The sequence below is a fragment of the Marivita sp. genome (assembly GCF_020055635.1).
GTDB lineage: Bacteria > Pseudomonadota > Alphaproteobacteria > Rhodobacterales > Rhodobacteraceae > Marivita.
Genome location: NZ_JAIPUT010000005.1, coordinates 113,164 through 157,863 on the forward strand (window position 1 = coordinate 113,164; position 44,700 = coordinate 157,863).

Consider the following 44,700-nt stretch of genomic DNA (forward strand, 5'->3'; position numbering starts at 1 on the left):
AAGACCCGCGCTGGCAACCGGCGGGGCTGGCGGATATCGCCGAACGCGCATCGGCCAACACTCTGGAATACCTGCACCTTTCCCCGGATGGCTACGAGATCGCCATTCTCGGCTGCGACGATGCCCGCATTGCCGGGCTGAACGCGGAATTTCGCGACAAGGCCGGCCCCACCAATGTGCTGAGCTGGCCCGCCCATGAACTCGCCGCCGACAAGGAGGGCGACACGCCCCACGCGCCGCCGCCGCCCGATCCGCTGATGGGCGAGGCACTGGGCGATATCGCCATTGCCTATGACACCTGCCTGCGCGAAGCCGACGCGTCCGGCAAGCCATTTCCGGATCATGTGGCGCATCTGGTGGTTCACGGAGTGTTGCATCTTCTGGGCTATGATCACATTCGTGACCGCGATGCCACGCTGATGGAACAGTTGGAGACCCGCATACTTGGCAAAATGGGCATTGCAGACCCATATAGGGAATAGTACGGGCTTTACGGCTTTTACCGGAACAGGAAAAAATGGGCGATAACGACGACTCGTCTAACGCGGCGCAACGCGCGCGGGAGATGAATGAGAGTGATGAGGCACACGGGATCATGTCGCGTGTCCGTGATTGGTTTGGCGGTTCTTCTCAGCAGGCGCAGCAGCGCCATGCGCCAGAGGTGTCCCGGACGATGGCTCCGATCCATGGAATGATGAACTTGCGCAGGATGCGCGTCGAAGACGTGGCGGTGCCGCGTGCAGAGATCGTCGCGGTGGCCGATACGGTCACGCGCGACGAACTGGTCGAGGTGTTCCGCGACAGCGGGCTGACCCGTCTGCCTGTCTACACGGGCACGCTCGACACGCCTGTGGGCATGGCCCACCTCAAGGATTTCGCGCTCAAGCACGGTTTCAACGGCAAGGACAGCAGCTTCGACCTCAAGCAATTGCTGCGCCCCTTGCTCTTCGTGCCGCCCTCGATGCCGATCGGCGTCCTGCTGACCAAGATGCAGACCGAACGGCGGCACATGGCGCTGGTGATCGACGAATATGGCGGCGTCGACGGGCTCGTGACGATCGAGGATCTGATCGAGCAGGTCATCGGAGAGATCGAGGACGAACACGACCTTGACGAGGGCCGCAATTTCTCCCGCGAAAAGCCGGGCGTCTACATGGCCTTCGCGCGCACGCCGCTCGAGGAATTCGAGGCCGAGATCGGGCTCAACCTGACCGATCACGACGATATCGACGGCGAAGAGATCGACACGCTTGGTGGCCTGGTCTTCATGCTGGCCGGGCATGTCCCGGCGCGGGGCGAAGTGGTGCCACATCCCGAGGGTCCGGAATTCGAGGTGATCGACGCCGATCCGCGCCGCGTCAAGCGCATGCGGGTGCGGCTGAACGCGACCCCGGGCGAGGCGTCGTCCCGCACGCGACCCGTCGTCGAAACCGCCGCCGCGACCTCTGCCTGACACCATGACGCTGGTCCGTCGTCTGGCTGCGTTGTGTCTCGGCGCGCTGTTCGCGCTGGGACAGCCGCCTTTCGACCTGTGGTGGCTGGCGGTCGCGTCGCTTGTCGGGATTTTCGTCCTCGTCCAGCGTGATCTGCGCGCAAGATCGGCGGCCTGGTCGGGCTGGCTTTTCGGCACGGGCTATTTCACCCTGTCGCTGCATTGGATCCTGGAGCCGTTCCAGGTCGATGCGGCCGCGACCGGCTGGATGGCGCCCTTTGCGCTGGTCGGACTGGCCGGGGGGCTGGCGCTGATCTGGGCGCTTGCCTTCTGGGCGGGGCGGCGCGTCGGCGGCGGCGGCTTCGGCATCGCCCTTTGCTGGGCGCTCGCGGAACTGGCCCGCGCCTATGTGCTGACCGGCTTTCCCTGGGGATTGCTGGGCTATCTCTGGGCGCCGACTCCGGTTGCGCAATGGCAGGCCGTGATCGGACCGCACGGCCTGGGCCTTGTGACCGGTCTTGTGGCGGCACTGGTCGCGCTCGGGCTGACACGGCGCAGCTGGATCACGCTGGCGGGTGGCATCGCCATGCTTGCGGGCATGTGGGGCGCGGGGCTGGTGATCACGCCACCACCGCAAGACCTGACCGGGCGGCCCGTGGCAAGGTTGATCCAGCCCAATGCGCCGCAACACCAGAAATGGGACCCGGCGCATATTCCCACCTTCTTCAACCGCCAGGTGGATTTCACCGCGCAACAGCCCCGGCCCGACCTGGTCGTCTGGCCGGAAACCGCCGTGCCGAATCTGCTCGACACTGCCGGCCCCGCCTTCGAGGTGATCGCCCAAGCGGCGGCGGGCACCCCGGTGGTGCTGGGCATCCAGCGCGAAGAGCAGGGGCGCTACTACAATTCGCTGGTGACACTGGACAACACCGGGGCGGTGGCAGACCTCTACGACAAGCACCATCTCGTGCCGTTCGGAGAATACATGCCGCTTGCCGGCTTTTTCGCGCGCTTCAACATCCTCGGTCTCGCCGCGCGGGCTGAGGCGGGATATTCGGCGGGGCCGGGGCCTGCTATGATCGACCTGGGGCCGTTCGGTCAGGCCTTGCCGCTGATCTGTTACGAGGCGGTGTTCCCACAGGATGTGAACGGCGCGCCATCGCGACCGGATGTCCTGCTCCAGATCACCAATGACGCCTGGTTCGGAACCTATGCCGGGCCGCAACAGCATCTGTCACAGGCCCGCCTGCGCGCCATCGAACAGGGCCTGCCGATGATCCGGGTCGCCAATACCGGTATCTCGGCGGTGATCGACCCGGCCGGGCGCATCGTCGATGCTTTGCCCCTGGGGCGGGCCGGATTCATCGACGTGCCGCTACCTGCGCCATCGCCTCCGACGCTCTATGCCCGGACAGGCGATTTGCTTGCGCTTCTCGCCTGGGCCGTGGCTTTCGCGACTCTGCTGCTGTGGAAACGCCGCAGACCCATTGACCCGCCCGCTCCGCAGGCGTAACGCAGATCATCATTCCCGTCACAACGGCTTCCTGACGTGACGGCAGACCCCAATGGAGCACTCATGTCCCGACAGAATTATATCTTCACCTCGGAATCCGTGTCCGAGGGCCACCCGGATAAGGTCTGTGACCGTATCTCCGACGCGATCCTCGATGCCTTTCTTTCCGAAGAGCCCGAAGCACGGGTGGCCTGCGAAACCTTTGCCACGACCAACCGTGTCGTCATCGGTGGAGAGGTGGGGCTGTCGGATCAGAACCGTCTTGCCACCTACATGGACCGAATCCCCGACATCGCCCGCGCCTGCATCAAGGATATCGGCTACGAGCAGGACAAGTTTCACCACGCCACCTGCGAGATCACCAACCTGTTGCACCAGCAATCGGCGCATATCGCGCAAGGTGTGAACGCCGGCGACAACAAGGACGAAGGCGCAGGCGATCAGGGCATCATGTTCGGCTATGCCACGAACGAGACCGATGCGCTCATGCCCGCGCCGATCCTGTTCAGCCACGCGATTCTCAAACGGCTCGCCGAGGTGCGCAAATCGGGCGCCGAGCCGCTGCTGCGTCCGGATGCCAAATCGCAGATCTCGGTGCGCTATGAACACGGCAAACCGATGGGCGTGACCTCGATCGTGCTGTCCACCCAGCACGCCGATGCCAGCCAAAGCTCTGCCGACATCCGCGCGATCGTCGAGCCTTACATTCGCGAGGTTCTGCCAGCGGGCTGGATCACCGACGAAACCGAATGGTGGGTCAACCCGACCGGCACTTTCGTGATCGGCGGTCCGGACGGCGACGCGGGCCTCACGGGCCGCAAGATCATCGTCGACACATATGGCGGGGCCGCCCCGCATGGCGGCGGCGCGTTTTCGGGCAAGGATCCGACCAAGGTGGACCGCTCGGCGGCCTATGCCGCGCGCTATCTTGCCAAGAACGTGGTGGCCGCCGGGATGGCCGAACGCTGCACCATTCAGCTCAGCTATGCCATCGGCGTGTCCAAGCCGCTGTCGATCTATGCCGACACGCATGGCACCGGCGAACTCGAGGCGGCAGCCATCGAGGCGGCGATCCCGAAGGTGATGGACCTCACGCCGCGCGGCATCCGCACCCATCTGGAACTGAACAAGCCGATCTATGAACGCACCGCGGCCTACGGCCATTTCGGCCGTGCGCCCGAAGCCGATGGCGGCTTCAGCTGGGAACGCACCGATCTGGTGGACGCGCTCAAGTCGTCTGTCTGAACCGGGGGCAGGCCGGACAGCCCGGTCCGGCCTGCCTCGCGCCCGTATCTCTTCCCGGTCTCCGGCACGGCCGACCGGTGACAAGACCTCCTTGCGGAACTAGGCTGGCGCGGAACACGCGTCGTCTTCCCGGAGGAAACCACCATGAAACATCTGACCCTGTGCCTTGCGATCTTCGCTCTGACCGGTCCGGCTCTGGCCGACACGCCGGTGGCCATCACCAAGGACATGCCCTCGGCCAGCGTCGAGACCCGCAGCGGCCCTGTCGAGATCAAGCGCATCCAGGACGTCGACAACGAAGTGACGGGCGAATGGGCGCGTACCTCGCGGCCCTGTCCCGATTTCTGCATCCAGCCGATGGCGCCCGCGCCCGGTGTCGGCACCATCGGCGAGCTTGAGCTGATCGACTTGCTCCGCGATCCGGACGCGGTGGTGGTCGACAGCCGCACCTCCGATTGGTTCCAGGGGGGCACCATACCCGGTGCGATCAACATCCCGTATACCTACATCCTCGACGAACTGGCCCAGCTGGGCTGCGAGCCGGATTTCGAAGGCTGGGATTGCGCAGAGGCCAAGCGGGTCGCGCTCTTCTGCAACGGGATTTGGTGCGGCCAATCCCCCACGGCGATCCGCAACATGATCGAGGCGGGATACCCAGCCGACCGGATTTCGTACTACCGTGGCGGTATGCAGGTCTGGCGTCTGCTCGGACTGACCGTGACCGGAGGCGACAGCTAGGCCCGGGCGCGGCTTTCCTTTTTGCGCGGCGCGCTATTTTTCCAGCCAGAAGCGAAAGAGGAGTTTCCCCATGTTCAGAACCGCATGTGCCGTCCTGGCGTTGACCGCAACCGCCGCGCAGGCCGAGATTTCCGCCGACTACCATCGCTACACCGTCGGGGATCGCGAATACGAAGGCTATGTCGCGACCAACACGGCGATCGAACCCAAGGGCACCGTCCTGATCGTGCATGACTGGGATGGACTGACCGACTACGAGGAACGCCGCGCCGAGATGCTGGCGGCGCTGGGCTATACCGCTTTTGCCATCGACGTCTACGGCGCGGACGAAGATCCGCAGGGCATGGACGCCTATCGCGCCCTGTCCGGTGCGATGTACAGCGACCGCGAAGAATTCCAGGCAAGGTTGATGGGGGCGATCGAAGAGGCGGCGAACATCACCGGTGCCACCGACAACCACGTCATGATGGGGTATTGCTTTGGCGGCGCGGCGGTGCTCGAGGCGGCGCGGGCCGGGGCCGACCTGAACGGATTTGTCAGCTTTCATGGCGGTCTGGGAACGCCGGAGGGACAGGACTATTCGGCGACAAGCGCACCGATCATGCTGTTTCACGGGTCCGCCGACCCGGTGTCCGGCATGCCCGAACTGGCCAGTCTGCTGGACCAGCTGCAAGAGGCCGGTGTGGACCACGGCGCCGAGGTGTTCGGCGGCGCACGGCACAGCTTCACCGTCTACGGGTCGAACGACTATGATCTTGCGGCAGATCAGGGCAGCTGGGAAGGGCTTCTGGAGTTCCTCGAAGAACAGCTGTGATCCAGCGGTTTTTCCTGATCCTCGGCCTGCTGTGGCCGGGGATCGCCCTGGCCAATGATTGGGACGCCCTGGAAAGACCCGGCGCTTTCGCCATCATGCGGCACGCGCTGGCGCCGGGCATCGGCGATCCCCCGGGCTTCACGCTCGGCGCGTGCGACACGCAGCGCAACCTCGATGACCAAGGTCGCGAACAGGCCAGCAGGATCGGCGAGGCGTTCCGCGACCGCGGACATGGCTTTGACGTGGTCCTGACCAGCCAATGGTGCCGCTGCCGCGAGACGGCGGACCTTCTCGGCCTCGGCCCGGTCCGGGACGTACCCGCCTTCAATTCCTTCTTTCGGGATGTCTCGGCGCGCGATCGCCAGACCCGGACCGCGCTGGAAGTTCTGAAAGACACCTCCGACAGGCCCTTCATCGTGACCCATCAGGTCAATATCCGCGCCCTCACCGGCCGGACCACCCGGTCGGGAGAGGTTCTTGTCGTGCGGCTTGCGGATGACCGGCTGGAGGTCCTCGGGTCGATCCTGTTCGAGCCCTGACCGGGCGCCACGAACCGGGGCTGCGCGACCCGCGCGATCCTGCACCTGCCGCATTAAATTGTCCCACCTCCGTTGCGACGGGTCGGGGGCGCGGATACATGACACGCCATGAACAGTTCGAGACACCCCTCCGGCGCGCCCTGGCGCAACTTCTATGGTCGGTTCAAGGGCAAGACCCTGCGACCGAACCAGAAAGACTATCTGGAAACCGACCTCGAGGCGCTCAGCCCCGGCGCGGTCTCCTGGGAGGAAAACCCCGACCGGACGCCGCTTGACCTGAAAGACCTGTTCGGCGGCAAACCTGTCTGGCTCGAAATAGGGTTCGGCGGCGGCGAACACCTCGTGCATCAGGCGCAGTCCTACCCGGATGTCGGGATCATCGGCTGCGAGCCCTTCATCAACGGCGTGGCGATGCTGCTGGGCAAGATCCGCGACTCGGGCGTGACCAACCTGCGGGTGCATCCCGGCGATGCGCGCGACATGTTCGACGTGCTGCCGCCCGGGTCGGTGGAAAAGGCGTTCCTGCTCTACCCCGACCCGTGGCCGAAGAAACGGCATCACCGGCGGCGCTTCGTCACGCAGGAGCATCTTGCCCCGCTCTACGACGTGCTGGCTCCGGGGGCCGAGTTCCGCGTCGCCACCGACATTCCCGACTACGTCCGCCAGACCCTGATCGAGGTGCCGAAAGCCGGGTTCGACTGGCTGGCCGAACGGCCCGGCGACTGGCGTCACCCGTGGGGCGACTGGTACTCGACCCGCTACGAGATGAAGGCGCTGCGCGAAAAGCGGATGCCGCATTACATGACCTTCCGGAAGCCGTTGTGATGTCCCCGTTCACCATCGCCATCGACGGCCCGGCCGCAGCGGGCAAGGGCACGATCAGCAAGGCGGTCGCTGCGCATTTCGGCGTGGCGCATCTGGACACAGGGCTGCTCTACCGGGCGGTTGGCGCGCGCATGCTCCGGGGCGACGACCCGATCGAGGCGGCGCGAAAACTCGAGGCTGATGATCTGGAAAACCCCGACCTGCGCACCGCTGAAGTGGCGCAGGCCGCGTCGCGCGTGGCGATCATCCCCGAGGTGCGTGCCGCCCTGCTGGATTTTCAACGCGCCTTTGCCCGGCGCTCGGGCGGGGCCGTGCTCGACGGACGCGACATCGGAACGGTGATCTGCCCGCGCGCCGAGGTGAAGCTCTTCGTGACGGCAAGCGCCGAGATCCGCGCCAGGCGGCGTCTCGCGGAATTGCTCGACCACGGGTTCGACACCGATTTCGAAGCGGTGCTGGCCGATGTCAAAGCCCGCGACGACCGCGACATGAACCGCGCCGATGCCCCGCTGCGCCCGGCCGAGGATGCGGTGACGATCGACACCTCGACGCTTGACGTGGACGCAGCCATCGCCGCAGCCATCGCCGCAGTGGAGGCGCGTCGCGCAGGGTAACCTGCGCGCAATTGCGCTCAAGCCCGCCAATACGGCGCCGGGATGCGTCCCGGACTTGCGCTGTCTCACGCGCTCTGCTAAGGCCCACGCGTCGCCAAAAGGCAAATAACGCCACGGGACAAAGATCGGGCAGGGGTCGGCACTCACCGGCCCTCTTTGTTTTGCGGATGCCTTGACCAACCCCGTTCGCCGCAAGTGCGGACACCACCCCAGACCGGCGGAGACAACCGCACGGCCAGAAAAATGATACGTAAAGGAAACAGACGCCACATGGCTCAGAACGCATCTATGGAAGAATTCGAAGCGCTTTTGAATGAAAGCCTCGAAATGGACACACCGGACGAAGGGTCCGTTGTCAAAGGCAAGGTCATCGCAATCGAAGCGGGCCAGGCCATCATCGACGTCGGCTACAAGATGGAAGGCCGCGTTGATCTCAAGGAATTCGCGAACCCCGGCGAAGCGCCCGACATCTCGGTCGGTGACGAAGTCGAGGTCTACCTGCGCTCCGCAGAGAACGCGCGCGGCGAAGCGGTCATCTCCCGCGAGATGGCGCGCCGCGAAGAAGCATGGGATCGCCTTGAAAAGGCCTATGCCGACGACGCCCGCGTCGAAGGCGCGATCTTTGGCCGTGTCAAGGGCGGCTTCACTGTCGATCTCGGCGGTGCCGTGGCCTTCCTGCCCGGCTCCCAGGTCGATGTGCGCCCGGTGCGCGACGCAGGCCCGCTCATGGGTCTCAAGCAGCCGTTCCAGATCCTCAAGATGGACCGTCGCCGCGGCAACATCGTCGTCTCGCGCCGCGCGATCCTCGAAGAATCCCGCGCCGAACAGCGCGCCGAAGTCATCGGCAACCTTACCGAAGGTCAGGCAGTCGACGGCGTGGTCAAGAATATCACCGAATACGGTGCCTTCGTCGACCTTGGTGGCGTGGACGGCCTGCTGCACGTGACCGACATGGCATGGCGCCGTGTGAACCACCCCTCCGAGATCCTGTCGATCGGCGAGACGGTCAAGGTTCAGGTCATCAAGATCAACAAGGAAACCCACCGCATCAGCCTCGGCATGAAGCAGCTTCAGGAAGATCCGTGGGATCTGGTCGCCGCCAAATACCCGCTGGAATCGGTGCATATGGGCCGCGTGACGAACATCACGGATTACGGTGCGTTTGTTGAACTGGAGCCGGGCGTCGAAGGTCTGGTCCACGTCTCTGAAATGAGCTGGACCAAGAAGAACGTCCATCCGGGCAAGATCGTTTCCACCTCGCAGGAAGTGGAAGTCATGGTGCTCGAAATCGACAGCGCCAAGCGCCGCGTGTCGCTGGGTCTCAAGCAGACCATGCGCAACCCGTGGGAAGTGTTTGCAGAAACCCATCCCGAGGGCACCGAGGTCGAAGGCGAAGTCAAGAACATCACCGAATTCGGTCTGTTCGTCGGCCTAGAAGGCGACATCGACGGCATGGTTCACCTGTCGGACCTCAGCTGGGACGAACGTGGCGAAGACGCGATCCAGAACTACCGCAAGGGCGACATGGTTCAGGCCGTCGTCACCGAGGTGGATGTCGAGAAAGAGCGGATTTCGCTCTCGATCAAGGCACTGGGCGGTGACAAGTTCGCCGAGGCCGTCGGTGGCACCAAGCGTGGCTCGATCATCACCGTTCAGGTGACCGCGATCGAAGATGGCGGGATCGAAGTGGAATATGAAGGCATGAAGTCCTTCATCCGCCGCTCCGACCTCAGCCGTGACCGTGCCGAACAGCGTCCCGAGCGGTTCTCGGTCGGTGACAAGGTCGATGTGCGCGTGACCAACGTGGACAGCAAGACCCGCCGTCTGGGCCTGTCGATCAAGGCGCGCGAGATTGCCGAAGAGAAAGAGGCCGTGCAGCAATACGGCTCCTCGGACTCCGGTGCCTCGCTGGGCGACATCCTCGGCGCCGCACTCAAGAGCGGCGACGACGACTGATCCGGATCGCCGGTTCTGAATTTGGAAACCCCCGCATCACGGGTGCGGGGGTTTTCTTTTGTGTGACGCCTTGAGTGAAGCGGGGTCGATGCGTCAACGCATCGATTGTTTCCGTCGACGGAAACACGGCCGCGCTCCCCAAAGCGGTCGGCTACCGGACAGGTACAGGGTCAGGCGGCGACCTTGCGTAATCCCAGCAAGTCCCGCGCCTGCTGCCACGTGGCGACGGGGCGGTCATACTTGTCGCACAGCGCAACCGCGCGCTTGACCAGCGCCGCGTTCGACGGGGCCAGCGTGTCGCGATCAAGCCGGATATTGTCCTCGAGTCCGGTACGGGCATGCCCGCCCGACGAGATCGCCCATTCGTTCAGCACGATCTGGTTCGGCCCGATGCCCGCGGCACACCAGGGCGCATCTGGCCCGAACAGCCGCTTGACCGTGTGGATGTAGAAATCGAACACCTCTCGGTCGACCGGCATCGCGTTCTTCACGCCCATGACGAACTGCACGTAAGGCGTATCGACGATCTCGCCCGCCTTGTGCATCGCGGCGGCGCGAAAGATATGCGACAGGTCGAAGGCCTCGACCTCGGGCTTGATGTCATGGGCAATCATCTCGGAGGCGAGCCATTCCACGAGGTCGGGCGGATTTTCGTAGACCCGGGTGGGAAAGTTGTTCGACCCCACCGAGAGCGACGCCATGTCGGGCTTGAGCGGCAGCATCCCGCCGCGCGTCTTGCCTGCGCCGGAGCGCCCGCCGGTGGAAAGCTGCACGATCATGCCGGGGCAGTGTCTCTCGACGCCCTCCTTGAGCAAGGCAAAGCGATCGGGATCGGAGGACGGGGTTTCATCGTCGTTGCGCACATGGGCATGCACGATGCTGGCACCCGCCTCGAAGGCCGCGTGGGTGCTTTCGATCTGCTCGGTCACGGTGGTGGGAACGGCGGGGTTGTCGGCCTTCGTCGGAAGCGATCCGGTGATGGCGACACAGATGATGCAAGGGGTGGTCATAGGGGGTTCGGTGGTCCTGAAGTTCTGATGATGCGCAGTCTGGCAGGAAAGCCAAGGGTGTCAAACGCTTCGGCCCGGCAGCGCCTGTCGGTCGGTGGGATCTCCGGGGCGCGCCCATCCGCTCAAATCCGTCGGGCGGGATCTGGCCCATTGTGTGCCGGGCGACTTGGCCTCACAATGGCGCAAAAGCGATCCAGAGGTGAGCAGACCGATGCAGATCAATCGACGCATCTTCGGGCTGGGGCTTGTGGCCTCGGGCCTGTCCGCCTGTTCGCGTGGGCTTTCGGGCAGCGCGAACACAAGTCCCCCATCCGGCCTGCCCGCCGATCTGCGGCCGGTGTCGAACCCCGCCTATGACGGCTGGGTGGCGTCGTTTCGCGACCGTGCGGCGGCGCAGGGGATTTCGCAATCCACGCTCGCCGCGGCGTTTCGCGGCACCGGCTATCTGCCCGGCGTCGTGACGCGGGATCGCAACCAGACCGAATTCAGGCGCAGCCTCGAGGATTACCTCTCCATCGCCGCGTCCGAGGAACGGGTCAAAAAGGGCCGCGCCGCCTTTGCCAGGCACCGTGGCACACTCGACGCGCTGGAGGACCGCTACGGCGTCGATGCGCGCATCATCACGGCGATCTGGGGGCTGGAAAGCTTTTACGGTGAACGGCGCGGCGAAGTCCCGGTGATCTCGGCGACCTCGACCCTGGCCTTCGACGGGCGGCGCGGGCAGTTTTTTGAACAGCAACTCATCGCGGCGCTGCGCATACTCGAGAACGGCGACATCCCGGCATCGCAAATGACCGGAAGCTGGGCCGGGGCGATGGGGCACACGCAGTTCATTCCGACCTCCTACCTGCAATTCGCAGTCGACCATACCGGCGACGGGCGACGTGACATCTGGTCGGACGATCCCAGCGATGCGCTGGCCTCGGCGGCCGCCTACCTGCAACGCAACGGCTGGACGCGCGGGCAAGGCTGGGGAAGCGAATCGCCGCAAGGATCGCTCCAGCCGCAACCCGGCGGGCCGCGCTTTGCCGTGACCGGCAATTTCCGCGTTATCAAGCGATACAACAATTCCGATGCCTACGCGATCGGGGTGGGCCACCTGTCCGACCGGATCGGCGGCGCAGGGCCGTTGCGCACGCCGTTTCCGCCCGATGCAAACGGGCTGACCAAGGCGGATCGGATCACCCTGCAACAACGCCTCACCGCGCGCGGTTTCGACACGCAGGGGGCCGATGGCGTGATCGGGGCGAACACCGAAACCGCCATCCGCGCCTACCAGGCAAGCCGGGGTCTGCCTCCGACCGGAACCCCGTCGCAGGCTTTGCTGCAAAGCTTGCGGTAGGCCGGTGTTCCGCTTGTTGAAAGGAGTGCGCAATGCCGTGGTGCTGGTCTGGCTCTGCGCGGCTCTGGCGGTCAGCACTTTGGCGCTGGGGATACAGGCCCTGACCCTGTCGGCACAGGTCGCGACGGCGACGGCCAGTGCCTCGGCCGCCGCGCTGCGCCATCGCAAGGAGCTTGCCAAGGCGGTGTCCAAAGCCAGGGCCAAGGCACGGCTGCGGCGTATGCTCGTCGCGGTGCCGGTTCTGGGCACCGGGGCTGCCGTGGCATTCGAGGCACAGGATTTCCACGACTGGCAGACCGACAACCCCGAGGGCAGCTTTGCCGACTATTCCTGTGACGTGGCCGAACTGAGCGCCGAGGTGGTGGACGAGGTGCTCCAGGACCTGCCGGAAGCTGTGCGACCGTCGCGGGATCTATTGCTCGGCCGGCTTCCGGACTGCCAGACTCCGGCCTGAGCCCCGGCGTTTCTTATGTGTTCAATATTTAATCCTTAAGCCGAAATTTGCTGACGTTTTAAGCGAAGCTGTCGGATGGCGCCCGGTTTTTGCCCGATAAAACGCCAGTTTTGATGCATGTCCCGGAAATGCAATGGAAGTCCGTCCCGACGGATTGCTAGCGTTTCGGAACGATGACCCATTTGACCGCCCTTGCCACCTTGCCGCCGCGTTCCCATGGCAAGCTGACCATCGCCGCCAAGACGCGCGGTGACGGCGTGTCGGCGCTTGCCGATCTGCACCAGTCCGGGTCGGCGAAGATCCTGATGACCCCGGCGCGCGACGCGGTCGAGGGAGTGATCCTCAACACGTCCGGAGGTCTGACCGGCGGCGACACCCTGTCCATCGCGGCCAGTGCGCAGGCGGGCGCACGGCTGCGCCTGACCACGCAAGCCGCCGAACGGGTCTACCGCACTGCCGACGAGACCACCGCGCGGGTGCGCAACATGGTGACGGTGGAACCGGGCGGGCGCGTCGATTGGCTGCCGCAGGAAACGATCCTGTTCCAGAACGGCGCGCTGCGGCGGTCTCTGACCATCAGGATGGCGGCGGATGCACGCCTGCTGGTGGTCGAGCCCGTGCTCTTTGGCCGCCTCGCCATGGGCGAGGTGGTGACGCAGGCCCGCTTTGCGGACCGTCTGACGCTGGAACGTGCAGGCGAACTGGTTTTCCGCGATGCCAGCACTCTGAACGGCGACATCACCGCCACGCTCGACAGGCCCGCCCTGGGCGGAGGCGCGCGCGCGATGGCGCTGGTGGTTTTCGCCGCGCCCGAGGCCGAGGCGCATCTTGATCCGCTCCGTGCCATCTTGCCGCCGACCGCTGGCGTGTCGCTGGTGCGGGACGGCGTGCTTGTCCTGCGGGCGCTGGCGCAAGACGGCTTCGAGCTGCGCCGCACGCTTGTGCCCGTTCTTGATCGGCTGAGCGGTGACGCCCTGCCGCGATCCTGGAGACTTTGAGACATGAACCTGACCCCACGTGAGAAAGACAAACTGCTGGTGGCCATGGCCGCCGAGGTGGCCCGCAAGCGGCTGGACCGCGGTGTCAAGCTGAACCATCCCGAGGCGATTGCGTTGATCACCGACGCGGTGGTGGAAGGCGCGCGCGACGGCCGGTCGGTGGCCGACATGATGCAGGCGGGGGCGCAGGTCATCACCCGTGCGCAATGCATGGAGGGTGTGCCCGAGATGATCCACGAGGTGCAGGTCGAAGCGACATTTCCGGACGGCACCAAACTGGTGACTGTGCACAATCCGATCCGGTGAGTTTGCATATTTGGAAAGAGAAGAAGCGAAAGGTGTGATGATGAAAAACGGTCTTGCTTTGGGTGCGGTTGCACTGACCTGGGCCTCTGCCGCGATGGCGCATCCCGGCGCGCATGTGCACCCCCATGACGGGGCGCATTGGCTGACGCTGGTGTCCGCGCTTGGCGTCATCGCGGTGGCGGGCGGGCTTGTCGCCGCGCGCTTGCGGTCGCGCAAATGATCCCCGGAGAGCTTTTCCCGGCGGAGGGCACGCTGACCCTGAACCCCGATCGCATCGCGATCACGGTGATGGTCGCGAATACCGGCGACCGGCCGGTGCAGGTGGGCAGCCATTATCATTTCGCGGAAACCAACCCCGCGCTGGAGTTCGACCGCGATGCGGCTCGCGGGCACAGGCTCGACATTGCGCCGGGAACCGCCGTGCGGTTCGAGCCGGGCCAGCGCCGCGAGGTGCAGCTGATCCCGATGAGCGGCGCGCGGCGGGTCATCGGGTTCAACCAGCATGTCATGGGAGATCTCTAGATGCCACGGATCGTCACACCAATGGATTACTGGGCCAACGCGATGCAGCTGGGGTTCGTTCTGGCCGAGGCGCAGGGCGTGATCGCCATGCGCTTCATGGGGGCCGCGGGCGTCTGGTCCGTGCCGAAGACGGAAAACAGCCGGATGCTGAACGAGAAGGTCTTCGCCTTCGTCAAGGGCACTTCGGACGCATCGCTTGCCGCGATTTCGGGCAAAAGCCCGGATGTCGTGGCGGCCATGGCGATCAAGCCGATCCGGCAGGCGACGCGCGCCAATCACAGGCGTTTGACAAAACGTGGACTGAAGAGGGTCTGACATGCCAGCAGAGATCAAACGCGCCGATTATGCCGCCATGTTCGGCCCCACGGTGGGCGACAGGCTGCGGCTGGCTGACACGGACCTGATCATCGAGGTGGAACGCGACCTGACCGCCGAGGCTGTGGGGGCGGCGACACGCGGCGGCAGCGGGTCGAACGCGCTGGGTTATGGCGAAGAGGTCAAGTTCGGCGGCGGCAAGGTGATCCGCGACGGGATGGGCCAGAGCCAGGCGACGCGGGCCGAGGGCGCAGTGGACACGGTGATCACCAATGCGCTGATCGTGGACCATACCGGGGTCTACAAGGCCGATGTGGGCCTGCGTGACGGGCGCATCCACAAGATCGGCAAGGCGGGAAACCCCGACACCCAGCCGGGTGTGGACATCATCATCGGGCCGGGCACCGAGGCGATTGCGGGCGAAGGGCGCATCCTGACCGCTGGCGGGTTCGATTCGCACATCCATTTCATCTGCCCGCAACAGATCGAGGACGCGTTGCATTCGGGCCTCACCACCATGCTGGGCGGCGGCACCGGCCCTGCGCATGGCACATTGGCCACAACCTGCACGCCGGGACCGTGGCATATCGGCCGCATGTTGCAGGCAGCGGATGCGTTTCCGATGAACCTTGCCTTTGCGGGCAAGGGCAACGCGTCGCTGCCCGCAGCACTCGAAGAGCAGGTCAAGGCGGGCGCCTGCGCCTTGAAGCTGCACGAGGATTGGGGCACCACCCCGGCTGCCATCGACTGTTGTCTTTCGGTGGCCGACGCGATGGATGTGCAGGTGATGATCCACACCGACACTCTGAACGAGAGCGGTTTTGTCGAACACACGGTCAAGGCCATGAAGGGCCGCACGATCCACGCCTTCCACACCGAAGGGGCAGGTGGCGGGCATGCGCCGGACATCATCAAGATCTGCGGCGAGGAACATGTCCTGCCGTCCTCGACCAACCCGACGCGGCCCTTCACCGTGAACACGCTGGAAGAGCATCTGGACATGCTCATGGTCTGTCACCACCTCGACAAATCCATCCCCGAGGACATCGCCTTTGCCGAAAGCCGCATCCGGCGCGAGACGATTGCGGCCGAGGACATCCTGCACGACATGGGCGCGTTTTCGATCATCGCGTCCGACAGTCAGGCGATGGGCCGCGTGGGCGAGGTGATCATCCGCACCTGGCAGACCGCCGACAAGATGCGCAAGCAGCGCGGGCGGCTGTCCGAGGAAACCGGCGACAACGACAACATGCGCGTCCGCCGCTATATCGCGAAATACACGATCAACCCTGCGATTGCGCATGGCATCAGCCAGCACATCGGCAGCATCGAGGAAGGCAAACGTGCCGATCTGGTGCTTTGGAACCCGGCCTTCTTTGGCGTGAAACCCGAGATGGTGCTTCTGGGTGGCACGATTGTCTGTGCTCAGATGGGAGACCCGAACGCATCCATCCCGACGCCGCAGCCGGTCTATTCGCGGCCGATGTTCGGGGCCTACGGCCGCAGCGTCGAACATTCCGCGGTGGTGTTCGTGTCCGAGGCGGCGCAGGCCGACGGCATCGGCGACACGCTGGGCATCGCCAAGAAAACGCTGGCTGTGCAGAACACCCGCGGGATCGGCAAATCCGACCTCAAGCTGAACACCGCAACCCCCAAGGTCGAGGTGAACCCCGAAACCTATGAAGTGCGCGCCGATGGCGAATTGCTGGTCTGTGAACCGGCAGAGGTTCTGCCGATGGCGCAGCGGTATTTCCTGTTTTGAAGGCACGGGATCACATGTCTTCCATGATGTCGTTATCTTCTGGCTCCGTCCTCCGGGACATATGCCCGGCCGGGCCGGGCTGGTCAAAAGAGCGGCGCGGGGGGCCGTTTCGGGCACGGGTCAGAACGGTTTCGGTCACTGTTTCGGTCCAGTATCGCGGGTCAGACAAGATCGCGTCGGGCAGGGCGGCCCTGTTCAGGCGTCGCGAGGTGGTTCGGCGGATGAACACGTCGAATTCCCGGCCGGTTTCGCGGCGCGGTGAGGCAAGAATGGCCGCGCGAAGATGCTGTTCACGGTCTTTCAACGCCGCGATCTCGGCCCGGACGCTGCCAAGCGCATCTGCCAGTCCCAATTCGAAATACTGTCCATCCATGATGCATGATCATCACGAAAGGCTGAATGAAACATGAACGCGGCTCAGGTTCTGGTTCGACATTATCACGGTGACACCGCAGGCCGGTTGACCCTGTCCTACGAGGCGCGGTTCCTGCGGCGGCGCGTGCTGACGACGGATGACGGAGAAGACATTCTGGTGGACCTCGAACAGACCAGTTCGCTGGATCACGGCGACGCGCTTGTCCTGGAGGATGGCCGCCATATCGCCATCGCTGCCGCGCCCGAGCCGCTTCTGGAAATCACCGGCGACAACCTGGTTCGCCTTGCCTGGCATATCGGCAACCGCCACACGCCCTGTCAGGTCGAAGCCACGCGCCTGCTGATCCAGCCTGATCACGTGATCCGCGACATGCTGGGCAAGCTGGGGGCGACGGTGATCGAACGTGTCGAACCCTTCACCCCGGAAGGAGGCGCCTACGGTCATGGACGGACCCATTCGCACGCCCACTGAGCCGATCCTGACATTGGCGCAATGGCTGTCGCCGGGCTTTCCCATCGGGGCCTTCGCCTATTCCAGCGGGCTGGAGCAGGCGATTGCCGACGGGGTGGTTACGCCTGCAACGGTGCAGGACTGGCTCGCGGACATGCTGCGCGACGGCAACGGGGTCAGCGATGCGATCCTGATCCGAGCGGCAGCCACTGCTGCCGATCCGCAAGCGGTGGACCGGATCGCGCGCGCCTTTTGCCCGAGCCGGGAACGCCTGCTCGAGATCGACGCGCAGGGGGCTGCATTTTGCGCCCAGCTGCGCGCCAATTGGGGCATCGATGCCACGAACCTCACCTACCCGGTCACGCTGGGCGTGGGCATCCGGCATCTGGGGCTTCCCCTGACAATGGCAGTGCAGATGTACCTGCACGCCTGGGTCAGCGCCGTGGTTGCCGCCTGCCAACGCCTGATGGCGCTGGGTCAGACCGAGGCGCAGCGCATCGTCGCCGCCCTTGCGCCGCTCTGCTCCGAGATCGCAACAGAGACCGAGACAAAGACGCTTGACGATCAGACCAGCCAGAGCTTTGCTGCCGACATCGCGGCAATGCGTCACGAAACCCTCAGCCCAAGGATATTCCGCACATGAGCACCCGCAACGGACCCCTTCGTGTCGGCATCGGCGGGCCTGTGGGAGCGGGGAAAACCTCGCTCACCGCAGCGCTGGCCAAGCGGCTCAAAGACAGCCATTCCGTCGGGGTGATCACCAATGACATCTACACGCAGGAAGACGCAGAAGCCTTGATGCGCATGCAGATCCTGCCGCAGGACCGGGTGATCGGGGTGGAAACCGGCGGTTGCCCGCATACCGCGATCCGCGAGGATGCGTCGATCAACCTTGCCGCGGTGGCCGAGATGGTCCGCCGTCACCCCGATGTCGAAGTGGTGCTGATCGAATCCGGTGGCGACAACCTGTCGGCCACCTTCAGCCCCGAACTGGCGGATGTGACGCTTTACGTGATCGACGTGGCAGCAGGCGAAGAGATCCCCCGCAAGGGCGGCCCGGCGCTGACCCGGTCGGACATCCTGGTGATCAACAAGACCGACCTTGCCCCGCATGTCGGCGCATCGCTCGACGTGATGGACCGCGACGCCACCAGGATGCGCGATGGCCGCCCCTTCGTCTTCGCCGCCGTGCGTCATGACAGGGGCGTGGACGAGGTTCTGGGCCATCTCAGACGCATCTCGGGGCTGTGAGGACTCACTCCTCACTCTTTGTTAATTTGCAGAGCCTGCATTTTTGGCGTATATTGTGTCCATAGCAGCACCAAGGCCTATAAATTGCGATCCATGACATGGTTGACGTCGGACAACAAATTGCGGCCCTGCCGATGCGGTGGAAAAAGGATGGCACCTTCCAGGTCCTGATGGTGACGTCTCGCGATACCGGGCGGTGGATCATGCCCAAAGGCTGGACGATGGACGGCAAGAAGCCCTGGGCCGCGGCCGAGATCGAAGCCTTGGAAGAGGCGGGTGCCGTGGGATATATCGGGCGCGAGGTGATCGGCACCTACAGCTACAAGAAAAAGCTGGAGGACGGCTCGTCTCTGAAATGCCACGTCGATGTCTACCCGATGGTGGTCGAGCACCTCAAGCGCAACTGGAAAGAACGGGGCGAACGCAAACGCCGCTGGTTCACCGCAAAGAGCGCTGCGAAACGGGTGAATGAACCGAAACTCGCCAAGCTGCTCAAGAGCCTGTCGAAAAAGCCGGGCAAGCAGCCGGCGATCCGGGAATTCCTCAAGGCGTCGTGACGGACGGGTTCAATCCACAGGCAATCCGCTTGGCACATTCTCGGGCCGCCCCAGCGGCCGGTCCAGCGCTGTCGCCCCGGTCAGGCTGTTCAGGAAGGTGACGATGTCATCGACCTCTGCCTCGCTCAGATGCACCGGGCGCACATCCAGCGTTGCGGCATGGCGCGCCATCTCAAGGCTGTCCGACTGGATCACGAAGTCGATCTCGTGCAACCACGGCACTTCGGGCAGTGCGGCGCGCTCCGGTGTCCATTCCGCGCGCATCGCCACCGGATCGGCCATGTGGCGCACCATGTCGCGAAGCTGCGCATAAGCACCGTTATGCCCGTAGGGCGCGGTCAGCGCGACGTTGCGCAAGGGCGGGGTGCGAAAGCGATACGCGTCCTCAAGATCATCCGTGGCGCCCATCCGCCCGACATCGCGCGGGATCGGATCCCAGCGCCGCGTGCGCCCCGGCCCGAACGGCGGCAGGGCCATCGCGTGAAAGTCCTGATCGCTCAGCAACGGGCCGTTGTGGCATTGCGCACAGCGCGCCTTGCCAAAGAACAGCTGCCGCCCGCGTTCGGCATCGTCCGGCAACGGGGTGCCATCGGTCAGGAAGGCATCATAGGGACTGTCGTAATTTGCCCATTCGGTGCCGATGAAGGCCGCCAGCGCATTGGCGATCTCGACAATCGTGACATCTTCGGGCCGGTCGATATGGTCGAACGCCTGCACGAACATCGCGCCGTAGTCCGGGATCGTGCGCACCCGCTTGGCCAGGATCGGCCAGCCCAGATCCACCCGGTCCAGCACCGCGCCGACGACCTCGTTCTCGCCGACATTGCCCGCCATCTCGAATTGCGAGGTCATCGGGAACAGCGCCTGCGCCGCCAGGATGGTCTCCAGTCCTTGCGGCAACCATTCCTCGGCCGGGCTGTCGAAACCGTTGCCGTAAATGTCCGATATCTCCAGCCGCCCGTCATGAAACAGCACCCGCACATCCCTGTGCCCGAGGTTCCACAGCGCCGGCGCGTTGCGCGGAATGCGCTTGGCGATCCGGTCCGGCCCCGCGCCGGGATCCCGGTTCGGCCCCACATCCGTGCCGCCCTCACCGATCCCCAGCGAGACTCCATCGCTTCCGCCAAGATCGTGATGATGGCAGGTTCCGCACGAGATATTCCTGTTTCCGCTCAGGATCTTGTCGTAAAAGAGCAGTTGACCCAACCGCGCCTGATCGGCATCGAAGGCGATGAAATCCTCGGCTGTGATCGGCTGCGCCAGTGCCGCCGGGGCGGTGACCAGAGCTATGAGCAGACCCAGATGACCGTTCTTCGCAATCTTGCCCTGTGTCTCGTGCTGGCCACGCCCGCGCTGGCCGATATCGAAGACGCGCGCGACCTGATGGAAGACGGTCGCTTTGACGAGGCGTATGACGCGCTCTGGCCCGCCGCCCGGTCGGGCAATGCCGAGGCCGAGGAACTGATCGGCGTCATGTATGCGCTGGGGCTGGGGGTCGATCAGGACTATGTCCGTGCCTTCGACTGGTACTTGCGGTCCGCCATGAAGGGCCACCCCGGCGCGCAATCGGGCGTCGGCTGGTACTACGAGACCGGCCTCGGCCTGCCCGCCCCGGACCTCGTGCGCGCGTTCCTGTGGTATCAACTCAGCACCATTGGCGGCGACCCCGACGCGGCCATCTCGGTCGAGGAGGTGGTCAGGAAGATGACGCCGGATCAGATCGAACATGCGCAACGGCTCGTGGATGACTACCGGGTCTGGCTCTACCCGTTTCGGTGAGTGTTGCGGATCGGGTTAGCAGGGGCAAGTGGCGGGAGTGTGGCGGCGCGAAAAGTCGGCCTCTCAGGCCATGATCGGCCCCGCCAGGCATCGGGCAATGGCGGCATCGACATTGTGGAACCCCTGCTCGACAGAGTGATCGTCCAAAGCGGTCAGACGAATCTGAAACGTCTTCTCGGTGCCATTCCTGCATGTGACCGTAACCGTTCCGTTCTGCAACGGACCTTTGAATGTCACCGTCGCATCGACATCCGGCGGGTTGGTCAGGTTGTCCGCGATGCGCCGCGCAGCGGCCTGTCCGGTCGGATCAAGCAATCCGCGCCGACCCAGATCAACCTCGGCCTGCCGAAATCCCGTGGCCTTGGGGCTTCGGTCATAAAGCGTCGCCATCGGAAAGCGTTTCATGGCGTGGGTCGGCCAGATCTGGAAAAGCTGACCGTCTCCGGTGATCGCTATGGCAGGCTTCGACATGGCGGTGATCCTTTTCAATTCATTGCTTCAATGCACCGACCATGCACCAGAATCGGTTTTTTGCGAAATATTTGCCTCCGGAACCGTAGGGTGCGTGATCTCACGCACCTTTCCATCACGAAAGACCGCGGTGCGTGATCTCACGCACCCTACGGCTACACCCATCGCTCGCCCCATTTCCCACCTGTTAATCACCCTTGCCGCATACCCCACGCCACAAAGCGCTTTGAGCGGGAAGGGTCACTCCCATGCCGCGACACGACACTGACACTTCTCTCATATGCCGGAAGGCTGACCTTGAGAGACCGGTCTTTACAGGCTCCGGCACCCCCGGAGCACAGGTCGCCCGTTCAATCGGGGATTTGAGAGAACCGTCAGGCCCAACGGGGCGGCGCCGCTTCTTCTCTGACAATCACGGGCCGGGCCATGCTCCGGCACCTGCCCACGAAAAAGGCCCCGGAGTTTCCTCCGAGGCCCCGTCATGCATGCCGAAACGGATCAGTTCAGGTCGGCTTCGTATTCCGCGGCCAGATCGGCCTCGGCCTCTTCCACCGCCGTGGTCAGCGCTTCAAAGATTTGCGGGCCCCCTTCGACATTCTCCTGGAACCAGTCGAACACCGGCGACGCGGCTTCGCGGAAGGCCTCTTTTTCTTCCGGTGTCGGCACATACAGGTCACCACCGCCGGCGACGAACTCCTCGTAGGCCTGGATCGACTTGCGCTTGGGTGACGCGAATGTCGCCTGCTGAAGCGCGGCAAAGCCGTCAACAACGACGCGGCGCAGGTCTTCGGGCATGGACAGGAACTTTTCGTTGTTCATCACCCAGATCGCACCCATGTAGGCGTGGCCGTCCAGCGTCAGGTATTGCAGGCCCGCATCCGGAAACTTCATGCCCATGATATCGGTGATGCCGTTCTTCGATCCATCCACCACACCTGTCTGGAGCGAGGTGAACAATTCCGGCCAGCTGATCGGCGTCGGGGAGGCGCCCAGCACCTTGACCAGTTCCTGCGGCAGGTCGGCGACCACGGTGCGGATTTTCAGCCCTTCGAGGTCGGAGGGCTGTGCCACCCGGCGCTGCGTGTTGGCGAAGTTGCGCCAGCCGCCGGTGTTGCCGATGGTCATGATGCGGATCGTGTCGCCGCTGTCCTCGAGCGCCATGTCGCGCATCGTACGGGTGAAATCGCCCGACAGCACGTGTTCCGCGACGCGGTCATCCGACATGAGATACGGCAGATCCAGAACCTGGACGTAGGGGAAGATGCCGGCCGCGCCGCCCGAGGTGGTCACGAACACGTCGATCGACCCGTCCGCGACACCCTGAAGGCACTCCGCGCCGCCCGAGCACAGCTGCGTGCCGATGAAAAGCTCGACCCCGATGCGCCCGTTCGAGGCGTTCTCGACATGGTTCTTGAAGACGACGAGACCATCGTAATCCTCGTCATTCTCGTTCGAATTGGCGGTCGCGCGGATGGTGAAATCCTGCGCCGCTGCGGTGATCGCGCTCCCGGCGAGCAATGCGGCTGTCAGCGCCGCTGTGGTAAGACCTTTGAGCATTGGTATTCTCCCTGTTGCTTCCTTGGGTCGGTTACACGGGTCCTGTGACCCGCAGATGTCAGTCCGCAAACCCCGTGAGGCGCGGAACGGTCATGGATATTTCGGGGATGAAGGTGATCAGGAAGATCACGATGATTTCAATGGCCAGGAACGGCAGGATCGCCTTCGAGATGGTCTCGACCCGTTCGCCCGACACGGAAGAGGCAACGAACAGCACCAGCCCCATCGGCGGTGTGGCCAGCCCCACGGTCAGGTTCACCGACATGATGATGGCGAAATGGATCGGATCGACACCGAGATCGACAAAGATCGGACCGAGGATCGGACCAAGGATGATGATCGCGGGACCGGCATCGAGGAACATGCCGACGACGAACAGAAGAAGGTTGATCAGGAACAGCAGGATCAATGGGTTCTCGCTCAGTCCCAGCACGAACTCGGCGAGGATTTCCGGCGTGTGCGACAGCGACACCACTGTCTTGAACGCCATCGCCGCGCCCACCAGCAACAGCACCGTGGCCGATGTCATGGCGGCGCGCATGAACACGTCGGGCAGATCGCCCAGCCTCAGGGTGCGCAGGATGAACATGCCGACGATGATCGCATATCCTACGGCAACGGCGGCGGCTTCGGTGGGGGTAAAGACACCGCCAAGGATGCCGCCGAGGATGATCACCGGCGTCATCAGCGGGAAGAAGGCCTTGAGCGACGCCTGGCCGCGTTCCCCCCAGCTTGCCTTGCTGCGCGACGCGGGGAAGTCATAGCGGTCGGCCTGGAACTTGACCATGATCATCAGGCCCAGACCGACCAGGATGCCGGGCACGATGCCCGCCAGAAACAGCGCGGCGACCGACTCGCCCATCACGTAGGCGTAGATGATCATGATGCCCGAGGGCGGGATGATCGGGCCGATGACCGAACTGGCGGCGGTGATCGCGGCGGCGAATTTGCGGGTGTAGCCCTCTTTCTCCATCGCGGGGATCAGCATGGACCCCAGCGCCGATGTGTCGGCCACGGCAGATCCCGACAGCCCGGCGAACAGCATCGAGGACAGCACGTTCACATGCGCCAGACCGCCGCGGAAATGGCCCATCATCGCCTGGCTGAATTCCACCAGCCGCATGGTGATGCCGCCCCGATTCATCAACTCTCCCGCCAGCATGAAGAACGGGATCGCCATCAGCGGGAAGGACGCCATGCCATTATAGACATTGCGATAAAGCAGGATCAGGTCACGGTCCTGACCATTGAGCCAGAGCAGGATGCCGGGGGCTGCCAGCATGCCGAAGAAGACCGGCAATCCGATCATCAGGAACAGCAGGAAAAGGGGAAGAAACCAGACCAGCATGGGATTACTCCACCGTCAATTCGGCATCGAGGTTGGAGCGCAGGCGGTCTTCCCCTCCGGCCAGCGTGATGAGATTGCGTAGAACCAGTTCGATATTCACGATGAACAAGAGGCACAGCCCGGTGACAAGTGATGCGATCTGCCAGGAATTGGGCATCTTCACCCAGCCATCCGGCGACGGATACTTGAGCGAGGCGCTCTTGAACTTGCCGGCAAGGCTGGTCATTTCGCCCAGACCCATCTGCGCGCCGATGAAAAGCACCAGCCCCGAGATCAGCAGCAGCACCAGCGCCAGCACGGCCGCGCCGCGTTTGGGCAGGGCAGAGGACAGGATCTCGAGCGCCACGAACCCGCCGCGCCGATAGGCCGAGGGCGCAATGGCGGCGGTCATCCAGAGCATGAGAAAAATCGCCAGCTCTTCTGGCCAGGGCAGGGCATTGCCCAGCACGTAGCGACAGAAGACCTGCAGAAGGATGGCGCAGACCATCAGGCCGATGGCAACGACGGCGATCCCGCGACCGATGCGCAGAACAATGTCGTTGAACACCTGGAATGGGGTCAGAAGCCCCAGCAAAATGGCCATCCCTGGCCTCCTCCCTTGTCCCCCACCGGCCTCCTCGCCGATGGCCCCGATTGTTGATCTTGTCGGGGCGGTCTATGTCGGCTCAGTAAACCCTCCGTAACGTCCGCTGTAAAACAAAAGCGGCGCGCCTTCGCGTGTGGTCACCCTGCTGACCTGCGCGATCACGATGGAATGGTCGCCGCCGTCATGTTCTGCCACCTTGGAGCATTCGAACCGGCTCAGGCAGTTGCTCAGAAGGGGCACGCCCCGTGCGCTCTTTTTCCAGTCGAACTGGTCGAAGGCGTTGCCTTCGCGCGCAAACGCCTGGCACAGGTCCGCCTGATCCGCTCCGACGACATGGATCGCAAAATGGTCCGCCGCCATGAAGAACGGATAGCGGGTCGATGATTTGGCCGGGCACCACAGCACCAGCGGCGGATCGAGCGACACGGAGGCAAAGCTGTTCGCGGTGATGCCCAGCGGTCCGTCACCAGCGTCGCAGGTCACAACCGTGACACCGGTGCCAAAACGGCCAAGGGCCGCGCGAAAGTCGCGGGCGTTGTCCTGCGCGGGGTCAAAGCTGTGTGTCAAGGCGTTCATCGCTGTTCTCAGGCCACTTCATGGCCAAGGGCGTGGGTGTAGAGGTCAAACCATGTCTCCCGGTCGATCTGTATCTTGGCAGCATCGCCGATGCGGGCGACACGGTCCAGATTGTTGGTGCCGAGGACAGGTAGAATGCGGGCCGGATGCGCCAAGAGCCAGGCCACCGCAACGGCGGCTTCATCGACGCCGTGGTCGTCGCCGACGGTCTTGAGCGCGGTGCGCAGGGCCGCGTTCTTCACGTCAAAAAGCGCACCACCGCCAAGCGGCGACCATGCCATCAACGGCTGGCCATTCTTCTGGTGGAAGGCGATGTCGCCATTGGTGAAGGGCGCGTGATGCAGCAGGCTGATCTCGATCTGGTTGGTGACCAATTGTGTCTTCATCGACGCCTGCAACAACTCCCAATCCCAGGGGCGGAAATTCGACACGCCGACGGCGCGCACCTTGCCTGCCTCGACAAGCTCGTCAAGCGCCGCGCCGGTCTCGCAGGCATCCATCAACGGGTCGGGACGGTGGATCAGCAAGAGGTCGATATGGTCGATCTTCATCAGCCGCAGCGAATGCTCGACCGAGGCCATGATATGTTTGCGGCTGGTGTCGTAATGCTTGACCTTCGCGTCCGAATAGCGGCCCACCGGAGCCACGATATCGCATTTGCTGACGATCTCGATCCGGTTGCGCAGTTCCGGTGTGAGCGCGGTTCCCAGGATCTCTTCGGCCTCGTAACCGCCATAGATATCCGCCTGATCCATGGTCGTGATGCCCTGGTCGAGGCATGCGCTGATCTTGTTGCGGATATGGTCCACACTGGTGTCGGCATCGTCGCCCAGGCGCCACATGCCATAGACAAGGCGGCTCATTTCGAGGGCTTCGTTCAGCTTGACACGATCCATTAGCGACGGACTCCATTTCCAAGTGGGGTTGCGGGGGTGCCGTTCGGCAGGCGCCCATACGCTTCGTTCAGTTGTACGGTTTTCAACTGCGGCAAAACGCGGCTGCCGAAATGACGGCATTCGTCAATGTGGGGATAACCTGACAGGATGAATGCGCGGATGCCCATCTTCTGGTACTGTTCCAACTCGCTGAGCACCTGATCGGTGGACCCGACCAGCGCCGCACCGCAGCCCGACCGGGCACGGCCCACACCTGTCCACAGATGCGGTTCCACGAACCCCTCCATGTCGGCCAGTTCGCGGTTTTTCGACTGGTGCGACACGCCCAGCGACGTCGCATCCAGCGCGCGGTCGCGGATCGTCTTGCCCTGGTCGTCGTCCAGCTGGCTGACGATGTGCTGCGCGTATTCGCGGGCTTCGGCCTCGGTGTCGCGGACGATGACATGCACGCGCAGCCCGTAATCCAGCGTGCGGTCATAGCGTTCGGCAACGGCGTTCACGTCCTTCATCCGCTGGGCAAGCTGATCCTTGGGTTCGGGCCACATCAGGTAGACATCGCAATGTTGACCGCAAAGTTCCAGCGCGGCGGGGGAATAGCCGCCGAAATACAGCAGCGGACCGCCGGTCTGGTACGGCTTGGCGGGATCGGTGGTCAGGCCCTCGAAATCGTAGACGTCACCCTTGTAGGTGATCTCGTCCTGCGTCCAGGCCTGTTTGAGGATTTCGACGACCTCTCGGCTGCGCTGGTAACGCAGGGCGCTGTCCTCTTTCTCGCCCGGAAAGTCCGACGAGATGATGTTCACCGTCAGCCGCCCCTCGAGCATGTGATCGAGCGTCGAGATGGTCCGCGCCAGCATGATCGGTTGCATCTCACCACAGCGCACGGCGGCCAGCATGTTGATCTTGTCGGTGATCGGCGCACAGCCGGCGACAAAGGACAGCGTGTCCTGACCCACCTGGTAGGACGAGGGGCAGAGGATGTTGCGGAAACCTTGCGCTTCGGCCTCTTTCACGATGGAAGAGCAATGCGCAAAGCTGGAGCGCAGCTTTCCGTCCGGCACGCCAAGGAATTCGTAATCGTCCGAGCACAGCGCCGCGAACCACGAGACCTCGACCGCGTCGAGGTCGGGAGAGGTGATCGGCACGATGGTCATAAGGTGTCTCCGGAAGGCATCATTTCCTCTTGCGTAGCACCGTCAAAAATGTAGATCAATAGTGTATCAATTCTTGGTGCGAGAAATGTCCGATACCCACGCCCTGCCGAAATATGTCCAGATCAGCGAATTGCTGATCCGGGATATCCAGGCTGGGCGGCTGGTGGATGGCGAACGCCTGCCACCCGAGCGGGACATGGCGGCCAACCTCGGAATCTCTGTCGGAACGCTGCGCAAGTCGCTGGAGGAACTGACCGCGCTGGGCCTGCTGGATCGGGTACAGGGGTCGGGCAACTACATCTGCGCGCAAGAGGACACGCAATCGGTCTACGCGTTTTTCCGGGTCGAATTGATCGAAGGAGGGGGCTTGCCCACGGCAGAGCTCTTGTCGGTGGACCGGCTTGCCAAGCCTGACGGCTTTCCGCCCTTCGGTGCCTCAGACCAGGGGCACCGGATCCGGCGGTTGCGGCGTCTCAACGACGTGCCGGCGGTGCTCGAGGAGATCTGGCTGGACGGGTCCTACACCGATGTGATCGACGTCGAGGCGCTGCGCGAGTCGCTCTACCTTTACTACCGGGAGTCGCTGGGGCTCTGGATCACCAAGGCAGTGGACCGGCTTGACCTGGCCGCGGTGCCGGAGTGGGCACCGCCGACCTTTGGCCTGTCTGCCGGTCAGCCCTGCATGCGGGCGACGCGGGTCAGCCACGGCCCCGAAGGCGAGGCCGCCGAAGCCTCGTGGAACTGGATCAACACGGACGTCGCGCGCTACGTCGCGCGCATCACATGAGCCGCGCCACGCCGCGCGCATCACACAAGGTGCGCCCAGTCGCGCACACCACCTGAAGGGCAATCATGAAGACTATCAACTACGGAATCATCGGATGCGGCATGATGGGCCAGGAGCATCTGCGCAACATCGCCTTGCTTGACGGCGCGCGCGTTGCGGCGATCTTCGAACCGGACGAGATCATGGCGGCGGCGGCGAAGGCGATCGTGCCGGATGCCATGCTCCATGCGTCGATCGAGGATCTGTTGGCCCGCGATGATCTGGATTGTCTTCTGGTTGCCAGCCCGAACCATTGCCATGTCGATGCTCTCGAGCAGATCGCGGAACTGAACCCGCTGCCCCTGCTGATGGAAAAGCCGCTTTATACCGACCCGGCCGATCTCGCGCGGGTCGAGGCGATCGCCGCAGTCTACCCGGCGCCGATCTGGGTGGCGATGGAGTATCGCTACATGCCGCCGATCCAGATCTTCGCCCAAGAGGTGCAGCGCGCCACCGGCGGGGTGAAGATGCTGACGATCCGCGAGCACCGGTTTCCCTTCCTGCACAAGGTGGGCGAATGGAACCGGTTCAACCGCAACACCGGTGGCACGCTTGTGGAAAAGTGCTGCCATTTCTTCGACCTGATGCGGCTGATCCTTGGCTCGGACCCGGTGCGGATCACCGCCAGCGCCGGGCAGGAGGTCAACCACCTGGAGGAAACCCATGATGGCCAGGTGCCCGACATCTGGGACAGCGCCTATGTGATCGTCGATTTCGCCAATGGCGCGCGGGCGATGCTGGAATTGTGCATGTATGCCGAAGGCTCGCGCTATCAGGAAGAGATCACCGCCGTGGGGCCGAACGGCAAGATCGAGGCGCTGGTGCCGGGGCCGGGCCGGTTCTGGCCGACCCATCTGGGCGCCTCGCCGGTGCCGCAGGTGATCGTCAGCCCGCGCAATCCCAAGGGGCCGCAGGCTGTGGATATCCCTGTGGACCCCAGGATTCTCGAGGCCGGGGACCACAACGGCTCGACCTTCTACCAGCACGCGCGGTTCCTTGACCTGGTGCGCAATGGCGGGGTTCCGGAGGTGTCGATCTTGGACGGCGCCTGGGCTGTGCGGATGGGGCTCGCGGCCCAGAATGCCGCCTCTACGCACGCCGTGATTGCCCGGTTTTAGCCGCATTTTGACCGTAATTTTCTCGCAACACTTTGCTTGCAAGGGGAAAAAAACGAAATTTCGCCACAATCAATGCTTTGACCAATGGTTTTTCTGTTCTATCGAAAGATAGAAAAAAATAAGCCGAACCCGAAGACGGGCGGCCCTGAGGTAGAGCGGTGTAGTTATGAATGCGATTAATTTCGTTGTCCGTACAGGTACGGGTGCAATCGAACGTGGTGTGGTTGGTGCAAAGGATCAGGGGTATCTGATCGACGCCGCAAATGGCCGCGAAATTTCTCTCAACCTTCACAGATCGGACCTGCGCGGCTATGACCGCGCCGGGAATGACCTGCAGATCACGCTCGCTGATGGGCGGGTGATCGTGCTTGAAGATTACTTTGGCGCAGACGCGTCGAGCCGCTTGTTCCTCAGCACCGAAGGCGTGCTGAGCGAGGTGGCCTTTGCCGAAGGCGACGGCGGCGCGCTGTTTGCGCAATACGGCGATGTCGCGGCCTGGGGCAAATGGAGCCCGGACGACGCGCTCATCTTCTTTGACCGCGCCGAAGTGGTGGCGGGAGATTTCGTCGCCGCCGAGAACGAGGGCGGGGTGTCGATGCTGGCGGCCGGTCTTCTGGCCGGCGGCGGCATGTTGCCCTGGCTGGCAGGTGGAGCGGCGGTCGCGACCGGAGCCGCGGTAATCGGCGGAAATGGCGATGGCGGTGGCGGCCTTGTCGGCAATGACGGCGACGGCGGCGGACCGAAACCTCCGACGGTCAACGATGGCGAATACGTGATCGGTGGCGACGGGCTGACCGACGAGGACCGGACCGTCCTGGTCAGCGGCACGGCCAACGAAGGCGACACCGTCGTTGTCGTGATCGGCGACAAGACCGGGACCACCACAACCGGGTCGGACGGCACCTGGGACGTGATCTTCACCGGCCCGGATTTCCCGGCGGATGGCGAGTATACCGCGGATGTGACGGTGACCGGCGAAGACGGTGACACCGATCTGGTCGGTCCGGACATCCTCATCGACACCACGCCGCCGCCTCTGGCGATCACAAGCGGCACGACGGCGACCGGCGAGATCATCACCGACATCGAATTCGACGGTGGCGCGACGGTGACCGGCACCACCGAGATCGGTGCGACCGTGGTCCTGATCGCGGGCGGCGTGAGCCATGTCGCCGATGTCGACGCGCAGGGCAACTGGAGCGTCACGCTGACCAGTTCGACCTTCGAGCGCGGCGAATACATCGCCGACATCCAGGTCATCGCGACCGACAGCTTCAACAACTCGACCACGGTCAATGACGGCATCGAGATCGACACTGTCTCGGGTGTGACGATCAACACCGCAACCATCGAAACCGACGGCATCATCAATGCCGATGAACGCGGCGACGGGGTGCAGATCACCGGCACGACCGATATCGGGTCGTCCGTCGTGGTGGAAATGAACGGCTACAGCCGCAGCGCCTCTGTCGATGCGCAGGGCAACTGGTCGGTGACGTTCATCGCGACCGAGATCCCCGTGGGCGAGCAGGACTTGACGATCAATGCCGCCGCGACCGATGGCAACGGCAATGTCAGCGAGGCGTCCGGCGAGGTTCGGCTCGATACCTGGGTGCGCAATTTCGACATCACCAGCCAGGCAGGCGGCGCCGATGGCATCGTCAATGCCGAAGAGGCCGCACTGGGCATGACCGTGACCGGCACCACCGAACCGGGGGCTTCGGTGTCGGTGACGCTGGGGGGCTTTTCCCGCGAGGCCAGCGTGGATGCCGCGGGCAACTGGACCGCGACCTTCCTTGCCGGCGAACTGCCGGCCGGCGAACAGACCGCGACGCTCACCGCCAGTTCCACCGACATCGCGGGCAACACCGCCGTCGAGACCCGCAGCGTGATCTTCGACACAGATGCGGGCCTGCTGACGATCAGCCCCGAAGCGGTCGAGACCGACGATATCGTGAACGAGGTCGAAGCCTCGGACGGGGTGATGATCACCGGCACGTCGACGCCGTTCCAGATGGTCGACGTGATGCTGGACGGTGTCTCGAAGACCGTGCAGACCGACAGCTTCGGCACCTGGCGCGCGACTTACGCCGCCGGCGAGATCCGCCCCGGCGAATACGAGGCGCAGATCACGGCCCATACCGTCGATGCGGCGGGCAATGAACTGACGCGCTCCGACACCGTCATGGTCGACACCTTCGTGCGCAATTTCGCCGTGAGCCCGAACCCCGTGACAGCCGACAATATCGTGAACGACGCCGAACAGGCACAGGGCGTCACGCTGAGCGGGACAACCGAACCGGGTGCGACGGTCACTGTTGTGGTGGCAGGCGTGAGCCGGGCGGCGAACGTGGATGCAAACGGCAACTGGACGGCCAGCTTCTCGGCCTTCGATCTGCCGGATGGCACCTACACGACAACGGCCCAGATCAGCACCGAGGATCGCGCCGGCAACACTGCGACCACCTCCAAGACGTTCCAGGTCGATACCGAGGTCGTGCCGCTCACCTCGTCCAACCAGCCGGGGGGCAGCGATGGCGTGGTCAGCGAAGCAGAATCGGCGCAGGGCTTTACCCTGACCGGCCAGGTCGAACAGGGCTCGAGCGTCGTGGTGACGATCGCGGGCCGGCAGATGCAGGCGCAGGTCAGCGCAAGTGGCGCATGGTCGGTGGCGGTGCCCGCCAGCGTGATCCCCACGGTTGATGGTGAAAACGTCTCAATCCAGATCGCGGCGACGGACCGGGCGGGCAACACCAAATCGATCTCGGAGACCATGGTGGTGGACAACGTGGCCCCGGATGCACCGGACATGACCGCGATCACCTGGGACCAGAGCCAGGCGGCGCGCGGCATCATCCTCGAGACCACGGACAACGACGTGGTGATCGAACGGGTCGGCAACGCAGGGTCGCAGAACGTCGGGTTCAACGCTCAGGACAACAGCGCTCTGGGGGAAACCACCTTCACGTTCAACAACGTTGTGCCGGATGGATCGCACCTTGTGGTGACGGCCACCGATGGCGCGGGCAACAGTTCGGGCACCTACGTGGTGCTGGACGATCCCAATACCAGCCAGAGCAACGTGAACCTTGCAGGCAATATCGGCGGTCGGGAAATCGACACGATCGACCTCGAGTTCACCGAGGAAGCGACGCTGACCATCACCGAGGCGCAGATCGTCGCGATCACCGGCGAGGACAACACGGTCAAGGTGCTGGGCAACTCGGACGAAACCGTCCGGATCGCCGGTGCCACGCGCACGGGATCCCGGTCCGAGGACGGGACAAATTTCAACGTCTACGAGCTTGGCGACGCAACCGTGCTGATCGACGACGACATCAACACCGTCTCAACCATCTGAAGAGGATCGTATCGTTCGGGCCGTCGCGGTGACGGCCCGAGCCCCGACACAAAAAGAAGCCAAAGGCGGGGGCTCGCAAGACATGAGACAGACGACAGGAGCCATGGCAGGGGCTCTGCTGGCGGTAACGGCGCTTTCCGGATGTATGCAGGACATGGGCGCCGGGACCGTGTCGCGGTTCCTGTCCGCCCAACTGGACGCAAATACGGACATCGCAGGCGAGACACAGACAGCCGCACCCATGGAGGTCACGACGCAAGAGGCGTCACCGATCATTGCAGAACTGGCATCGCGACAAAGCGTTCTGACGCCCGGCAGCGCCTATGCCCAAGTGGCCGAAGGTGTGCTGGCCGCCGATGCGCGCGTCGCCGAAGCCGAGTTGCAGGTGGCGCAACTGCGCGCCGAGGCCGCGTCCAAGAACTGGTGGCCAACGATTTCTCCGCGCATCACGCTGACATCGCTGGGCGATCTGGTGGCCGACCTGGTGATCAACCAGGTGCTGTTCGACAATGGCCGCAAGAAGGCCGAACGCGATCTGGCCAGGGCGGATGTCGAACTGGCCGCCGTGGCGCTGTCGGAAAGCAGCAATGACCGGGTTCATGACGGGCTGGTGCTGTACCTACAGGCCGAAGAAGGCCGCGCGGCGGCGGATCTCTATGGTCAGGCGCTGAAGGATATGGGCCGGTTCGAATGGGCGATGAACGAGCGCGTCAAAGGCGGTGTATCGGATTTCTCGGACCTCAATGTGCTGAAACAGAAACTGGCCGATCTGCGGGCCCGTGATGCCGCGGCGCGTGAAAAGACCACCCGCGCCGTGGCGGAACTCAACGCAATGTCGGCGGTGTCGCTGGCGGACCAGCGCGGTTTGCACGGGATGGGGGCCACGCCTGCAACCCAGTCGCTTGACGTGCTGCGCGCCAGGGTCGACCGTGATCGGCAATTGGCGCAGGCCAAGATCGCCCGCGCGGCGCATCTGCCGGGCCTGTCCGCCGGGGGCAGTGTGCGCAATGGCGGCGAAGGTCTGGCGCTGAGTGTCAACACTGAACAGATGCTCGGCATCGGCACAGGTGCCTCCTTGCAGGCCATCGAGGCCACCAAGATCACCGCTGACCGCAAGGTGACCGAGGCCGAGGATATCTCGCGCCGCGCCATAGAGGCCGATCAGCGCAGCATCGCCGCTTTGACGCGGCAGGCCGCCGAGGCCGAAGGGCTGACGGCGCAGGCCAAGACCAATCTCGACCTGTTCCAGCGCCAATATGATGCGGGCACGCGTCAGGTGATGGATGTGGTCAGCGTCTACGAGACTTTCCTGAGGGCGCTTGAAAAACAACTCGACCTGAAATTTCAGGCCGCACGTGCCGAACTGGACGCAGCCAAGCGATTGGGCGTTCTTGCCGATGGAGCAAAAATTTGAGCGGCGTCAACAACATCACCCTTCTGTCGGGACGCGCAAAGAACGCGGTCCTGCGGATGGTCCCGCAGGGGGTCAAGCCTGCAAATGAACCCAAACGCGCCCCGCGCTATTCCGACCGCGTCCGCGCCCGGACCGAGCTGATCCGCACCTATGCGGGCCGTCTGGGTCTGACCACGGTGGCGAGCGACATCACCGAGGCCATCAGCCTGCATCAGGACGCCAACGGGCTGGTGGGGCAGGACGCGCTGATCGCCGGGGCCAAGGCCGCCGGGATGCTGGCGCAGGGGCTGCATGTGCCGCGCCCGACACCCGATCATTGGCCGGCGATTGCGCTGATGACCAACGGGCAGGCGGTGTTGGTCCTGTCACAGGATCGCATGACCCTGACGATCTGGGACCCATCGGCCAAAGGCAAGACCGAACGCGTGGACGTTGCGGAATTCGCGCCCTTCTACAGCGGCGTTCTGGTGCGCGGTGAAGCGCCGGTTCAGACGCTGGTGGACACGCATACCGACGCAGGAGAGAAGGCCCATTGGTTCTGGGGCAGCTTTTCCAATTACCGCCGCCAGTTCGGCGAAGTCGCGCTTGGGTCTTTCGTGGCGAACGTGCTGGCCCTGTCGGTCGCGCTGTTCTCGCTTCAGGTCTATGACCGGGTGATCCCGCATCAATCCTCGGCCACGCTCTGGGTGCTGGCCATCGGTGCGGCGATGGCGCTCATGCTCGAGGCGTTTCTCAAGGTGGCACGCTCCACGCTTCTGGACGGGGCTGGACGGCAGATCGAAACCGGTGTCCAGCAGACATTGCTGAACCGGCTCTTGGGCATGCGGTCGGATGCGGCCGGGCGGTCGCCCTCGCAGCTTTTCGCCTCGATGCGGGAATTCTCGTCGGTGCGCGAGTTCTTCACCGCGGGCACCGTGGGCGCGTTGGCAGACATTCCCTTTATCGTGCTCTTCCTGCTGATGGTCTGGTCCATTGCAGGCAGCGTGGTCTGGGTGCTGGTCGCGGGTGCGCTGCTGATGGTGATCCCGGGGTTCTTCCTGCAGAAGAAGATGATCCGCATCACCCGCGAAATGCAGGGTGCCTCCACCAAACAATCGCGGCTGCTCAATGAGACCGTGACCGAACTGGACACGATCAAGACCCAGCGCGCCGAAGACCGCTTTGCCCGCCAGTGGGAAGAGCTGACCTCGGTGCAGGCGCTGAAATCGTCCGAACAACGCCGCTTGGCCGCAGCGCTCACGTTCTGGAGCCAGGGCGTGCAGCAGGCGACCTATGTGGGGGCCGTGATCGCGGGCACCTACCTTGTCTTTGCGGGGGAATTCACGGTTGGGTCGATCATTGCGGTGGGCATTCTGACCTCGCGGACGCTGGCGCCGCTGACGCAGCTTTCGGGCATCATGGCACGCTGGGGCAACGTCAAGGCTGCGCTCGATGCGCTGGACGGGATTGCCGACCTGCCGCAGGACCGTCAGGAAGACCGCAAGTACCTGCGTCGCGAAACGCTCGAAGGGCGTTTTGAGCTGCGCGAAGTCACCTTCCGCTATGATGCCGAAAGCCCCTCGGTTCTGGATATTCCGAGCCTCGTGATCCAGCCCGGTCAGACGCTGGCCATCCTGGGCACCAACGGGTCTGGCAAATCCACGCTGCTCAAGCTGCTGTCGGGTCTCTATGCGCCGACCTCCGGGTCGATCCTGATCGACGGCACCGACATGAACCAGATCGACATGCGCGATATCCGCCGGTCATTGGGGTATCTGGGGCAGGACGTTCGGCTGTTCCACGGCAACCTGCGTGACAACCTGAACCTCAACATGATGGAGCGCGACGACGACCGCCTGTTCGAGGCGCTGGATTTCGCCGGGCTGGGCCCCTTCGTCAAGGGCCACCCTCAAGGGCTCGACCTGCCCATCCGGGACGGGGGCGAAGGCCTGTCCATGGGGCAACGGCAATCCATCGGCTGGGCGCGGCTGTGGCTGCAGGACCCGGATGTGTGCCTGCTGGACGAACCGACCGCCGCACTGGACCAGACGCTGGAAAAGACGCTGATCTCGCGGCTTGAGACCTGGCTGGCCGACCGCACGGCGATTGTCGCCACCCACCGGGTGCCGATCCTCGCGCTGGCCGACCGCACCAGCGTGCTGGCCTCTGGACGGCTGGTGGTCGATGGCCCGCGCGATCAGGTGCTCGATCACCTGCGCACGGCGCAGGGGGCGTAGGCGATGGCGGTCAGCACAACCGATCTGTCCTCGCAGCTTGGCCGCCGTCTGCGCGGCCCGTCGATGGTCATCTGGCTGTCGGGGGCGGCGGTGTGGCTGTTCCTGATCTGGGCGGCCTATGCCTGGATCGACGAGATCGTGCGCGCCGAGGGGGAGTTCATCTCGACCTCGCGGCCGCAGATCATCCAGAACCTCGAAGGCGGCATCCTGTCGGAACTGCTGGTCAAGGAAGGCGACGAGGTGTTGCAGGGCGACGTGCTGGCCCGTCTTTACGGCACGCAGTTCCGGTCCTCGGTGGACGATCTTCAGGACCAGATCACCGCGCTGGACATCCGCCGCCTTCGGATCGAGGCGGAAATGGCCGGTCTTGTTCAGTTCGAGATTCCGTGGGAACTGCGCGAGCGCAACCCGGACATGGCGGCCTCGGAACAGGCGCTCCTGGCGGCCCGGCAGCTTGACTTCAATTCCCGCCATGACGGCGCGCGCCGGGTGCTGGCTCAGGCGACACAGGAAAAGGAGTTGATGGAAAACCTGCTGGACAAGAAGGTCGTCGCCCTGATCGAAGTGACCCGCGCCCGCCGGGCGCATGCGGATGCGCAGATCAAGATGGACGAGATCATCACCCAGACCGAACTCGACCGCGCGCAGGATTATTCCGAGACTCTCAAGGAACTGGCGACCCTGCGCCAGAACCTGCGCGCCTCGCAGGACCAGTTGACCCGGACGGTTCTGGTCAGCCCGATGCATGGCGTGGTCAACAAGCTGGGGGTCACCACCATCGGCGGCGTGGTGCGCCCGGGTGAAGAAATCCTGCAGATCATCCCGCTGGGCGAGGAGCTCTATGTCGAGGCCAAGGTCGCGCCCGAGAACATCGCCGGCATTCGCCCCGGCCAGGAAGCGACGATCAAGCTGTCTGCCTATGACTTCACCATCTACGGATCGCTGAAGGGCCGCGTCGACGTGATCTCGGCCGACACATTCAAGGACGACCGCCGCCCCGAGGCCCCGGCGCATTACAAGGTGACCGTGCGGGTCGACAAGACGTCATTGACCGACCGCCAGCGCCAGCTCGAGATCCGCCCCGGCATGCAGGCGACGGTCGAACTGCACACCGGCGAAAAGACCGTGCTGCAATACCTGCTGAAACCGCTCTACAAATCCCGCGAGGCACTGCGCGAACCCTGAGGACAGGCCGGGCTGCGCCCGCCCTGGCAGGATGTCTCGCCTGCGGCTCGCGCGAATGGCACCGTGACGCGGAAGAGGACCACACGCGTCTGGCGGCCATTGCGTTTGCATATTTGGAAAGAGAAGAAGCCGGCAAGATCCACCCCGCCGCGCCCCGGCCTCGATCGGCTCACAAAAGACGCGCGCGGGGCTTCTCCTCTTGCGGTCATCGGCATGCCTGCCTGTACCGCCCCGTGTTCTTGCCACATCAAGGTTAATCGCCCGTAAAGAGAGGCGCGCGATCCCCTGCTTCTTCTCTTTCCAAATATGCAAAAAAACGCGCGGGCGATGCCAGGGGCCTTGTCTGGCGTCACTCCGCCGTGTCGATCCAGATCGTGACCGGCCCGTCATTGAGCAGCCGCACCTTCATGTCCGCGCCGAAGCGGCCCTTGGCAACGGGAATGCCCTGCGCCGCCACTCGGCCGGCAAAGGATTCGTAGAGTCGGTTGCCGTCTTCCGGGGCGGCGGCGGCCGAGAAGCCCGGCCGGTTGCCGCGCGACGTGTCGGCGGCGAGGGTGAACTGGCTGACGATCAGGGCGCTGCCACCGACATCCAGGACCGATCGGTTCATGCGGCCGTCGTCATCCTTGAAGATGCGCAGCTTGGCGATCCTGGCGGCAAGCTTTTCGGCCTGGGCCTCGGTGTCGCCCTGCATGGCGCAGATCAGGACCAGCAGGCCGGCGCCGATCTCGCCAAGCACCTCGCCCTCGACGCTGACGGAGGCCTCGGACACACGCTGGATCAGGGCGCGCATCTACGCGGCCAGGCCCTTGCTGCCGATGGCAAGGAACTTGCGGCGGCGGTCGGTGACGAGTTTCTTCGGCGTCTTGTCGGACAGGTCCTTGAGCATGGCGCGCAGGGTGGTGCCGACGGCCTTGATCGTCTCGTCACGGCCGCGATGGGCGCCGCCCAGCGGTTCCGGGATCACCTGGTCGGCGACGCCGAGATGAAGCAGGTCCTGGGCCGTGAGGCGCAGCGCTTCGGCGGCCTCGCGCATCTTCTCGGCGTCTTTCCACAGGATCGACGCGCAGCCTTCGGGCGAGATCACCGAATAGACCGAGTGTTCGAGCATTGCCAGGCGGTTGGCGGTGGCGAAGGCCACCGCGCCGCCCGATCCGCCTTCGCCGATCACGATCGAGATCACCGGCACGCCGATCTGCAGGCACTTTTCGGTCGAGCGGGCGATGGCCTCGGACTGGCCGCGTTCTTCGGCGCCCTTGCCGGGATAGGCGCCGGGGGTGTCGACCAGCGTGATCACCGGCAGGCCGAAGCGGTCGGCGAGATCCATCAGGCGCACCGCCTTGCGGTAGCCTTCGGGGCGGGCCATGCCGAAATTGCGCTTGAGGCGGCTTTCGGTGTCGTGGCCCTTTTCGTGGCCGATCACCACCACCGGCTGGTCGTCGAAGCGGGCAAGCCCGCCCATCACGGCGTCGTCGTCGGCGAAATTGCGGTCGCCGGCGAGCGGCGTGTATTCGGTGAACAGCGCCTCGATATAGTCCTTGCAATGCGGCCGTTCGGGGTGGCGGGCGATCTGGCATTTCCGCCACGGCGTCAGTTTCTTGTAGAGATCCTTGAGCAGGGCGCTGGCCTTGGCGTCGAGCGCGCGGGCTTCGTCCTCGATGTCCATCTCGTCGTTCTTGCGCGCCATCGCGCGGAGTTCTTCGGCTTTGCCTTCGATCTCGGCCAGCGGTTTTTCAAAATCGAGATAGTTCGTCATGATCAGAGGTCGCCCTGTTGCCCTTGGCTGGCGGTGTATATGGCCGTGCGGGCGGGGATTTGCAATCAGATGTGGCTCAGGTCCAGATCACCGGGATCAGCGACGCCACCAGGAGTGCCGCCATCGCCCAGTTGAAGACGCGCAGGCGGTTGGGGCGGTTCAGGATGCGGCGCAGTTGTTGGCCGAGGACCGTCCAGCTGGTGGTGGAGATGCAGCCCATGGCGACATAGGTGCACGCGACCCAGAGCACGGCGGCCAGATCGCGTCCGGTGGCGTAGAGCGTGATCGCGCCGAGCGCCATGGACCAGGCCTTGGGATTGACCCATTGGAATGCAGCGGCTTGCAGGAAGGTGAACGGCGTGCCGCCGGCTTTCGGTGTGTTGTCGGGTGGGGCGGCATTGGCGATGCGCCAGGCGAGGTAGAGCATGTAGGCCACCGACAGCCCCTTGAGGATGGTGTAGGAGAGCGGCCAGAGGTCGAAGACCTGCATCACGCCCAGGCCCACGGGCAGGATCATCAGGGGGAATCCGAGCCCCACGCCGAGCATGTGCGGGATCGAACGCCGAAAGCCGAAATTGGCCCCAGAGGTCATCAGCATCAGGTTGTTCGGCCCGGGCGTGATGACGGTGACGAGGGCGAAGCCTGCGAGGGCGAGAAGGAGATCTGGTGTCATGGGGCGCAGTATGTGACGAGGTTTGCGCCTTTTTGTTGTGAATATGCGGTCACTGCAAGTCGTCTGGACAACAAATGACGGACCTTGATCGTATCGACCGCCGGATATTGCGCGTTCTGAGGCGGGAGGGCCGGAGGCGGTGGATCTGGTGGTCTACAAGCCGTTCCACACGGGAGTTCCGGGAGGGCTGCCCCGGGTCAACGCGATCACGTCCTGCGTGGTGATGGGGTCGCCCGAGGATGACCGCGCGTAAGATATGCAGTGCCTGCATGGCGAGGCTGTGATGACCGCTCTGGTGTCGGCGGCGCGAGGGCATAGATTGCCTGATACGGGAGGGACACAAGACTTGGAGTCGTCCGATGACAAAGCAACTATCCGTCACACCGAAACGCGTCGCCCCGCAAGAGGCGCTGCATCTTCTGACCGAAGCCTGGGCGTATTACACGCCGGTCCCGAAGCTGGTGACAGAGCGGAGCAGCCAGCCGTCTCCGGTGTTCGAGGAATATTACGCGGCCTGACGGGTCGTCCGTGTCGATGGCACGCCTTGGGCGGAGGGCCGCCGATCCACGTTTGACAGGATTGCCTTGCGGCGGAGTTCGTCGCAAGGCTTTCGCATGAAAAACATGCGCCGTCTGAGTTTGGGCCTGGTTGCAGCAATCGGCCTGGCCGGTTGTGCTGCCACGCCGCCGCCCGAGCCCGTGGTCTCGTCGCGGAACCTCTATCCCAACGAAACGCCCGAATTGCGATCGCTGATCGTCGAGGCCGCGGCCGAAAACGAGGTGCCGGTGTCGCTTGTGCAGCGGGTCGTGGTCCGGGAAAGCACGCACCGTCCCGAGGCGCGGAACGGTCCGTATTTCGGGCTGATGCAGATCCTGCCGGCAACCGCCCGGTCGATGGGGTTTCGCGGTGCCCCGACAGACCTTCTGGATGCAGAGACCAACCTGAAATACGCGACGCGCTATCTGCGCGGCGCCTGGATGGTGTCGGACGGAGACGAAGCCGACGCGGTGATGTGGTACGCGCGCGGGTATTATTACGAGGCCAAGCGGCGCGGGCTGGTGGCCGAGACCGGCGTGGACGGGCGCAAGGCCTGGTCGGACTAGGCAGGCCAGTTTCTTCGTACGAAGAAACTGACCGTGAGAATTTTCGTACGAAAATTCTTATTGCGCGGAAATCATTTCCGATTGGCGGACGATGACCTCGGCCTGTTTGATCGAGGCGATATCGACCAGCCGGCCCTTGTAGACCGTGGCACCTTCGCCCTTGGCCTTGGCCTCTTCCATCGCGGCCAGGATCTCGCGGGCCTCGGTCACCGCGTCTTCGGTCGGGGTGAAGACCTCGTTGGCCAGCGCCACCTGTTTGGGGTGGATCGCCCATTTGCCGACCATCCCGAGGGTTGCCGACCGGAGCGCCTGGGCGCGGAAGCCCTCGTCATCCGAGAAATCGCCATAGGGACCATCGACCGGCAGCACGCCATGGGTGCGGCAGGCGGCGACGATGGCGGTCTGCGCCCAGTGCCACGGGTCGGACCAGTGCTTCTGACCCTCGTGCAGCATGTAGTAATTGGCCTGCGTGCCGCCGATGCCCGTCGTCTGCATGCCCATCGAGGCCGCGAAATCGGCGGCACCGAGGCTCATCGCCTCGAGGCGCGGCGAGGCGGCGGCGATGTCTTCGACATGGCTGAGGCCGGCGGCGGATTCGATGATCACCTCGAAGGCGAGCCGCTTGGCCCGGCCCTTGGCGGCCTCGACCGCGCTGACCAGCGCATCGACGGCATAGAGATCTTCCGCGCAGCCCACCTTGGGGATCATGATCTGGTCAAGCCGGTCGGGCGCGCGTTCCAGCAGGTCGACCACGTCGCGATACCAGAACGGGGTGTCGAGGCTGTTGATCCGCACGCTGAGCGTCTTGTTGCCCCAGTCGATATCCCCGATCGCCTGGATGATGTTTTCGCGGGCGCTGTCCTTGTCGGAGGGGGCGACGCTGTCTTCGAGATCGAGATTGATGACATCCGCCTCGGATTTTGCCATCTTTTCGAAGATCGCCGGTCGGGATCCCGGGCCGAAGAGTTGACAGCGGTTCGGACGCGCGGGCGCGGCGGGCTGGATTCGGAAGGACATATGACGCCTCTTGGTAAGGATGTTTCGCGTGGTGCCCTTCTGGAGTTATGAAATTGCGCGTCTTTCTGCAAGTGCATTTTGCACCTGCGGAATCGCCGCTGCCGTGCAGCATGAGGTGGAACTGCAAGAATCTTCGAAGGCGGCCTGGTTTTTCGGGCAAATTTTGTGCAATTTGCAGCAAAATCGACGCGTGAGGCGATGCAATTGATGCGCCGGGCTGTCATTCTTCCATCAACACAGGACATGTCAGGGGGCCGTGATGATCAAGACACCATATCTGCTGTTTCTGGGCGACGCACCGGATGGATTGGCCGCGAAAGTGGCGCAGGGGATCAAGGACTGGCGTCCGGAGAACTGTGTCGGGCAATTCCGGATGGAGGGCTGCAAGGCCGATCTGGGGCTGGCGGACATGACGCTTGCCGAAGCCAGGGACGCGGGCGCCGAAACTCTGGTCGTGGGGGTCGCCAATCGCGGCGGCAAGATCAGCCAGGCCTGGAAGAAGGTGCTCGTGACGGCGCTGGAAGAGGGGTTCGACCTGGCCTCGGGGCTGCACAACCTCCTGCGCGACGAGCCCGACCTGGTGGCGGTGGCCGAGGCCACAGGGCGCAGCTTGCATGACGTACGGGTGCCCGAGGTCGAGTATCCCATCGCCGATGGCGTCAAGCGCAGCGGCAAGCGGGTTCTGGGGGTCGGTACCGATTGTTCGGTGGGCAAGATGTATACCGGGCTGGCGCTGGACAAATCCATGCGCGACCGGGGCATGAAAAGCACATTTCGCGCAACCGGGCAGACGGGCATCCTGATCACCGGGGACGGTGTGCCGCTGGATGCGGTTGTGGCGGATTTCATGGCCGGCTCCATCGAATGGCTGACGCCGGACAATGACGCCGACCACTGGGACGGGATCGAGGGGCAGGGCAGCCTGTTCCACGTGTCCTTCTCGGGGGTGACGCTGGCGCTGATCCATGGCGGCCAGCCGGATGCGCTGATCCTGTGCCACGAGCCGACGCGGACGCATATGCGGGGGCTGCCGGGCTATGACCTGCCATCGCTGGAGGCGCTGCGCGACATGGCGCTGCCGCTGGCGCGGGTGGCCAATCCGGACTGCGTGGTGGCCGGGATTTCGATCAACACGCAGCATATGGGCGAAGCCGAGGCGGTGGCGTATCTCGAGGAGCTGGAAGACCGCATGGGACTGCCGGCGGTGGACCCGTACCGTCATGGGGCGGACCGTTTGGCCGAGGCGTTGGCGGCGCTCTGATATCGCCTGGCGTTGCGCCTCTGGCGGCGGCGTGTTTGCATATTTGGAAAGAGAAGAAGCGAGGGGGGCGGGCCCATGATCGAGGTGACGCGCGATGTGTTCCGGCTGGCGCAGGTCTTCACGATCTCGCGCGGGAGTCGGACCGAGGCGAAGGTGCTGACCGTGCGGGTGACGCGGGAGGGCGTGACCGGCCGGGGCGAATGTGTGCCTTACGCGCGGTACGATGAGACATTGGAGAGCGTCCAGGAGCAGATCCGGTCCTTGCCCGAGGGGATCGACCGTTTGGCGCTGCAAGACGCCCTGCCCGCCGGGGCGGCGCGCAACGCGGTGGATTGCGCGCTTTGGGATCTGGAGGCCAAACAGGCTGGGTGCCACGTCTGGGAACTGGCAGGGCTGCCTGCTCCGGGGCCTGAGGTGACGGCCTATACCTTGTCGCTGGACACACCCGAGGCGATGCAGGCGCAGGCGGCCAAACATGCGCATCGGCCGCTTCTGAAGATCAAGCTGGGCACGCCCGATGACATGCCGCGCCTTGAGGCAGTGCGGGCGGGGGCGCCCGACGCGCGGATCATCGTCGATGCCAATGAAGGCTGGTCGGCGGAAGTTTACGCCGACCTGGCGCCACATCTGCTGCGACTGGGGGTGGCGCTGGTGGAGCAGCCCTTGCCCGCGGGCGAGGATGACGCGCTTCTGGGGGTGGACCGGCCTGTGCCGCTGTGTGCCGATGAAAGCTGCCATGACCGGGGGTCCCTGCCTGCGCTCAAGGGCAAGTATGACATGGTGAACATCAAGCTCGACAAGACCGGGGGGCTGACCGAGGCGCTGGCCCTGCGGGATGCGGCGCGGGCCGCGGGCTATGACGTCATGGTCGGCTGCATGGTGGGATCGTCGCTGGCGATGGCACCTGCCGCGCTGGTGGCGCAGGGAGCGGCGATCACGGACCTTGACGGGCCGCTGCTTCTGGCCGAAGACCGCGAGGAACCATTGCTGTTTGACGAGGCCGGTGTGCATCCCTCGGGACCCGGTCTTTGGGGATAAGGAGATCCACCCATGACCCGCACCGTGTATGTGAACGGAGAGTACCTGCCCGAGGACGAGGCGAAAGTGTCGATCTTCGACCGGGCGTTCCTGATGGCGGACGGGGTCTATGAGGTGACATCAGTTCTGGGTGGCAAGTTGATTGATTTTGCCGGTCATGCAAAGCGGTTGGAGCGATCGCTGAACGAACTCGAGATCAAGAAACCGGCAGTGTTCGACGATCTGCTCGAGGTTCATCGCGAACTGGTCAAGATGAACGGGATCGAGGACGGTCTGGTCTATCTGCAGATCACGCGCGGATCCGATGGCGACCGCGATTTTGTCTTTCCCGACCCCGAGACGACCG

The 44,700-nt window shown here is 64.1% G+C and carries 48 protein-coding genes, 1 pseudogene and 1 riboswitch (1 of these 50 only partly in view); of the genes and pseudogenes, 35 read left to right on the forward strand and 14 right to left on the reverse strand.

All coding sequences use genetic code 11. The features are described from left to right. From ybeY to rpsA, 10 genes are all read left to right on the forward strand, one after another. Positions 1-482, forward strand: partial view of an rRNA maturation RNase YbeY gene (gene ybeY, locus LCF60_RS04455; protein WP_292289930.1) — the 3' portion only. Its footprint begins 28 nt before the window's first position; 482 of the gene's 510 nt are visible here — the last part of the coding sequence; its start codon lies beyond the left edge, outside the window; it ends in the stop codon at positions 480-482. A 35-nt stretch (positions 483-517) separates the two neighbouring features. Beyond that, positions 518-1,453 carry a hemolysin family protein gene (locus LCF60_RS04460; RefSeq protein WP_292289931.1) on the forward strand — a complete coding sequence of 312 codons (936 nt, stop codon included), beginning with the start codon at positions 518-520 and terminating at the stop codon, positions 1,451-1,453. 4 nt (positions 1,454-1,457) lie between these two features. After that, positions 1,458-2,945, forward strand: coding sequence for an apolipoprotein N-acyltransferase (lnt, locus tag LCF60_RS04465; protein WP_292289933.1), 1,488 nt, complete (start codon positions 1,458-1,460; stop codon positions 2,943-2,945). A 12-nt stretch (positions 2,946-2,957) separates the two neighbouring features. Further along, positions 2,958-3,005, forward strand: a riboswitch (SAM-SAH riboswitch). Positions 3,006-3,008: 3 nt separating this feature from the next. Then, entirely contained in the window at positions 3,009-4,190 is a 1,182-nt protein-coding gene (gene metK, locus LCF60_RS04470) for a methionine adenosyltransferase (RefSeq protein ID WP_292289934.1), read from the forward strand. A 144-nt stretch (positions 4,191-4,334) separates the two neighbouring features. Then, positions 4,335-4,928, forward strand: a complete 594-nt coding sequence (locus LCF60_RS04475) for a rhodanese-like domain-containing protein (RefSeq protein ID WP_292289935.1) — start codon at positions 4,335-4,337, stop codon at positions 4,926-4,928. A 70-nt stretch (positions 4,929-4,998) separates the two neighbouring features. Continuing rightward, positions 4,999-5,742 carry a dienelactone hydrolase family protein gene (locus LCF60_RS04480; RefSeq protein ID WP_292289937.1) on the forward strand — a complete coding sequence of 248 codons (744 nt, stop codon included), beginning with the start codon at positions 4,999-5,001 and terminating at the stop codon, positions 5,740-5,742. Further along, positions 5,739-6,281, forward strand: coding sequence for a histidine phosphatase family protein (locus LCF60_RS04485; protein ID WP_292289939.1), 543 nt, complete (start codon positions 5,739-5,741; stop codon positions 6,279-6,281). The genes LCF60_RS04480 and LCF60_RS04485 overlap by 4 nt, the downstream gene beginning before the upstream one ends. Positions 6,282-6,389: 108 nt before the next feature. Next, the gene (locus tag LCF60_RS04490; RefSeq protein ID WP_292289940.1) at positions 6,390-7,106 is read left to right on the forward strand and encodes a tRNA (guanine(46)-N(7))-methyltransferase TrmB; all 717 of its coding nucleotides are present in this window, start codon (positions 6,390-6,392) and stop codon (positions 7,104-7,106) included. Beyond that, positions 7,106-7,720 (forward strand): d(CMP) kinase, encoded by a 615-nt coding sequence (locus LCF60_RS04495; protein ID WP_292289942.1) that lies wholly within the window; start codon positions 7,106-7,108, stop codon positions 7,718-7,720. Before LCF60_RS04490 ends, LCF60_RS04495 begins: the two co-directional genes overlap by 1 nt. Positions 7,721-7,963: 243 nt before the next feature. Continuing rightward, complete coding sequence (gene rpsA / locus LCF60_RS04500) at positions 7,964-9,676, forward strand: 30S ribosomal protein S1 (RefSeq protein WP_292289943.1); 1,713 nt, start codon at positions 7,964-7,966, stop codon at positions 9,674-9,676. Between the two features lie 170 nt (positions 9,677-9,846). Here rpsA and LCF60_RS04505 read toward each other — a convergent pair whose 3' ends face one another. Further along, positions 9,847-10,686: a 3-keto-5-aminohexanoate cleavage protein gene (locus LCF60_RS04505; RefSeq protein ID WP_292289944.1), complete on the reverse strand. Its 840-nt coding sequence runs from the start codon at positions 10,684-10,686 to the stop codon at positions 9,847-9,849. 211 nt (positions 10,687-10,897) lie between these two features. Between LCF60_RS04505 and LCF60_RS04510 the strand changes: the two genes are divergently transcribed. The 8 genes from LCF60_RS04510 (at position 10,898) to ureC (ending at position 16,385) form a co-directional block, all read left to right on the forward strand. Beyond that, positions 10,898-12,028: a lytic murein transglycosylase gene (locus LCF60_RS04510; protein ID WP_292289945.1), complete on the forward strand. Its 1,131-nt coding sequence runs from the start codon at positions 10,898-10,900 to the stop codon at positions 12,026-12,028. Positions 12,029-12,041: 13 nt separating this feature from the next. Then, complete coding sequence (locus LCF60_RS04515) at positions 12,042-12,482, forward strand: hypothetical protein (protein ID WP_292289946.1); 441 nt, start codon at positions 12,042-12,044, stop codon at positions 12,480-12,482. A gap of 173 nt (positions 12,483-12,655) precedes the next feature. Continuing rightward, positions 12,656-13,480, forward strand: a complete 825-nt coding sequence (locus LCF60_RS04520) for an urease accessory protein UreD (RefSeq protein WP_292289947.1) — start codon at positions 12,656-12,658, stop codon at positions 13,478-13,480. A 3-nt stretch (positions 13,481-13,483) separates the two neighbouring features. Beyond that, positions 13,484-13,786: an urease subunit gamma gene (locus LCF60_RS04525; protein ID WP_292289948.1), complete on the forward strand. Its 303-nt coding sequence runs from the start codon at positions 13,484-13,486 to the stop codon at positions 13,784-13,786. Positions 13,787-13,826: 40 nt separating this feature from the next. Then, complete coding sequence (locus LCF60_RS04530; RefSeq protein WP_292289949.1) at positions 13,827-14,006, forward strand: hypothetical protein; 180 nt, start codon at positions 13,827-13,829, stop codon at positions 14,004-14,006. Further along, positions 14,003-14,308 (forward strand): urease subunit beta, encoded by a 306-nt coding sequence (locus LCF60_RS04535; protein ID WP_292289950.1) that lies wholly within the window; start codon positions 14,003-14,005, stop codon positions 14,306-14,308. Before LCF60_RS04530 ends, LCF60_RS04535 begins: the two co-directional genes overlap by 4 nt. After that, complete coding sequence (locus LCF60_RS04540; protein ID WP_292289951.1) at positions 14,309-14,623, forward strand: antifreeze protein; 315 nt, start codon at positions 14,309-14,311, stop codon at positions 14,621-14,623. It begins immediately after the preceding gene. Position 14,624: 1 nt separating this feature from the next. Then, complete coding sequence (gene ureC, locus LCF60_RS04545) at positions 14,625-16,385, forward strand: urease subunit alpha (protein WP_292289952.1); 1,761 nt, start codon at positions 14,625-14,627, stop codon at positions 16,383-16,385. A 10-nt stretch (positions 16,386-16,395) separates the two neighbouring features. Here the strand turns inward: ureC and LCF60_RS04550 are convergent, their stop codons facing one another. Beyond that, on the reverse strand, positions 16,396-16,758 hold the full coding sequence (locus tag LCF60_RS04550) for a hypothetical protein (protein WP_292289954.1): 363 nt from the start codon (positions 16,756-16,758) through the stop codon (positions 16,396-16,398). 33 nt (positions 16,759-16,791) lie between these two features. Between LCF60_RS04550 and LCF60_RS04555 the strand changes: the two genes are divergently transcribed. The 4 genes from LCF60_RS04555 to LCF60_RS04570 all read left to right on the forward strand — a co-directional run bounded on the left by LCF60_RS04555 (position 16,792) and on the right by LCF60_RS04570 (position 19,019). Then, the gene (locus tag LCF60_RS04555) at positions 16,792-17,232 is read left to right on the forward strand and encodes an urease accessory protein UreE (protein ID WP_292289955.1); all 441 of its coding nucleotides are present in this window, start codon (positions 16,792-16,794) and stop codon (positions 17,230-17,232) included. Then, entirely contained in the window at positions 17,204-17,854 is a 651-nt protein-coding gene (locus LCF60_RS04560) for an urease accessory UreF family protein (RefSeq protein ID WP_292289956.1), read from the forward strand. The genes LCF60_RS04555 and LCF60_RS04560 overlap by 29 nt, the downstream gene beginning before the upstream one ends. Next, entirely contained in the window at positions 17,851-18,462 is a 612-nt protein-coding gene (ureG, locus tag LCF60_RS04565) for an urease accessory protein UreG (protein WP_292289957.1), read from the forward strand. Before LCF60_RS04560 ends, ureG begins: the two co-directional genes overlap by 4 nt. A gap of 134 nt (positions 18,463-18,596) precedes the next feature. Next, positions 18,597-19,019 carry an NUDIX domain-containing protein gene (locus LCF60_RS04570; RefSeq protein ID WP_292289958.1) on the forward strand — a complete coding sequence of 141 codons (423 nt, stop codon included), beginning with the start codon at positions 18,597-18,599 and terminating at the stop codon, positions 19,017-19,019. A 9-nt stretch (positions 19,020-19,028) separates the two neighbouring features. Here the strand turns inward: LCF60_RS04570 and LCF60_RS04575 are convergent, their stop codons facing one another. Further along, the gene (locus tag LCF60_RS04575; protein WP_292289959.1) at positions 19,029-20,225 is read right to left on the reverse strand and encodes a cytochrome c peroxidase; all 1,197 of its coding nucleotides are present in this window, start codon (positions 20,223-20,225) and stop codon (positions 19,029-19,031) included. 96 nt (positions 20,226-20,321) lie between these two features. On the opposite strand from LCF60_RS04575, the gene LCF60_RS04580 reads away from it, so the two are divergent. Further along, a complete protein-coding gene (locus tag LCF60_RS04580) occupies positions 20,322-20,798 on the forward strand; it encodes a tetratricopeptide repeat protein (RefSeq protein WP_292289988.1) in 477 nt (158 codons plus the stop codon). Positions 20,799-20,861: 63 nt separating this feature from the next. Here LCF60_RS04580 and LCF60_RS04585 read toward each other — a convergent pair whose 3' ends face one another. From LCF60_RS04585 to LCF60_RS04615, 7 genes are all read right to left on the reverse strand, one after another. Beyond that, positions 20,862-21,269 (reverse strand): hypothetical protein, encoded by a 408-nt coding sequence (locus tag LCF60_RS04585; protein WP_292289960.1) that lies wholly within the window; start codon positions 21,267-21,269, stop codon positions 20,862-20,864. 498 nt (positions 21,270-21,767) lie between these two features. Then, positions 21,768-22,826, reverse strand: coding sequence for a TRAP transporter substrate-binding protein DctP (dctP, locus tag LCF60_RS04590; protein WP_292289962.1), 1,059 nt, complete (start codon positions 22,824-22,826; stop codon positions 21,768-21,770). 58 nt (positions 22,827-22,884) lie between these two features. Then, positions 22,885-24,174, reverse strand: coding sequence for a TRAP transporter large permease (locus LCF60_RS04595; protein WP_292289963.1), 1,290 nt, complete (start codon positions 24,172-24,174; stop codon positions 22,885-22,887). A 4-nt stretch (positions 24,175-24,178) separates the two neighbouring features. Next, on the reverse strand, positions 24,179-24,757 hold the full coding sequence (locus LCF60_RS04600; protein WP_292289965.1) for a TRAP transporter small permease subunit: 579 nt from the start codon (positions 24,755-24,757) through the stop codon (positions 24,179-24,181). Positions 24,758-24,829: 72 nt separating this feature from the next. Next, a complete protein-coding gene (locus tag LCF60_RS04605; protein WP_292289967.1) occupies positions 24,830-25,336 on the reverse strand; it encodes a flavin reductase family protein in 507 nt (168 codons plus the stop codon). 8 nt (positions 25,337-25,344) lie between these two features. Next, entirely contained in the window at positions 25,345-26,232 is an 888-nt protein-coding gene (locus LCF60_RS04610) for an aldo/keto reductase (RefSeq protein ID WP_292289968.1), read from the reverse strand. Further along, positions 26,232-27,386 carry an LLM class flavin-dependent oxidoreductase gene (locus LCF60_RS04615; RefSeq protein ID WP_292289969.1) on the reverse strand — a complete coding sequence of 385 codons (1,155 nt, stop codon included), beginning with the start codon at positions 27,384-27,386 and terminating at the stop codon, positions 26,232-26,234. Before LCF60_RS04615 ends, LCF60_RS04610 begins: the two co-directional genes overlap by 1 nt. 85 nt (positions 27,387-27,471) lie before the next feature. On the opposite strand from LCF60_RS04615, the gene LCF60_RS04620 reads away from it, so the two are divergent. The 6 genes from LCF60_RS04620 to LCF60_RS04645 all read left to right on the forward strand — a co-directional run bounded on the left by LCF60_RS04620 (position 27,472) and on the right by LCF60_RS04645 (position 37,506). After that, positions 27,472-28,173: a GntR family transcriptional regulator gene (locus LCF60_RS04620; RefSeq protein ID WP_292289971.1), complete on the forward strand. Its 702-nt coding sequence runs from the start codon at positions 27,472-27,474 to the stop codon at positions 28,171-28,173. Between the two features lie 62 nt (positions 28,174-28,235). Continuing rightward, complete coding sequence (locus LCF60_RS04625; protein ID WP_292289989.1) at positions 28,236-29,330, forward strand: Gfo/Idh/MocA family oxidoreductase; 1,095 nt, start codon at positions 28,236-28,238, stop codon at positions 29,328-29,330. 220 nt (positions 29,331-29,550) lie between these two features. Then, positions 29,551-32,691 carry an Ig-like domain-containing protein gene (locus LCF60_RS04630; RefSeq protein ID WP_292289972.1) on the forward strand — a complete coding sequence of 1,047 codons (3,141 nt, stop codon included), beginning with the start codon at positions 29,551-29,553 and terminating at the stop codon, positions 32,689-32,691. A gap of 82 nt (positions 32,692-32,773) precedes the next feature. Continuing rightward, positions 32,774-34,105: a TolC family protein gene (locus LCF60_RS04635; protein ID WP_292289973.1), complete on the forward strand. Its 1,332-nt coding sequence runs from the start codon at positions 32,774-32,776 to the stop codon at positions 34,103-34,105. A 56-nt stretch (positions 34,106-34,161) separates the two neighbouring features. Further along, positions 34,162-36,321, forward strand: a complete 2,160-nt coding sequence (locus LCF60_RS04640; RefSeq protein WP_292289990.1) for a type I secretion system permease/ATPase — start codon at positions 34,162-34,164, stop codon at positions 36,319-36,321. Between the two features lie 3 nt (positions 36,322-36,324). Further along, positions 36,325-37,506: an HlyD family efflux transporter periplasmic adaptor subunit gene (locus tag LCF60_RS04645; protein ID WP_292289975.1), complete on the forward strand. Its 1,182-nt coding sequence runs from the start codon at positions 36,325-36,327 to the stop codon at positions 37,504-37,506. 349 nt (positions 37,507-37,855) lie between these two features. Here LCF60_RS04645 and dtd read toward each other — a convergent pair whose 3' ends face one another. From dtd to LCF60_RS04660, 3 genes are all read right to left on the reverse strand, one after another. Next, a complete protein-coding gene (gene dtd / locus LCF60_RS04650) occupies positions 37,856-38,299 on the reverse strand; it encodes a D-aminoacyl-tRNA deacylase (protein ID WP_292289976.1) in 444 nt (147 codons plus the stop codon). Beyond that, entirely contained in the window at positions 38,300-39,262 is a 963-nt protein-coding gene (locus LCF60_RS04655; protein ID WP_292289977.1) for an acetyl-CoA carboxylase carboxyltransferase subunit alpha, read from the reverse strand. It lies immediately after the preceding gene. Between the two features lie 76 nt (positions 39,263-39,338). Beyond that, positions 39,339-39,935 (reverse strand): LysE family translocator, encoded by a 597-nt coding sequence (locus LCF60_RS04660; RefSeq protein ID WP_292289978.1) that lies wholly within the window; start codon positions 39,933-39,935, stop codon positions 39,339-39,341. A gap of 142 nt (positions 39,936-40,077) precedes the next feature. Here LCF60_RS04660 and LCF60_RS04665 point away from each other — a divergent pair. The 3 genes and pseudogenes from LCF60_RS04665 to LCF60_RS04675 all read left to right on the forward strand — a co-directional run. Then, positions 40,078-40,188 (forward strand): annotated as a pseudogene (locus LCF60_RS04665) (Lrp/AsnC family transcriptional regulator); the annotation flags it as partial. Positions 40,189-40,294: 106 nt separating this feature from the next. Then, positions 40,295-40,453: a hypothetical protein gene (locus LCF60_RS04670; RefSeq protein ID WP_292289979.1), complete on the forward strand. Its 159-nt coding sequence runs from the start codon at positions 40,295-40,297 to the stop codon at positions 40,451-40,453. A 105-nt stretch (positions 40,454-40,558) separates the two neighbouring features. After that, on the forward strand, positions 40,559-41,038 hold the full coding sequence (locus LCF60_RS04675; protein WP_292289991.1) for a lytic transglycosylase domain-containing protein: 480 nt from the start codon (positions 40,559-40,561) through the stop codon (positions 41,036-41,038). Between the two features lie 57 nt (positions 41,039-41,095). On the opposite strand, the gene LCF60_RS04680 is transcribed toward LCF60_RS04675, so the two are convergent. Further along, the gene (locus LCF60_RS04680) at positions 41,096-42,055 is read right to left on the reverse strand and encodes an L-malyl-CoA/beta-methylmalyl-CoA lyase (RefSeq protein ID WP_292289981.1); all 960 of its coding nucleotides are present in this window, start codon (positions 42,053-42,055) and stop codon (positions 41,096-41,098) included. Positions 42,056-42,314: 259 nt separating this feature from the next. Between LCF60_RS04680 and dgcN the strand changes: the two genes are divergently transcribed. The 3 genes from dgcN to LCF60_RS04695 all read left to right on the forward strand — a co-directional run. Beyond that, on the forward strand, positions 42,315-43,316 hold the full coding sequence (gene dgcN / locus LCF60_RS04685) for an N-acetyltransferase DgcN (RefSeq protein ID WP_292289983.1): 1,002 nt from the start codon (positions 42,315-42,317) through the stop codon (positions 43,314-43,316). A gap of 75 nt (positions 43,317-43,391) precedes the next feature. Then, positions 43,392-44,354 carry an N-acetyl-D-Glu racemase DgcA gene (gene dgcA / locus LCF60_RS04690; protein ID WP_292289984.1) on the forward strand — a complete coding sequence of 321 codons (963 nt, stop codon included), beginning with the start codon at positions 43,392-43,394 and terminating at the stop codon, positions 44,352-44,354. A 12-nt stretch (positions 44,355-44,366) separates the two neighbouring features. Then, positions 44,367-44,700: aminotransferase class IV (locus tag LCF60_RS04695; protein WP_363318383.1), on the forward strand; the 334-nt coding region annotated here is incomplete at its 3' end.

Coding starts and splice junctions, on each gene's coding strand:
- LCF60_RS04540 (WP_292289951.1), top strand. CDS start 14,309: ATGCCACGGATCGTCACACCAATGGATTACTGGGCCAACGCGATGCAG.
- LCF60_RS04550 (WP_292289954.1), bottom strand. CDS start 16,758: ATGGATGGACAGTATTTCGAATTGGGACTGGCAGATGCGCTTGGCAGC.
- dgcN (WP_292289983.1), top strand. CDS start 42,315: ATGATCAAGACACCATATCTGCTGTTTCTGGGCGACGCACCGGATGGA.
- LCF60_RS04645 (WP_292289975.1), top strand. CDS start 36,325: ATGGCGGTCAGCACAACCGATCTGTCCTCGCAGCTTGGCCGCCGTCTG.
- LCF60_RS04635 (WP_292289973.1), top strand. CDS start 32,774: ATGAGACAGACGACAGGAGCCATGGCAGGGGCTCTGCTGGCGGTAACG.
- LCF60_RS04675 (WP_292289991.1), top strand. CDS start 40,559: ATGCGCCGTCTGAGTTTGGGCCTGGTTGCAGCAATCGGCCTGGCCGGT.
- ureC (WP_292289952.1), top strand. CDS start 14,625: ATGCCAGCAGAGATCAAACGCGCCGATTATGCCGCCATGTTCGGCCCC.
- LCF60_RS04670 (WP_292289979.1), top strand. CDS start 40,295: ATGACAAAGCAACTATCCGTCACACCGAAACGCGTCGCCCCGCAAGAG.
- LCF60_RS04640 (WP_292289990.1), top strand. CDS start 34,162: ATGGTCCCGCAGGGGGTCAAGCCTGCAAATGAACCCAAACGCGCCCCG.
- LCF60_RS04615 (WP_292289969.1), bottom strand. CDS start 27,386: ATGACCATCGTGCCGATCACCTCTCCCGACCTCGACGCGGTCGAGGTC.
- LCF60_RS04530 (WP_292289949.1), top strand. CDS start 13,827: ATGAAAAACGGTCTTGCTTTGGGTGCGGTTGCACTGACCTGGGCCTCT.
- LCF60_RS04585 (WP_292289960.1), bottom strand. CDS start 21,269: ATGTCGAAGCCTGCCATAGCGATCACCGGAGACGGTCAGCTTTTCCAG.
- LCF60_RS04680 (WP_292289981.1), bottom strand. CDS start 42,055: ATGTCCTTCCGAATCCAGCCCGCCGCGCCCGCGCGTCCGAACCGCTGT.
- LCF60_RS04475 (WP_292289935.1), top strand. CDS start 4,335: ATGAAACATCTGACCCTGTGCCTTGCGATCTTCGCTCTGACCGGTCCG.
- LCF60_RS04655 (WP_292289977.1), bottom strand. CDS start 39,262: ATGACGAACTATCTCGATTTTGAAAAACCGCTGGCCGAGATCGAAGGC.
- LCF60_RS04535 (WP_292289950.1), top strand. CDS start 14,003: ATGATCCCCGGAGAGCTTTTCCCGGCGGAGGGCACGCTGACCCTGAAC.
- LCF60_RS04620 (WP_292289971.1), top strand. CDS start 27,472: ATGTCCGATACCCACGCCCTGCCGAAATATGTCCAGATCAGCGAATTG.
- LCF60_RS04480 (WP_292289937.1), top strand. CDS start 4,999: ATGTTCAGAACCGCATGTGCCGTCCTGGCGTTGACCGCAACCGCCGCG.
- LCF60_RS04495 (WP_292289942.1), top strand. CDS start 7,106: ATGTCCCCGTTCACCATCGCCATCGACGGCCCGGCCGCAGCGGGCAAG.
- dtd (WP_292289976.1), bottom strand. CDS start 38,299: ATGCGCGCCCTGATCCAGCGTGTGTCCGAGGCCTCCGTCAGCGTCGAG.
- LCF60_RS04660 (WP_292289978.1), bottom strand. CDS start 39,935: ATGACACCAGATCTCCTTCTCGCCCTCGCAGGCTTCGCCCTCGTCACC.
- LCF60_RS04560 (WP_292289956.1), top strand. CDS start 17,204: ATGGACGGACCCATTCGCACGCCCACTGAGCCGATCCTGACATTGGCG.
- LCF60_RS04580 (WP_292289988.1), top strand. CDS start 20,322: ATGACCGTTCTTCGCAATCTTGCCCTGTGTCTCGTGCTGGCCACGCCC.
- LCF60_RS04555 (WP_292289955.1), top strand. CDS start 16,792: ATGAACGCGGCTCAGGTTCTGGTTCGACATTATCACGGTGACACCGCA.
- LCF60_RS04595 (WP_292289963.1), bottom strand. CDS start 24,174: ATGCTGGTCTGGTTTCTTCCCCTTTTCCTGCTGTTCCTGATGATCGGA.
- rpsA (WP_292289943.1), top strand. CDS start 7,964: ATGATACGTAAAGGAAACAGACGCCACATGGCTCAGAACGCATCTATG.
- metK (WP_292289934.1), top strand. CDS start 3,009: ATGTCCCGACAGAATTATATCTTCACCTCGGAATCCGTGTCCGAGGGC.
- LCF60_RS04605 (WP_292289967.1), bottom strand. CDS start 25,336: ATGAACGCCTTGACACACAGCTTTGACCCCGCGCAGGACAACGCCCGC.
- LCF60_RS04460 (WP_292289931.1), top strand. CDS start 518: ATGGGCGATAACGACGACTCGTCTAACGCGGCGCAACGCGCGCGGGAG.
- LCF60_RS04520 (WP_292289947.1), top strand. CDS start 12,656: ATGACCCATTTGACCGCCCTTGCCACCTTGCCGCCGCGTTCCCATGGC.
- LCF60_RS04490 (WP_292289940.1), top strand. CDS start 6,390: ATGAACAGTTCGAGACACCCCTCCGGCGCGCCCTGGCGCAACTTCTAT.
- LCF60_RS04505 (WP_292289944.1), bottom strand. CDS start 10,686: ATGACCACCCCTTGCATCATCTGTGTCGCCATCACCGGATCGCTTCCG.
- LCF60_RS04525 (WP_292289948.1), top strand. CDS start 13,484: ATGAACCTGACCCCACGTGAGAAAGACAAACTGCTGGTGGCCATGGCC.
- LCF60_RS04510 (WP_292289945.1), top strand. CDS start 10,898: ATGCAGATCAATCGACGCATCTTCGGGCTGGGGCTTGTGGCCTCGGGC.
- LCF60_RS04600 (WP_292289965.1), bottom strand. CDS start 24,757: ATGGCCATTTTGCTGGGGCTTCTGACCCCATTCCAGGTGTTCAACGAC.
- dctP (WP_292289962.1), bottom strand. CDS start 22,826: ATGCTCAAAGGTCTTACCACAGCGGCGCTGACAGCCGCATTGCTCGCC.
- LCF60_RS04610 (WP_292289968.1), bottom strand. CDS start 26,232: ATGGATCGTGTCAAGCTGAACGAAGCCCTCGAAATGAGCCGCCTTGTC.
- ureG (WP_292289957.1), top strand. CDS start 17,851: ATGAGCACCCGCAACGGACCCCTTCGTGTCGGCATCGGCGGGCCTGTG.
- LCF60_RS04570 (WP_292289958.1), top strand. CDS start 18,597: ATGCGGTGGAAAAAGGATGGCACCTTCCAGGTCCTGATGGTGACGTCT.
- dgcA (WP_292289984.1), top strand. CDS start 43,392: ATGATCGAGGTGACGCGCGATGTGTTCCGGCTGGCGCAGGTCTTCACG.
- lnt (WP_292289933.1), top strand. CDS start 1,458: ATGACGCTGGTCCGTCGTCTGGCTGCGTTGTGTCTCGGCGCGCTGTTC.